The 46,368-nt window shown below is 70.3% G+C and carries 44 protein-coding genes (1 of these 44 only partly in view); 24 read left to right on the forward strand and 20 right to left on the reverse strand.

The annotated features are described in order from the left end of the window. The 3 genes in view from ACTWQO_RS30650 to ACTWQO_RS30660 are tightly spaced (at most 33 nt apart) and all read right to left on the reverse strand, a layout consistent with a single transcriptional unit that may run on beyond the window. Positions 1–331, reverse strand: the 5' portion of a protein-coding gene (locus tag ACTWQO_RS30650; protein ID WP_443240615.1) for a VOC family protein. The gene continues 128 nt to the left of window position 1, outside the view; 331 of the gene's 459 nt are visible here — the first part of the coding sequence; its start codon is at positions 329–331; its stop codon lies beyond the left edge, outside the window. Positions 332–364: 33 nt separating this feature from the next. Next, positions 365–2,122, reverse strand: a complete 1,758-nt coding sequence (polX, locus tag ACTWQO_RS30655) for a DNA polymerase/3'-5' exonuclease PolX (RefSeq protein ID WP_443240616.1) — start codon at positions 2,120–2,122, stop codon at positions 365–367. 28 nt (positions 2,123–2,150) lie between these two features. Then, positions 2,151–2,951, reverse strand: coding sequence for a VOC family protein (locus tag ACTWQO_RS30660; RefSeq protein ID WP_443240657.1), 801 nt, complete (start codon positions 2,949–2,951; stop codon positions 2,151–2,153). 347 nt (positions 2,952–3,298) lie between these two features. Here ACTWQO_RS30660 and ACTWQO_RS30665 point away from each other — a divergent pair, with 347 nt between their 5' ends. After that, entirely contained in the window at positions 3,299–3,613 is a 315-nt protein-coding gene (locus tag ACTWQO_RS30665) for a DUF5133 domain-containing protein (protein ID WP_443240617.1), read from the forward strand. A gap of 57 nt (positions 3,614–3,670) precedes the next feature. On the opposite strand, the gene ACTWQO_RS30670 is transcribed toward ACTWQO_RS30665, so the two are convergent. Continuing rightward, the gene (locus ACTWQO_RS30670) at positions 3,671–4,855 is read right to left on the reverse strand and encodes an acyl-CoA dehydrogenase family protein (RefSeq protein ID WP_443240618.1); all 1,185 of its coding nucleotides are present in this window, start codon (positions 4,853–4,855) and stop codon (positions 3,671–3,673) included. 110 nt (positions 4,856–4,965) lie between these two features. Here ACTWQO_RS30670 and ACTWQO_RS30675 point away from each other — a divergent pair, with 110 nt between their 5' ends. Beyond that, positions 4,966–5,925 (forward strand): D-2-hydroxyacid dehydrogenase family protein, encoded by a 960-nt coding sequence (locus ACTWQO_RS30675; protein ID WP_443240619.1) that lies wholly within the window; start codon positions 4,966–4,968, stop codon positions 5,923–5,925. A 27-nt stretch (positions 5,926–5,952) separates the two neighbouring features. On the opposite strand, the gene ACTWQO_RS30680 is transcribed toward ACTWQO_RS30675, so the two are convergent. From ACTWQO_RS30680 to ACTWQO_RS30690, 3 genes are read right to left on the reverse strand one after another with little or no spacing between them, the layout of a single operon-like run. Then, entirely contained in the window at positions 5,953–6,549 is a 597-nt protein-coding gene (locus ACTWQO_RS30680; RefSeq protein WP_443240620.1) for a DUF2087 domain-containing protein, read from the reverse strand. Between the two features lie 45 nt (positions 6,550–6,594). Next, positions 6,595–7,455, reverse strand: coding sequence for a tyrosinase family protein (locus tag ACTWQO_RS30685; protein ID WP_443240621.1), 861 nt, complete (start codon positions 7,453–7,455; stop codon positions 6,595–6,597). Next, on the reverse strand, positions 7,439–7,810 hold the full coding sequence (locus tag ACTWQO_RS30690; RefSeq protein WP_443240622.1) for a tyrosinase family oxidase copper chaperone: 372 nt from the start codon (positions 7,808–7,810) through the stop codon (positions 7,439–7,441). Before ACTWQO_RS30690 ends, ACTWQO_RS30685 begins: the two co-directional genes overlap by 17 nt. Positions 7,811–8,098: 288 nt before the next feature. Between ACTWQO_RS30690 and ACTWQO_RS30695 the strand changes: the two genes are divergently transcribed. The 4 genes from ACTWQO_RS30695 to ACTWQO_RS30710 all read left to right on the forward strand — a co-directional run bounded on the left by ACTWQO_RS30695 (position 8,099) and on the right by ACTWQO_RS30710 (position 9,995). Beyond that, positions 8,099–8,485 carry a hypothetical protein gene (locus tag ACTWQO_RS30695; RefSeq protein ID WP_443240623.1) on the forward strand — a complete coding sequence of 129 codons (387 nt, stop codon included), beginning with the start codon at positions 8,099–8,101 and terminating at the stop codon, positions 8,483–8,485. Positions 8,486–8,903: 418 nt separating this feature from the next. After that, positions 8,904–9,230: a hypothetical protein gene (locus tag ACTWQO_RS30700; RefSeq protein WP_443240624.1), complete on the forward strand. Its 327-nt coding sequence runs from the start codon at positions 8,904–8,906 to the stop codon at positions 9,228–9,230. Positions 9,231–9,298: 68 nt separating this feature from the next. Further along, positions 9,299–9,616, forward strand: a complete 318-nt coding sequence (locus tag ACTWQO_RS30705) for a hypothetical protein (RefSeq protein WP_443240625.1) — start codon at positions 9,299–9,301, stop codon at positions 9,614–9,616. A 58-nt stretch (positions 9,617–9,674) separates the two neighbouring features. After that, positions 9,675–9,995, forward strand: a complete 321-nt coding sequence (locus tag ACTWQO_RS30710) for a hypothetical protein (RefSeq protein WP_443240626.1) — start codon at positions 9,675–9,677, stop codon at positions 9,993–9,995. A 329-nt stretch (positions 9,996–10,324) separates the two neighbouring features. Here ACTWQO_RS30710 and ACTWQO_RS30715 read toward each other — a convergent pair whose 3' ends face one another. Next, entirely contained in the window at positions 10,325–10,657 is a 333-nt protein-coding gene (locus tag ACTWQO_RS30715; RefSeq protein WP_362938006.1) for a hypothetical protein, read from the reverse strand. Positions 10,658–10,882: 225 nt separating this feature from the next. Between ACTWQO_RS30715 and ACTWQO_RS30720 the strand changes: the two genes are divergently transcribed. From ACTWQO_RS30720 to ACTWQO_RS30775, 12 genes are all read left to right on the forward strand, one after another. Continuing rightward, on the forward strand, positions 10,883–12,067 hold the full coding sequence (locus tag ACTWQO_RS30720; protein WP_443240627.1) for a glycosyltransferase: 1,185 nt from the start codon (positions 10,883–10,885) through the stop codon (positions 12,065–12,067). A gap of 140 nt (positions 12,068–12,207) precedes the next feature. Beyond that, positions 12,208–13,218, forward strand: a complete 1,011-nt coding sequence (locus ACTWQO_RS30725) for a glycoside hydrolase family 16 protein (RefSeq protein WP_443240628.1) — start codon at positions 12,208–12,210, stop codon at positions 13,216–13,218. A 112-nt stretch (positions 13,219–13,330) separates the two neighbouring features. Next, the gene (locus ACTWQO_RS30730; protein ID WP_443240629.1) at positions 13,331–14,686 is read left to right on the forward strand and encodes an O-antigen ligase family protein; all 1,356 of its coding nucleotides are present in this window, start codon (positions 13,331–13,333) and stop codon (positions 14,684–14,686) included. Next, on the forward strand, positions 14,683–16,374 hold the full coding sequence (murJ, locus tag ACTWQO_RS30735) for a murein biosynthesis integral membrane protein MurJ (protein ID WP_443240630.1): 1,692 nt from the start codon (positions 14,683–14,685) through the stop codon (positions 16,372–16,374). The genes ACTWQO_RS30730 and murJ overlap by 4 nt, the downstream gene beginning before the upstream one ends. Further along, the gene (locus tag ACTWQO_RS30740) at positions 16,364–17,146 is read left to right on the forward strand and encodes a polysaccharide deacetylase family protein (protein ID WP_443240631.1); all 783 of its coding nucleotides are present in this window, start codon (positions 16,364–16,366) and stop codon (positions 17,144–17,146) included. The genes murJ and ACTWQO_RS30740 overlap by 11 nt, the downstream gene beginning before the upstream one ends. Then, on the forward strand, positions 17,143–18,291 hold the full coding sequence (locus tag ACTWQO_RS30745; RefSeq protein ID WP_443240632.1) for a glycosyltransferase: 1,149 nt from the start codon (positions 17,143–17,145) through the stop codon (positions 18,289–18,291). Before ACTWQO_RS30740 ends, ACTWQO_RS30745 begins: the two co-directional genes overlap by 4 nt. Next, entirely contained in the window at positions 18,288–18,962 is a 675-nt protein-coding gene (locus ACTWQO_RS30750; protein ID WP_443240633.1) for a lipopolysaccharide biosynthesis protein, read from the forward strand. The genes ACTWQO_RS30745 and ACTWQO_RS30750 overlap by 4 nt, the downstream gene beginning before the upstream one ends. After that, entirely contained in the window at positions 18,959–20,101 is a 1,143-nt protein-coding gene (locus ACTWQO_RS30755) for a GNAT family N-acetyltransferase (protein ID WP_443240634.1), read from the forward strand. Before ACTWQO_RS30750 ends, ACTWQO_RS30755 begins: the two co-directional genes overlap by 4 nt. 236 nt (positions 20,102–20,337) lie before the next feature. Then, positions 20,338–21,801 (forward strand): UDP-glucose dehydrogenase family protein, encoded by a 1,464-nt coding sequence (locus ACTWQO_RS30760; protein ID WP_443240635.1) that lies wholly within the window; start codon positions 20,338–20,340, stop codon positions 21,799–21,801. Further along, complete coding sequence (locus tag ACTWQO_RS30765; protein ID WP_443240636.1) at positions 21,794–22,729, forward strand: NAD-dependent epimerase/dehydratase family protein; 936 nt, start codon at positions 21,794–21,796, stop codon at positions 22,727–22,729. Before ACTWQO_RS30760 ends, ACTWQO_RS30765 begins: the two co-directional genes overlap by 8 nt. A gap of 70 nt (positions 22,730–22,799) precedes the next feature. Further along, positions 22,800–23,492 (forward strand): sugar transferase, encoded by a 693-nt coding sequence (locus ACTWQO_RS30770; RefSeq protein ID WP_443240637.1) that lies wholly within the window; start codon positions 22,800–22,802, stop codon positions 23,490–23,492. After that, positions 23,482–24,546 carry a glycosyltransferase gene (locus ACTWQO_RS30775; protein ID WP_443240638.1) on the forward strand — a complete coding sequence of 355 codons (1,065 nt, stop codon included), beginning with the start codon at positions 23,482–23,484 and terminating at the stop codon, positions 24,544–24,546. The genes ACTWQO_RS30770 and ACTWQO_RS30775 overlap by 11 nt, the downstream gene beginning before the upstream one ends. 26 nt (positions 24,547–24,572) lie before the next feature. Here the strand turns inward: ACTWQO_RS30775 and ACTWQO_RS30780 are convergent, their stop codons facing one another. Next, positions 24,573–25,640, reverse strand: coding sequence for a glycoside hydrolase family 26 protein (locus ACTWQO_RS30780; RefSeq protein ID WP_443240639.1), 1,068 nt, complete (start codon positions 25,638–25,640; stop codon positions 24,573–24,575). A 202-nt stretch (positions 25,641–25,842) separates the two neighbouring features. Here ACTWQO_RS30780 and galE point away from each other — a divergent pair, with 202 nt between their 5' ends. Beyond that, complete coding sequence (gene galE / locus ACTWQO_RS30785) at positions 25,843–26,805, forward strand: UDP-glucose 4-epimerase GalE (protein WP_443240640.1); 963 nt, start codon at positions 25,843–25,845, stop codon at positions 26,803–26,805. Positions 26,806–26,894: 89 nt separating this feature from the next. Here the strand turns inward: galE and ACTWQO_RS30790 are convergent, their stop codons facing one another. Next, entirely contained in the window at positions 26,895–27,596 is a 702-nt protein-coding gene (locus ACTWQO_RS30790; protein WP_443240641.1) for an LPXTG cell wall anchor domain-containing protein, read from the reverse strand. A gap of 171 nt (positions 27,597–27,767) precedes the next feature. After that, a complete protein-coding gene (locus ACTWQO_RS30795; protein ID WP_443240642.1) occupies positions 27,768–29,687 on the reverse strand; it encodes an AMP-dependent synthetase/ligase in 1,920 nt (639 codons plus the stop codon). A 137-nt stretch (positions 29,688–29,824) separates the two neighbouring features. Between ACTWQO_RS30795 and ACTWQO_RS30800 the strand changes: the two genes are divergently transcribed. Beyond that, positions 29,825–30,442: a chorismate mutase gene (locus ACTWQO_RS30800; protein ID WP_443240643.1), complete on the forward strand. Its 618-nt coding sequence runs from the start codon at positions 29,825–29,827 to the stop codon at positions 30,440–30,442. On the opposite strand, the gene ACTWQO_RS30805 is transcribed toward ACTWQO_RS30800, so the two are convergent. From ACTWQO_RS30805 to ACTWQO_RS30815, 3 genes are all read right to left on the reverse strand, one after another. Further along, positions 30,433–31,950 carry a YfbK domain-containing protein gene (locus tag ACTWQO_RS30805; protein WP_443240644.1) on the reverse strand — a complete coding sequence of 506 codons (1,518 nt, stop codon included), beginning with the start codon at positions 31,948–31,950 and terminating at the stop codon, positions 30,433–30,435. The two genes, ACTWQO_RS30800 and ACTWQO_RS30805, sit on opposite strands and share 10 nt — an antisense overlap. A 137-nt stretch (positions 31,951–32,087) precedes the next feature. After that, positions 32,088–33,002 carry an ABC transporter permease gene (locus ACTWQO_RS30810; protein ID WP_443240645.1) on the reverse strand — a complete coding sequence of 305 codons (915 nt, stop codon included), beginning with the start codon at positions 33,000–33,002 and terminating at the stop codon, positions 32,088–32,090. Further along, positions 32,999–35,644, reverse strand: a complete 2,646-nt coding sequence (locus tag ACTWQO_RS30815; protein ID WP_443240646.1) for a CocE/NonD family hydrolase — start codon at positions 35,642–35,644, stop codon at positions 32,999–33,001. Before ACTWQO_RS30815 ends, ACTWQO_RS30810 begins: the two co-directional genes overlap by 4 nt. Positions 35,645–35,882: 238 nt before the next feature. Here ACTWQO_RS30815 and ACTWQO_RS30820 point away from each other — a divergent pair, with 238 nt between their 5' ends. Beyond that, on the forward strand, positions 35,883–37,265 hold the full coding sequence (locus ACTWQO_RS30820; RefSeq protein ID WP_443240647.1) for a condensation domain-containing protein: 1,383 nt from the start codon (positions 35,883–35,885) through the stop codon (positions 37,263–37,265). 84 nt (positions 37,266–37,349) lie between these two features. Continuing rightward, positions 37,350–38,195, forward strand: coding sequence for a hypothetical protein (locus tag ACTWQO_RS30825; protein WP_443240648.1), 846 nt, complete (start codon positions 37,350–37,352; stop codon positions 38,193–38,195). 47 nt (positions 38,196–38,242) lie between these two features. Here ACTWQO_RS30825 and mmsA read toward each other — a convergent pair whose 3' ends face one another. From mmsA to iolC, 5 genes are read right to left on the reverse strand one after another with little or no spacing between them, the layout of a single operon-like run. Further along, complete coding sequence (gene mmsA, locus ACTWQO_RS30830; protein WP_443240649.1) at positions 38,243–39,745, reverse strand: CoA-acylating methylmalonate-semialdehyde dehydrogenase; 1,503 nt, start codon at positions 39,743–39,745, stop codon at positions 38,243–38,245. Between the two features lie 21 nt (positions 39,746–39,766). Next, a complete protein-coding gene (gene iolD / locus ACTWQO_RS30835) occupies positions 39,767–41,650 on the reverse strand; it encodes a 3D-(3,5/4)-trihydroxycyclohexane-1,2-dione acylhydrolase (decyclizing) (protein ID WP_443240650.1) in 1,884 nt (627 codons plus the stop codon). Next, the gene (gene iolB, locus ACTWQO_RS30840; RefSeq protein ID WP_443240651.1) at positions 41,647–42,459 is read right to left on the reverse strand and encodes a 5-deoxy-glucuronate isomerase; all 813 of its coding nucleotides are present in this window, start codon (positions 42,457–42,459) and stop codon (positions 41,647–41,649) included. The genes iolD and iolB overlap by 4 nt, the downstream gene beginning before the upstream one ends. 7 nt (positions 42,460–42,466) lie before the next feature. Then, positions 42,467–43,348: a Cgl0159 family (beta/alpha)8-fold protein gene (locus ACTWQO_RS30845; RefSeq protein ID WP_443240652.1), complete on the reverse strand. Its 882-nt coding sequence runs from the start codon at positions 43,346–43,348 to the stop codon at positions 42,467–42,469. Further along, complete coding sequence (gene iolC / locus ACTWQO_RS30850) at positions 43,345–44,295, reverse strand: 5-dehydro-2-deoxygluconokinase (RefSeq protein ID WP_443240653.1); 951 nt, start codon at positions 44,293–44,295, stop codon at positions 43,345–43,347. The genes ACTWQO_RS30845 and iolC overlap by 4 nt, the downstream gene beginning before the upstream one ends. 125 nt (positions 44,296–44,420) lie before the next feature. On the opposite strand from iolC, the gene ACTWQO_RS30855 reads away from it, so the two are divergent. Beyond that, a complete protein-coding gene (locus ACTWQO_RS30855) occupies positions 44,421–45,338 on the forward strand; it encodes a sugar phosphate isomerase/epimerase family protein (RefSeq protein ID WP_443240654.1) in 918 nt (305 codons plus the stop codon). A 301-nt stretch (positions 45,339–45,639) separates the two neighbouring features. Continuing rightward, a complete protein-coding gene (locus tag ACTWQO_RS30860; protein ID WP_443240655.1) occupies positions 45,640–45,840 on the forward strand; it encodes a helix-turn-helix transcriptional regulator in 201 nt (66 codons plus the stop codon). A 68-nt stretch (positions 45,841–45,908) separates the two neighbouring features. Here ACTWQO_RS30860 and ACTWQO_RS30865 read toward each other — a convergent pair. Then, a partial coding sequence (locus ACTWQO_RS30865) for a zinc-binding dehydrogenase (RefSeq protein ID WP_443240656.1) occupies positions 45,909–46,368 on the reverse strand: 460 nt, incomplete at its 5' end.

Genomic DNA, 46,368 nt, shown 5'->3' on the forward strand with positions numbered 1-46,368 from the left:
CGACCCGGTCGCCGAAGAAGAGGTGTGTCACTTCGGTCACCGACGTACCGCCGACCGCGACGGCCCTGCGGTGCGCCGCATCGGCGTCCTCGACGTAGAGGCGCAGGAAGGCGGGGGTCGGCGGCCAGTGTGGCGGCGCGTCGAACGGCATGACGATCGAGTCGCCGATCCGTACCTCCGCGTGCCCGATCCGGCCGTCGTCCCCGACGACCCGGGCAATCTCCTCCGCGTCGAACGCCTCCTTCAGGTAGTCGATGAGCCCAGCCGTGTCGCGCGAGATGATCCACGGCGTGACGGTGTGGTAGCCGTCCGGGATCGGTTTTACGGTCATCCGCTGCCTCCTGAGCTCCGGGACTCGGTACGGTCAGCCGCGGGATCCGGGACCGGTCCTTCCCTTGCGCAGGAAGCGCCGCAGGCGGGTCTCCGGCCAGGTGTTGATCACGTCGTCCTTGGTGAGCCAGCCGCGCTGTGCCGTGCCCACGCCGTAGCGCATGTTGGCCAGGTGGAGGGTGGCGTGGGCGTCGCTGTCGACGGCGAACTTCACGCCGTGCCGCCTGGCTCGCAGGATGTCCTCGTCGCGCAGATCCAACCGGTCGGGGTGCGCGTTGATCTCCAGGGCCGTGCCGGTGCGCGCGCACGCGGCGAAGATCGCGTCGAGGTCGGCGTCGATGCCGGGCCGCTTGCCGATGATCCGGGTGGTGGGATGGCCGATGACGTTGACGTACGGGTTCTCGCAGGCCCGGACCATCCGCCGGGTCAGCGCCTCAGGTGACTGGTTGAAGTGCGAGTGCACGGACGCCACGCACAGGTCGAAGCCGGCCAGGAATTCCTCCGGCCAGTCCACGCCGCCGTCCGGATCGATGTTCAACTCCACGCCGTGCAGCAGCCGCATGCCCTTGCCGCCCTTGCTGCCATGGGCACCGTCGAGCCCTCGTACGCGCTCGCGCTGGGCCAGGATCCGCTCGTCGGTCATGCGCTGCATATACAGGTTCGGGCCGTGGTCGGTGACCGCGTAGTAGGCGTAGCCGCGCTCGGCAGCCGCGGTGACCATCTCCTCCAGCGGGGCGAGACCGTCGGTGAGGTCGGTGTGCGTGTGCAGGTCGCCCCGGATGTCCTTCTCCTGGATCAGGTCGGGCAGTTCGTCGTGCAGCCCGGCCTCGATCTCGCCGCGGTCCTCGCGCAGGGTGGGCGGGATCCAGGGCAGGCCGAGGCGGGCGTACACGTCTTCCTCGGTCTCGGAGACGATCTTCTTGCCGCTCTCGGCATCGAACAGCCCGTACTCGGAGAGCTTGAGCTTCTGGTGGACGGCGATCTCCCGGGTGCGGATGTTGTGCGCCTTGCTCCCCGTGAAGTACTGGAGTGCCGCTCCCCAGGAGTCCGGCGGGACGACACGCAGGTCGACGGAGAGGCCCTTGGTGGTGCGGATGGACGTCTTCTTCTCGCCGTGCGCGATGACCTCCGAGACGTACGGCAGCTCGGTGAACGCCCGCATGAGCGGCTCCGCCTTCTTCGCCGCGACGAGGATGTCGATGTCGCCGATGGTCTCGCGGACGCGGCGCAGTGATCCGGCGTAGGTGCACCGCTTGCAGCCGGTCACCTGCGACAGCTCGGTGACGATGTCGTCGGCGAGGTCCATGGCGACGTCGAGCAGGACCCGCTCTCCGGAGGACTGCAGGAGTTCGATGCCGTGGAGGATGTTCTCCTCCGTCTTCGGCCCGAAGCCCTTCAGGTCGCGCAGCCGTTCCTCGTGGATGGCGTCGGCCAGTTCCTCGACGGAGGCGATGCCCAGCTCCTCGTACAGGACACAGGCCTTCTTCGGGCCGAGCGTGGGAATGGCGGTCAGCCGCCGGACCCCGGCGGGGATTTTCGCCCGCAGCTCTTCGACGGCGGACACGCTGCCGTTGCGGAAGTACTCGAGGATCTTCTCGGCGATGGACTTGCCGACGTTGGGGATCTCCTGGAGGCCCTTGATGCCGAGGGTGGAGACGTCGGCGTGGTAGCCGCCGATCGAGCGCGCGGCCTTCTCGTAGGTGCGCGTCCTGTACGCGTCTCCTCCGGTGATCGAGATCAGGTCCGCGTATTCGTAGAACAGCGCGGCCACCTCGTCGTTGGACCGAGCCATGACTCCCGAGTAGACAGACAACGCCCGTTCATGCGTGCCGGCCATGGCGTTCCCGGCGTGAGGTGACCGTGAACCGGGCGCCGTCGGGGTCACGCAGCACGGCCTCCTGCTCGCCCTCCTCCAGGACGCTGCCACCATGCTTCTCCGCGGCCCGGGCACACGGACCCGCATCGTCCACGGCGAAGTGCACCTGCCAGTGCGACCGGACGGAAGGGTCAGGTGGCGTCTCCACCGAGCCCGACTCGATGCGGGCGACGATCTCGCCCCGGCTGCGCAGCAGTACGCCGCCGTGCGCGTACTCGACCTCGCAGCAACCGGGCAGGCCCGAGGCCCAGTCGAGGATCTCGCCGTAGAAGATGGCCGCGTCGAAGGCGTCCCGGGTGTGCAGGACGATGAACGTGGATGCCGCCTGCCGCCACGCCTCCCACTCGGTGACGAGTTTCCCCTGCCATATCCCGAAGCCGGCCCCGTCACGGTCGGCGACCAGCGCCGCTCGTCCGGGAGGGAAGGAGAGCGGCCCCACGGCCACGGTCCCGCCGCGCTCCCGTACGCGGGCCGTGGTCTCGTTCGCGTCCGCCACGGCGAAGTACGGCGTCCAGGCCGTGGCCATCTGCCACACGCCGGCCACCCCGGCGATCCCCGCGACGGGCACCCCGTCCGCCAGCGCGGTCCGGAAACGGTCGCCCAGCCTCGCGCGGCGCCACTGCCAGCCCAGTACGGCCCCGTAGAAGTCCTGCGTGGCCTTGAGGTCACGGCTGGTCAGGCTCACCCAGCACGGCGCGCCGAACACGGAACGGGTGAGGACGACGTCCGCCGCGTCGTGATTCATGGCCATCGCGCCCTGGTCTCGTATGCCGGCAATCACTGCTCCCAACCTCAGTGTGCGACCATCCCGGCCCAGTCGCCCGGCGCGGCGGGAGCGCGCACCATGGAAGGTGGCTCCTTGGACCCACTCTCGCGGAGGTGAACCGCGATGACGCTGCCTGTACGACACCGGCCCATCGAGATGGGCGAGCGCGAGCTGAACATCACCGGGGAGCCGCGGCACATCGAGATCACCGAGTCCTGACCCCGACCCGGTGCGTGCCGCGACGTCGTCGCACGGCAGGCCCGTTCTGGGCGCGGCTTCGCCGTGCGACGAGCCGTCGGCCGGCACAGGGAGGTGTGGAGACGAAGATGCTGATGCCCCACGTCAGGACCGTCGCCGCGGCACTGCACGCCTACCGGTCCGCATGGACCGGTCTGCTGCGCGATCCGGCGAGTCCACACAGCTACCGCCGGCTCGACGACGCCGCCTACACACTCTGCGTCCTCATGGGACAACGCAACGCAGCCGACGCCGCGGCAAAGGCCGAGCGCTTCCTCGCCCGAGCCGAGCCCGCGGCCGACGGCTCGGTCCGCGAGAAGACAGGCGTCCGACAGGCCGTACACCGAGTGCTGCCTTCCGCGGTGTCAGGGACGCGCAAAGGCCGCGACGCCGTCGCAGACTGAGGTCTTCGCGTACCGCGGTGGCTCTACGGTGGTCATGACTCGGTCAGCCGGCGATGCTCACCCGTCGATCCCGTCGATCCCGTCGAGCCCGCCCCGCTTGACCAGCTGGCTCGCGATGACATTGCGCTGGATCTCGTTCGTGCCCTCGCCGACGATCATCAGTGGGGCGTCGCGGAAGTAGCGCTCCACGTCGAACTCGGTCGAGTAGCCGTAACCGCCGTGGATACGGACGGCGTTGAGGGCGATCTGCATGGCGGTCTCGGAGGCGAACAGCTTCGCCATGCCCGCTTCCATGTCCACCCGGCGCCCGGCCTCCGCCTCCCGGGCCGCATACAGGGTCAGTTGCCGCGCGGCCGTCAGCGAAGTCGCCATGTCCGCCAGATAGTTGCCGATCGACTGGTGCCGCCAGATCGGCTTGCCGAACGACTCCCGCTGCTGTGCGTAGGCGAGCGCGTCCTCGAATGCCGCCCGGCCGACGCCGAGGGCGCGGGCGGCGACCTGCAGCCGCCCGGTCTCCAGGCCCTTCATCATCTGCGCGAAACCCCGGCCCGCCACGCCGCCCAGCACGGCGTCGGCCGGAGCCCGGTAGTCCTCGAAGGACAGCTCGCAGCTCTCCACACCCTTGTAGCCGAGCTTGGGCAGGTCGCGGGAGACGGTCAGACCAGGGCCGTGCTCGACGAGCAGGATCGAGATGCCCTGGTGCGCGGGGCTCGCCTCCGGGTCGGTCTTGCACAGCAGGGCGATCAGCTGCGAGCGGCGGGAGTTGGTGATCCAGGTCTTGGCCCCGTTGATCACATAGCCGCCGGCGGCCTCGCGGGCGACCGTCCGCATCGCCTGCAGATCCGAGCCGCCGCCCGGCTCGGTCAGCGCCATGGTCGCGCGGATCTCGCCGCCGGCCATCCCCGGCAGGTACCGCCGCTTCTGCTCGTCGGTCCCGAAGCGCAGCAGCAGCTTCGCGACCACGGTGTGCCCGCCCATCGCTCCGGCCAGGCTCATCCAGCCGCGGGCCAGCTCCTCGGTGATCAGCACATAGCAAGGGATGGAGACCGGTGTGCCGCCGTACTCCTCCGGAACGGCCAGGCCGAAGATGCCGAGCCGCTTCATCTGCTCGATGAGAGCTTCGGGGTAGGTGTTGGCGTGCTCCAGCTCCCGGACGACCGGCCTGACCTCCTTGTCGACGAAGTCGCGCACGGTGCGGACGATGAACTGCTCGTCCTCGGACAGGATGTCGAGAGTGCTCATGCTGCGTTGCTCCCAGAAGTGAGACCGGCGTCAGAGGACCCGGTCAGCTCGTAGGCCAGGTCACGTAGGGTGCATCAGACGCTGGGCCCCGGCCACGGAAGGGAGCCGCCGTGCGGCTGCGCTGTGCTGTACTCGACGACTTTCAGCGGGTGGCGACGGAGGTCGCCGACTGGTCGCCGCTGGCGGACGATGTAGAGGTCGTCCCCTTCTCCACCCACTTCCCCGACGAGGACGCCCTCGCCGAGGCTCTCGCCGGGTTCGACATCGTGGTCACCCTCCGGGAACGCGTCCCCTTCCCCGCCTCGCTGTTCGCCCGGCTCCCCCGGCTGAGGCTGCTGATCGCCTCCGGCATGCGCAACACGGTCATCGACTACGCCGCCGCCGAGGCGCACGGCGTCACCGTGTGCGGCACCGGCAGCTCCTCCACCCCGCCCGTCGAACTGACCTGGGCGCTGCTGCTGGGCCTCGCCCGCGGCATCGTGGAGGAGGCCAACTCCCTGCGCTCGGGCGGCCCGTGGCAGTCCACCGTCGGTGCCGATCTGCACGGCCGCCGCCTCGGGCTGCTCGGCCTCGGGAAGATCGGCAGCCGCGTGGCGCAGGTCGCTCTCGCCTTCGGCATGCAGGTCGGTGCCTGGAGCCAGAACCTCACCAAGGAACGCGCGGACGAGTGCGGCGTACAACTGGCCGCCTCCAAGGAGGAGTTGCTCGCCGAGAGCGACTTCGTCTCGATCCACCTCGCCCTGAGCGACCGCACCCGCGGCCTCCTCGGCCCCACCGAACTCGCCCTGCTCAAGCCGACGGCGTACCTGATCAACACCTCACGCGCGGCGATCGTCGACCAGGACGCCCTGCTCACCGCCCTGCACGAAGGACGGATCGCCGGCGCCGGCATCGACGTCTTCGACATCGAGCCCCTCCCCGCCGACCACCCGATGCGCACCGCCCCGCGCCTCCTCGCCACACCGCACCTGGGCTATGTCTCGCAGGCGAACTACGCGACGTACTACGGCCATGCGGTGGAGGACATCCAGGCCTTCCTGGCGGGTTCTCCGGTACGACAACTGCCCTGAAGTCGGCAGTCGAGCGATGCCGGCGTGTCAGGCGATGTCGGCGGCCTCGTCCTGCGCGGTGTCGACCGGCCGCCGGTAGATGCCCTCGCTCCGGTGCAGATGGTGCAGGTCCACCAGATGGCGCCGGAGCGTCACATGGTCGATGTCGTCGCTGTCCTGGCACCAGGCGCGCAGCTTGTCGTTGACGGCCCGCTCCGGGTACTCGACGCCCGGCTCGAAGGTCTGCTCGGCGATGTGCCGCAGCACCAGCTTCTTACGGGTCCACTGCGCGGGAAGCCGGACCAGCCGCCCGTCCCGGACGAAGGTCCGCAGGACGATGTCGGCCCGATCGCTGCCGGAGGCGGGGCGCTCAGCGGCCCCGGAGTCGTTCACCCGCTGCGCCGCCGCTCGCGCGTACCCCTTGAACAGGTCGTAGGCAACGCCCAGTTCACCGTCGTCCCCCGCCGTCACGACGCCCTGCTCCCGCAGCCGCCGCAGCGCCACGGCCGTCTCCTTCGGGGACAGACCCGCCGCCCGGGCGACCTGCTCGGCGCTCCCGGCGCCCAGCGCCACGGCGGCGAAGGCGCGCACCCGGCTCTCCTCGGCGAACAGTCGGACCAGTTGCTCCGTCGCATCGGTTGCCATGCCCGGAGGCTAGTGGACGTCGGCTGCGGGGCCGAGCGATTTTCCTCATGCGTACCGGTAGATGTGGGACAGATCCTCAAGCTCATCCGGAGTGACATCCCACGGCGGCAGCCGCTGGTGCCGGGCGACGATACGGCCGTACTGGGAACTGCCCGGACCGGGCGGCCGGTCCGGCAGATAGCGGTGGTTGCGGTGGCGTTGCTGCCAGCGCTGCCACTGCAGGTCCACGAAGGCATGGACCAGCCAGAACACGGGGTCGTTGACGGACGCGCCGCCGAGCATGGCGCCCCCGACCCAGCGGTGCACCCGGTTGTGGTTGCGCCATGGGTTGCTGCCGCTCCCCCATCCCTCCAGCTGATTGCGGAAGCCCCTGGTCACCGTCGAGTCCCACGGGGAGACGTCGTAGACGGGGTCGTCCAGCGCCCGGTTCAGATCGTCCTTGGTGGGCAGGGTGATCGGCCTTCGGGGGCGGCCCAGGTCCCGGGTGAGGAACTCGTCGTCGGTGATACCCACCCGGATGGTCCAGTGGCCCGCCGCATAGGCGAACGGCCCGGTCATCACCTGCCGGTCGAAGCGCCGCCCGTTGCCGCCGAGCAGATCGTCCGTCCAAGGCACCGAGGCGGTCGTACGGTCCCGGGTCCAGTCCCAGTACGGCACCGTCACCGAGGAGTCGACTCGGCGCAGGGCGCTCTCCAGGTCCAGCAGGAACCGGCGGTGCCAGGGCAGGAAGGAGGGCGTCATATGGGCGGCGCGCAGACCGCGGTGGCCGTCCCCGACGAAGTGCGCGACATGGAGCCGTACGAACTCGTCGTACTCGCCACTCCGTTTGAGCTCCAGCAACGCCTCGACGAACCGCCGCCGCTCGGTCCGCGTCAACTGGCTGACGTTCTTACGCACGTACGTCATGCCCTGCCCCCCGCAGCCGCCGTAGGGGCCCGAGTTCGTCGACGGCCGCGCGGGTCGCCTCCAGCGGGGTCCGGAACCAGCTGTAGTGGTCGAGCATGCTCAGCCAGCTGCCGTCGGCCCGCCGCATGAGGTGCAGCGGATGGCCGTCCACGGTGACGTGCCATGCGACATCGAGAGCGCCGAGGGTCACCGGGACACCCTGGATACGGCGGCCCTGGTAGACCTCGTCGAAGGCGGTACCGGCCCCCTCCGGCCCGTCCGCGGACCGCGGGCGCCGGGAGGCGGTGACGAACGGGGCGACGGCGGAGACGAGCAGCCCCCGCGCCACCTCCCGCCGCGGCGTGCCCATCGTCATCGCTCACTCCCCATACGGTTCGGCAGTCCGTACGAACAACCGCCCAGCCCTCCCCACGGTCACCGAATTCCTCATTCCTTTCAGTAATTCAGCCGGACCGCACCGGACGAACCATACGATCAATTGATTCGCCGATCACATTCCAATCCCTCTGCGGCGCCTTGCGCATTGCATTCTTCACTCCCTCGACTTTCATACGTATGGAGCAACGTCTCGCTTTTACAGAGCCCATGGACTGCTATGTTCTCCAACCGTCGGATCAGAGGTAACTTTCAAGCGAGGTGAATCATGAAGAAGGCAGTTTTCACCACTGCGGCGTTGGCCATCGGTGCGGGTCTTGTGGGCGGCTCCGCCGCCGCGGCATCGGCCGCCGGAGGTTCGGGTACCGCCCCGGCTCCGCTCGGTCTCATGTCCCCGACCAAGGTGTCTCCGGCTGTCGTGCCGGCGGCCGACACCGTGACGCAGTTGGTCCGTGAAGGCGGGATCGGAAAGGGCAGCGCGTTCGACAAGAACAACTCGGGCGGAATGTCCGGCATTTATCTGGACGGAATGGACCCGGACGCCGCCAAGAAGCCCACGATTCCGGTGAAGAACCCGGCCGGAAAGGGTTCCGTGCAGGTCCACCCGCTGCAGGCGCCGACCGCCGCGGGGCTCGGCACCATGCTGAGCAAGTGAAAGCGTGCGAGTCGGCCGCACCCGCGAAATCCCGCAGGCTGGGCCTGGAATTCTGAGACTCTGATCCGGTTCTCGGCAGCCGGAGACCGACAGCAGGCCCAGACACTGGATCCGGACCCGCAGCTCCACCTCCGCATACGGCGGGCCCAAAGCCCACTGGCACCCGCGAACCAACTGTCCGGCCCACCGGCCCTCACCCTGCCGGTGGGCCGGACGCACGTCGGCATCCATACCGGTCGGCCCATACGGCCGACGAGCGCCGCATTTCCTGGAACACCGCGCGGATTCCACGCTGCCCGCGTTGCGCCATCCGATGGAATCTGCCCGCGTTTGAATGTTCCCACCGTGACTTATGCACAGTTATATGGGTTTCCTGGTACGTAAGCGTGCGCAACCGTGAATTCAGGAAGGAATCGAGTTGTCCAAGAAGTTCGCGGTCATCACGGCCCTCGCCCTCAGCACCGTTGTCGGCAGCGCCGGCATTGCCGCCGCTGACGGTGGCGGCAATAACACCACCGTCAAGGGCGGTGGCGGCTTTTCGACGTCCCCGGTCGTCGTGAACGCGCCTCAGCAAGGCGTTCTCGTCGTCAACGGCACGGTCGTCGACGGTCGCTGCATTGCCCCGTGGTCGAACGGAGCCGTCCTCGGCGGCGTCGTCCCACCGAACTCGCACTACGCCGCCTGCAACACGGCCCCGGTCGACCAGTCGCAGAACGCCCCCTACGCGGGCGGCCTGCTGTTCTGACCCCTGCTCCCCCCTGCTCCGAGCAATTCAGAGCAGGTAAACCCACGCAGCCCGGAAAGGCGCAACTCATGCGTAACAAGGTTACGGCCATTTCCGCCCTCGCGGCAGGCATCGTCCTCGCGGCCGGCGGCACCGCCGCGGCCTGCAACTGCACGGAGGTCAAAGGTGGTGACGGCTTCTCGACGTCCCCGGTCGTCGTGAACGCCCCTCAGCAAGGCATCGCCGTCGTCAACGGCACCGCCGTCGACCTCCGCTGCGTCGCCCCCTGGTCCAACGGAGCCGTCCTCGGCGGCGTTGTCGCACCGAACTCGCACTACGCCGCCTGCAACACGGCCCCGATCGACCAGTCGCAGAACGCCCCGCACAAGGGCGGCCTGCTGTTCTGACCCCTGCTCCGAGCCATTCGGAGCAGGTAAACCCACGCAGCCCGGAAAGGCGCAACTCATGCGTAAGAAGGTTACGGCCATTTCGGCCCTCGCGGCAGGCATCGTCCTCGCGGCCGGCGGCACCGCCGCGGCCGACGGCGACACCACCACGGTCACCGGCGGCAACGGCTTCTCATCGGCCCCGGTCGTCGTGAACGAGCCTCAGCAGGGTCTTGCCGTCGTCAACGGCGCCCTCATCGACGGTCGATGCATCGCCCCGTGGTCCAACGGAGCCGTCCTCGGCGGCGTCGCGGCGCCGAACTCGCACTACGCCGCCTGCAACACGGCCCCGATCAACCAGTCGCAGATGGCCCCCTACTTCGGCGGCCTGCTGTTCTGAGCAGTACTTCACACCCGAGTGCGGTCCTCCGGAAACCCGGTGGACCGCACTCGGCTTTTACGACGAAGGGTGAGTTACGGCGAAGGATGAGTGCCGCATCAAGCCCGTGGGCCCTGTCTGCGTCAGTAAACAGACAGGGCCCACGGTCACGAGAGAACGCCAACAAGGAGGAAAGGGCGCCCATTCACCAGGTGCAACGGAGTTGTGCCGCCCGCGGTCACCCTGAATCGTCCGTTTGGCCCAACGGGCAAGGGCCCATTGCAGCCCGCATACATGCCGAAGGGCCGACTCCGAGAAGTGCGGAGTCGGCCCGGCGCGGGATGAATCGGTTACTTGGTCGCCGGCTTGGCCGCCGTCTTGCCGACCGGAAGGCCGTTGAGCAGCTTGCCGTCGAGCGGGTTGGGCAGGGCGCCGCCGAAGACGGGGGTCTTCACCATGCCCGACTCCTGCACGCCCTGCTTCACACCCTCTGCCGTGCGCTTCACCTTGCCGCCCACCATGCCCGTCGGCGCCTTGGCGGCCGCGGGGAGATTGCGGGCGACCGTCTTCCCGTTGTCGACCAGGCCGTTGCCCGGCTTGTCCGCCGCGACGGCGGGCGCAGTGACGCCGGCGAGGGCGAGGGAGCCGACCACGACGGCAACAGCCTTCAGGTTCTTCATCATGCGCCTTTCTTGGCAAATCTTGACTCGGTCTCGGTTCTCCTGGGCTAACGAGAGCGGACCTTCCTGGAAACTCCGCCGCCGACAAGTCCCGGGAACTCATACGAGAACACCCGCCGCCGATCGGGTGGTCTGCGCGAGGAAACGCAGGATAAGCGGCTCATGCCGCTCATCCCATGATCAAAATAAGCCGATTGAAACTCTTTCTTCGGAAGGGCAGCCTCGGTCATGCGTATTTCCCCGGGTCCCGTCCCGTGCCGTGCGACGCCGTCCGTGGTATATGCGCCGCACATTCTGCATGTGACTCAGCCCGTCGAGGGCGAAATCGCCCGGGCCGTCACGGACCTGGTGGCGGCGCAGCTCGCCGCGGGGCTGCGGGTGACCGTGGCGTGCCCGGGGGGCGGGACGCTGACGGAGGGGCTGCGTGCGCTGGACTGCACGGTGCTGCGCTGGGACGCGACCCGCTCGCCGGGACACCGACTCCCGGACGAGGTACGGCGGTTGACGCGGCTGTTGCGCGAGGTGCGGCCGGACCTGGTGCACGCGCACAGTGCGAAGGCGGGGGTCGCGGCCCGGCTCGCGGTGCACGGCCGTATGCCGACCGTCTTTCAGCCGCACGCCTGGTCGTTCGCGGGGGCGGACGGAGTCGTCGCTCAACTGGCGCTGGGCTGGGAGCGGTTCGGGGCGCGGTGGGCGACGCGTGTGCTGTGTGTCAGCGAGGCGGAGCGGCGGGCCGGGGAGCGGTACGGCATCACCGCGCGGTGGCGGGTGATCCCCAACGGTGTCGACACCGACCGGTTCCGGCCGGAGGGAGAGCGGGCGCGGTCCGGGGCCGGTCCAGTCGTCGTGTGCGTGGGGCGGCTGTGCCGGCAGAGGGGGCAGGACGTGCTTCTGCAGGCCTGGCCCGAGGTGGTGCGGCGGGTGCCCGGCGCACGGCTGGTGCTGGTCGGCGACGGTCCGGACGCGGGGCGGCTGCGTGCCGGTGCGCCCGCGTCGGTGGAGTTCGCCGACGCGACCGCCGACACCGCCGCCTGGTACCGGGCCGCCGACGTCGTGGTCCTGCCGTCGCGCTGGGAAGGCACGGGGCTCGCCCCGCTGGAGGCCATGGCGTGCGCCCGGCCGGTCGTCGTCACGAACGTGGACGGAGCGCGCGAGAGCCTTCCGCCCGGCCATCTGCCGTCCTGCCTGGTGCCGCCGGAGGACCCCGGCGCGCTGGCCCGGGCCGTGACGGCGCTGCTGCGGGACGAGCCGCTGCGCACCGCGCTGGGCGCACAGGCCCGCGCGCATGTGCTCGTGTCCCACGACCTGCGGCACGCCACGGATGCGGTGATCGACGTGTACCGCGAGTTGCTCGGCATGGTCACCACGTCGTGCGTCGTCCCCAGTCAGAGCAGGGAGTCCATCACTTCCTGACGGCGCGGCCGTCACCTATGAAGGAGCTCCGGCCTATGAAGAGGGCGAGCCGTGTCGCGGCGCTGACGATGGCCGGAATGGTGTCCTTGGCGTGTCACGTCAATGCGACGGCGCCACTCGGGAGGAGCGTTCCCGGAGGCGTGAGCGTCGTCCAGGACGGTCTCACTCCGTCAGGTGCCCAGCCCGGTAAGGCAGTCGCCGCTACGGTGAAGCTGCGCGCGCCCGAATGCGTCACTGTCCGGAGAGTGGGCGTGGCCGTGCGGGACGGGCTGGAGAAGCCGCTTGACTATCCCGGTGCGGCCATGAACGCGCGGATCTGCCCCGGCGGTTTCACCTTCACCACCAAGCCCCGTACCTTCCGCGCGGGCACATACACCCAGTACGCCTATTACGACGACGAGACCGGTCACCATCCGCTCGGGAAGACCAAGCTCCGGGTCGTCTCAAAGGGGCGGAGCGTGGATCCGTCCGCGGGGAAAAGGCTTGTCTGGGCGGAGGACTTCAACTCGCCTTTCGTGTGGGGTCGCCGCTGGACCCGCGACGCCAGTTCGGCCTATGAGTACGGGACCCACAATCCGAGGTACTTCAAGCTCGACTGGCTGAATCCCCACAACGTGCGTATCGCCGACGGAAAGGCGGTTTTCACCGCTCGGCCCGGTCGGCAGACCCTGGAGAACGGGCTGCGGGCCTGGGAGACGGGGCTGATCACGACGGAACGTTCCCGAGAGGGGTTCCGGCTGCGGCCCGGCCACTACATCGAGGTCCGGGTGAAGCTGCCCACCGCGGTCGGAGCGTGGCCGTCGGTGTGGACCTGGATCGGTGACGGCCACGAAATCGACGTACTCGAATACCATCCCGATGCCCCGGATCTGCTGGAAATGGTGAACCATGTCCGGGAAGCAGCCAATTACCACGTCATCAGGCCCCCGGCCAAAGGGAATTGGGTGCGGGTCGGCGTGCTGCTGGGCACCCGTTCCGCCGATTGGTACGTCGACGGCGCTCTGGTCTACCAGGACGGACGCGGAGTGGACCCGAAGTGGTCCGCCTATCTGAACGTCAATCTCTCGATTTCCTCGGGCATCCACCACCCCGTCCCGCAGACGAAGGGCCCCATCACCTTCAGCGCCGACTATGTGCGCGTATTCCGATGAGGCCGATGCTCCATTCGAGGTGTCGGGTGCGCCCGTTCCGACACAGTTGACGAGTTCTCAGATAAATACAGGTGCTGGTTCAAAATCCCACATGCAGGGAGACCGACCCCACATGACTACAGTGCCGGTGAGCACCACGCTCGCAGCCGCGTCACCGTGGGCGCTGCCCCTGCCGGCGCTGCGCCGGGCCGCTCCCGTCCTGCCCGTCGTGGCACTGATCGCGCTGATCGGACTGCCGCCCCTTGCGGACGGCGTCACCCCTGCCGACGCCGCCTCCGGGCTGGTGGTGCTCTGGGCCGTCGTACGCACCGCGCGCCAGGCCCGGCGTCCGCTGACGCGTACGGCCGCCGTGGTCCTCGGGCTCCCCGTGATCGGGTTCGCGGTCGCTGCGACGGTCACGCCCAGTGCGGGTGAGGGACTCATGGGGCTGGCTCGCAGCGTCCAGGTCTTCGTGCTCGTCCCGGTCGCCGTGCTGCTGTTGTTGCGCGACCGCCGTGATGTGCGGCTGGTGGCCTGGGCGGTGATCGGTCTCGCGGTGTGGCAGGGCTCGGTCGGGGTGCACCAGTATCTGACCGGTACGGGTGCCTCGTACGACGGGGAATTCGTGCGGGCGGTGGGCACGTTCGGGCCGACCGAAGTGATGGGGATGGCGACGGTCGTCGCGTCCGGGATCGTGGCCGCCACGGGGCTCGCGCTCGAGAACCCGGCGCGGCGACAGCGGGTTGTAGCCACGGTGTGCGCGCTGGTGCTGCTCGTTCCCCTCGTCCTGTCCTTCAGCCGGGGGGCCTGGATCGCCACGGCCGTGGCGTGCGGGGCACAGCTGCTGCTGGCCGGGGTGCGGCGGGCGATGCAGGTGTTCGCGGCGGCGGTCGCGGCCGGGGTGGTGCTGGTCGGCGGGTTCGGCGTGGGTACGTCGATGCTGCAGGAGCGGCTGGACAGCATCACGCAGGTCGCCGCCGCTCCGGATCAGTCGGTCCTCGACCGGTACGCACTGTGGTCGGCCGCGCTGGGCATGTGGAGCGACCGGCCGGTGACCGGTGTGGGGTTGAAGGCCTTCCCCGAGTACCGGGACGGCCACGCGCCGCTCGCGCTGGAGTCGGCGGCCGACACGGACGGCGCCGGCCACGACTTCTACCGCCAGCCCTTCTTCTCCCCGCACAACATGTACCTGACGGTCCTGAGCGAGCAGGGCCTGGTGGGTGTGGTGACGGTGGCGGGCAGCTGGCTGGCCCTGCTGGTGTGCGGGCTGCGCCGACTGCTCCGTACCCGCACGGCACGGCACGACCGGGACTGCGCGCTCATCTGCTGCGGCCTGCTCCTGTGGCAGCTCGTGGACTTCACGTACGCCGACACCGGCGGAGGCTCCGCCACCCTGGTGGCCCTGGACTTCGGACTCGCGGCCTGGTGGGCGCTGGGCGGCGGCGCGGCGCCGGCCACGACCACGGCGTCGGAATCGGGCCCGCGATGAGGCCCACGCCGGCCGGTTCCGTCCCGGCCGGCCTTCCCGACGCCGAGCAGGACCACGCCCCGGGGCGAAGCCGGGCCACCGCCCGTGCCACGGACACGGCGCCCGCGTCGGCCCCCTCGGGCCGTTTCCTCGCGAAGGCGACCCTGCTCACAACCGTGCTGTCCATGTTCGGGTCGCTGCTCGGGCTCGCCAGGGACCAGTCGCTGGCCCACTTCTTCGGGGCGAGCGGGGAGACCGACGCGCTGCTGGTGGCCTGGACCCTGCCCGAGCTGGCCGGGTCGTTGCTGATCGAGGACGGGATGGTGATCGTGCTGGTCCCGGCGTTCAGCGTGGCGCTGGCCCAGCGGGCGCGCGGCGTGACCTCGCCCGACCCGGTGCGGGCGCTGATCGCCGCGTCGTTGCCACGGCTGGGCCTCGCCTTCGCCGGTATGGCGGCGGTGTTCATCGTCGCGGCGCCGCTGCTGGTCTCCGTCCTCGCGCCGGGCCTGCCCGATCCGTCTCTCGCCGTGGACTGCACCCGTCTGACGGCGACGTGCGTGCTGACCTTCGGACTGGCCGGGTACTGCAGCGCGGCGCTGCGGGCGCACCGCTCGTACCTCGCACCGGCGACGATCTCTCTCGCGTCCAACTCCGCGATCATCGTCACGATGTTCGCCCTCGGTGGGCGCTGGGGCGTACGGTCCGCCGCGTTCGGCGTCGCGCTCGGTGGGTGCCTCATGGTCACCGTCCAGGGGATCGCCCTGTGGCGCAGGATCTCCGGCGGGCCCCGGCAGCCCTCGTCCGCGGAGGCCGAGGAGGACGGCCGGCCGGTCACGCTCGCCCTGGTCGGCGCGGTTCTCGTCTTCGCGCTGTGCCGCCACTCGCAGGTCCTCGTCGAGCGCTACTTCGGGTCCGAGCTGCCCAGTGGTGCCATCTCCCACCTCAACTACGCCCAGAAGGTCGGCCAGTACCCGATGCTGCTGGCGCTGACGCTGGCCATCGTGACGTATCCCGTGGTGGCACAGGCCATCGCCCAGGGGGATCTGCGGCGGGCCCGGGAGCGTATCGAGCAGGACCTGGTCCTGGTGGCCTCCATCGCCTTGATGGGCGCCGCCGCGATCGTGGCCTGTGCGCCGCAGATCGTCCAGGTCCTCTTCGAGCGTGGCGCTTTCACCGCCGAGGACACCGCGGCGACCGCCGGCATCCTGCGGGTGTACACGCTCGGGCTGCTCGGCCAGGCGCTGGTGGGGACGCTTCTGCGGTCGTACTTCTCGGCGGGGCGCGCCACTTGGTACCCGGCGGGGGCGATGGCCGTGGGCCTGGTCGCCACCGCCGGTATCGACGCCTGGAGCGCGAGCCACTGGGACGCGCGTGGCATCGCCCTCGGCAATGCGGCCGGTATCACCCTCACCGGGCTGATCCTGTTGCACGGGCTGGGTTCGCACAGCGTGCCCGTGCGTGTTCGCGGCCTCGTCGTCGAACTGGCCAAGGCAGTTGTCGCTGCCGCGTGCGCAGCCGGAGCGGGGTTCTTCTGCGCAGGGGCGTTCAGCTCGCCGCCGGCCGCGGTCGCCGCGGGGGGCGTGAGTGTGACCGTCGTCTTCCTGCTGCTGGCGTGGGTCCTCGACGCGGCCGATGCCCGGCACCTGATGCGTGTCGCCGCACTCGCCGTCCGACGCTTCCTCACCCGAAAGGCACGCCATGGTCGTTGACGGCTCCGCATCCCGCGACGCGATCGCGCCGCCGGCCCGAGGACGTGCCCGGCGCGGTCCCAGCGCCTGGGTGGCCATGTACCACTCCGTCTCCGACTGCCCGGAGGACCCGCACCACATCACCGTCTCCCCCGACCGCCTCGACCGCCAGCTCGCCTGGCTGTGCGGGCGCGGCCTGCGCGGGGTGAGCATGCGCGAGCTGCTCGCGGCGCGTGCCCGGGGGGAGGAACGCGGCCTGGTCGGGCTCACCTTCGACGACGGGTACGCCGACTTCCTCACCACCGCGCTGCCGGTGCTGCGCCGCCGGCGGTGCAGTGCCACCGTGTTCCTGGTCGCCGGGCGGCTCGGCGGCGGGAACGACTGGGAGTCGTACGGCCCGCGCAAGCCGCTGCTCGACGCGGACGGCGTCCGCCGGATCGCGGCGGCCGGCATGGAGATCGCCTCGCACGGCCTCACCCACACCGACCTCATCGCCCTCCCGGACGACCTGCTGCACGCCGAGCTCCACGACAGCCGCGCCCTCCTCGCCGGGATCACCGGCGGTGACGTCGAGGGCTTCTGCTACCCGTACGGCACGATCGACGCGCGCGTCCGAGCCGCCGTGCGCGGCGCGGGCTACCGGTATGCCTGTGCCATCGCCCCCGGCCGGGAAGCCGCCGGCGATCTCGCGCTGCCCCGCATCAACATCAGGCAGGCCGACACGGCGGTGCACCTGGAACTGAAACGACGGCTGGCCCGTGTCTGGGGCCGCGCATTGGAGACGAGCGCATGAGAGTTCTGCACATCATCACCGCCCTCAGAGCCGGCGGCGCCGAGCAGCAGTTGCGTCAGCTCCTGCGCCATCTGCCGCCGGAGGTGGAGTGCGACGTGGCCACGCTGACCCGGCCCGGCCTGGTGGCCGACGGACTGCGGGCCGACGGGATCCCGGTCCTGCACCTCGGCATGGGCGGCAACCGCGATCTGCGCGCCCTGCCCCGTCTCGTCAGGCTGATCCGGACCGGCGGCTACGACATCGTCCACACCCATCTGTACCGGGCGTGCCTCTACGGGCGGATCGCCGCGCGCCTCGCGGGGGTGCGGGCGGTGGTGGCCAGTGAACACAGCCTGTCCGGCACGGAGTTGGAGGGCCGACGGCTGACCGCCGGGGTGCGCGCGCTGTATCTGCTCGGCGAGCGCCTCGGCCGCGTCACGATCGCCGTGTCGCCGACGGGGGCCGAGGACCTGCGGGCGTGGGGGGTGCCCGGGTCACGCATCCGTGTCATCCCGGTCGGCTTCGACCCGGCCCTGTTCCGGTTCGACGACGTGCGCCGCAAGAAGGCCCGCATCTTCTACGGGCTGCCGGAGGACGCGTATGTCGTCGGCGGCGTCGGCCGGCTGATTCCCGGCAAGCACTTCGAGGTGCTCGTGGGCGCGCTGCCGCAGCTGCCCGCCGACGTACGGCTGCTGCTGGTCGGTGACGGTCCCGAGAAGGCGGCGCTGTGGCGGACCGCCCGTGCACTGGGGGTCGCGGACCGGGTGGTGATGACGGGCGAGCGGCCGTACGTACCGGACGCCGGGGACGACGCGCCCGGTATGCCCGACCTGATGTCCGCGATGGACGTGCTGGCCGGCCCGTCGACCTCCGAGACCTACGGCATGGCCGTGGTGGAGGCCCTCGCGACCGGGCTCCCGGTGCTGTACACATCCGCCCCGGCCGTCTCGGACCTTCCCCCCGACTCTGTACCGACCGCCCGGCAGGTCCCGTGCGGTGCCGAGGAGTACGCGCGGGAGGTGCTGCGGCTGTACGCGGCGCATCCCGGCGAGCGAATCATCCCGGATGTCGTACAGCGCAACAGCATCCAGAACATCGCCCGGCAGACGGTGGATCTGTACTCGGCAGTCCTGTCCGACGCACCCCTGGAAGTGAGGCCCCGATGACGACCGACACCTCCCCTCAGCCCGCACGACGTGCCCTCCGGGCCCTCGCGCGCGCCACGCGGCTGCCGGCGCGATGGCTGCTGCCGGCCGGCGTACTGCTCGGCGCCGCGGCCGGCGGCCTGTACGGCACGGCGCAGACCCCGCAGTACACGGCCACCAGCTATGTCATGGCCGTACCGGTCAAGCAGAATTACGTCGACTCGCAGGCGACGCTGGGCTTCGCGCAGGCGTACGGCCGCGTCGCCACGCAGCTCGCGGTGCTCGGGTACGCGCAGATGTGGGCCGACGTTCCGGTCGGGACACTGCGCAGGAGCGTACGGGCCCAGACCTCGCCCGACGCGCCGATGGTCTCGATCTCGGCGACCTCCCCGCGCCCCACCCAGGCCGCCGACATGGCCAACGCCGTGACCCGCTCGCTGACCGAGCATGCCGGCCACGCCGCCGGCAACACCGGCATCAAGCTGGTGAGCTTCTCCCGCGCCTTGAAGCCCGCCCAGCCGTCGTCCGCGTCGCCCGCCCTGACCACGCTCGTGGGCGCCAGCGCGGGAGGTCTGCTGGGCGGCCTGGCGCTGCTGGTCCGGCCGCGGCAGAGCACGGAGCACGACGACTCGGCGCACGCGTCGGTGCCGGCCCCGGCCCACGCCGGTGATGCGCAGGAGCAGCTCGGATGACCGCGTCCGGCAGCCCGCTGTCGGTGGAGATCTGCACCGACGAGCGCGTGTTCGCCGGGCTGGCCGAGGAGTGGGCGCGCCTGCACAGGGCGTCTCCGGCGGCGACGCCGTTCCAGAGCTACGCCTGGGTGCACTCGTGGTGGCTGTCGTACGGCAGGCCGGGCCGGCTGCGGCTCGTGCTGGTGCGCAGGGGCGGCACGTTGGTGGCCGCCGCGCCACTCATGCGCGTGTACTACCCCCTGCCCGCGCTGGTGCCGATCGGCGGCGCCATCACCGACTTCTGCGATGTGCTCCTCGACGAGCGGGCGGTCGTACAGGGCACCCTGGCGCTGGCGGACGCCCTGCACGACGAGGCGCGTACCGCGCTGATCGACTTCCGCGAGGTGCGGCCGGGCGCCGCGATGGAGCGGATCTACCGCATCTGGGGCGGCCCGCGCCGTCGGCTGCGCGATTCCGAGTGCCTGGAACTGCCCGCCGCTCCCATGAACGATCTGCTCGGGCGGCTGCCGAAGACACGCTCCCAGCGGATCCGCAACAAGCTGAACAAGCTCACCAGGCTCGGCGTCGAGTCGCGTGTCGTGGGCCCCGAGGAGACGGCGGCGGCGTTGCGGCGCATGCTGGAGCTGCATCAACTGCAGTGGCAGGGCCGGGGCGTGACGCCGGAGCATCTGCGGCCGCGCTTTCTCGACCACCTCGTCCGGTCGACCGTGCCCATGGCCCGCTCCGGCGAGGCGCTGGTGCGGGAGTACCGGCTGGAGGACGAGGTCGTGGCCGTCGATCTGACGCTGCTGTCCCGCCAGTTGGCGGGCGTCTATCTGTACGGCGTCCATCCGACGCTTCGGGAGCGCAAGGCGGACGTGGCGACGATGGTGGTGCGCGCGTCGGCCGAGTACCTCGCGTCCCGCGAGCACCGGGTACTGAGCCTGCTGCGCGGCAACGAGCCGTACAAGTACCGCTGGCACCCCGAGTCCGTCGTCAACCAGCGTCTCCTGCTGGCCCGTCGCCGCACCGCACCGCTGCTGGCGGCCGCATCCGGCGAGGCCGCCGCGCGCGGCCGGGCCAAGGTGATCCTGCGCAGTCGGGCGTGGTCCCGGAGCGGCGCGGACAACGAGAACCACCGTGGCGCCGACGGAACATGACGGAGCATCGGATCTCTGACAACAGCTGAACATTTCATGGCAGGCCGTCCGGGCGTGGGCCGGGCGGCCTTTTGGATGACAATATGCGTCGGCGTCGCGTCAGGCCACCTGGACAGACTCCATTTCCGTGTATATATGAATTCGCCGCCCGCCCCGAAATTTCCTGACCAAGTTAGCGGCGGTCAGTTCAATGCCGGTCATCCCAGCAGAGATCAGGAAATGGAGCATCCCTCAAGATGTCCGCTGACACCCCACGCCCACGGCTCTCGTTCATCGGCACCGGATATCTCGGCGCGACCTACGCCGCCTGTTTCGCCGATCTCGGATACGACGTGATCGGCTACGACAACGACATCGCGAAGGCCGCGCGGCTCGCCTCCGGCGTCCTGCCGTTCCATGAACCGGGACTGGATACGCTGCTACGCCGCAATCTCGGGGCCGGCCGCCTCTCCTTCAGTTCCGACATCGACGAGACAGCCCGCTTCGCGGACATCCACTTCATCTGCGTCGGCACACCCCAAAGACCCGACGGCCTCGGAGCCGACCTCGGCCACGTCGAGACCGCGGTGACCGCACTCGCCCGCCATCTGCGCCGGGACGCGCTCATCGTCGGCAAATCGACGGTCCCCGTGGGTACGGCCGAGCACGTCGAGCGGCTGGCCCGGGAACACGCCCCCGAAGGCATCGCGGTCGACGTGTCCTGGAGCCCGGAGTTCCTTCAGGAGGGACGGGCCGTCGAGGACGTCCTGCGTCCCAGCCGGATCGTGTTCGGCGTACGCGACGAGAGCGCACTGGCGCGGCTGCACGCCGCCCATGACGGCCTCTACCGGCTCGCCGAGCACGAAGGGCGCGAACTGCCGCTGCTCATCACGGACTTCGCCACCGCCGAGCTGGTGAAGGTGGCGGCCAACTCCTTCCTCGCCACCAAGATTTCGTTCATCAACGCGATGGCCGAGGTGTGCGACACGGCAGGCGCCGACGTCACCGAACTCGCCGAGGCCCTGGGCCACGACCCGCGGATCGGCCCGGCCTTCCTGCGTGCGGGGGTCGGCTTCGGCGGCGGCTGTCTGGGCAAGGACATCCGGGCCTTCCAGCACCGGGCGGGCGAGCTCGGTGCCGTGAGCGCGCCGCGCCTGCTGCGCGAGGTCGACATGATCAACCAGCGCAGCCGGGCCAGGACCGTCGAGCTCGCCGCCACCATGCTCGGCGGCGCCCCCGCCGACCCGCACCCCGATCTGACCGGCCACACCGTCGCCGTACTCGGCGCCACCTTCAAACCGGACTCCGACGACGTCCGTGACTCGCCCGCCCTCGCCGTCGCCTCGGCACTCCGCACGGCCGGGGCGCGGGTGCGTGTCTACGACCCCATGGGCACGGACAACGCCAGGCGCGCCGAGCCGCTGCTCGACTACGCGGACGACCTCGAATCCGCCGGGGCCGGCGCCGACCTGGTCTGTGTCCTCACCGAGTGGGCCGAGTTCCGGGACGCGGACCCCGCCGTCCTGGGCAAGGTCGTCTCCGTCCCCCGGGTGCTCGACGGGCGGAACTGCCTCGACCCCGCCGCCTGGCGGCAGGCCGGCTGGACCTACCGGGCCATCGGCCGCGGCATCGGACAGCGCCGCCGCACCGGCACCGTGCACGCGCCCGCCGGCGAGCCCCGTCTGGAGTCCGCCCACTACGAGGAGATGGCTCATGTCTGACGACCGCGACGGCCTCACCCTCGTCACCGGAGGCGCCGGCTTCATCGGCAGCCATCTGATCCGCAAGCTCCTGACCAAGGCGCCCGGCACCCGCATCGTCTCCGTCGACAACTACTTCACCGGCAGCCGCGACAACCACGTCCAGGACGACCGCGTCCGGTACCTGGAAGGCTGCACCACCGACATCGCCAAGATCTGGGCCGCACACGGCCTCGGCCGCATCGGCACGGTCCACCACCTCGGCGAGTACTCCCGCATCCCCCAGTCCTTCGACGAGCCCGACCGGGTCTGGGAGTTCAACCTGCTGGGCACCAAGGAAGTGGTGTCGCTGTGCCAGGAGCACGAGGCCCGCCTGGTCTACGCGGGCTCCAGCTCCAAGTTCGGCAACGGCGGACGCGACGAGCACCTCAACCCGTACGCCTGGACCAAGGCGAAGAACGTCGAGTACCTGCGCAACTACGGCGACTGGTTCGGGCTCGACTACGTCATCACGTACTTCTACAACGTCTACGGCCCGGGCCAGATCTCGACCGGCACCTACGCCACGGTCATCGGGATCTTCGAGGAGCAGTACCGCCTCGGACGCCCCCTCACCGTGGTCGAACCCGGCACGCAGAGCAGGGACTTCACGCACGTCGACGACATCGTCGAGGGCATTCTCATCTGCGCGGCCAAGGGGTCCGGCGACGGATACCTGCTGGGCCGGGGCGAGGAGCACCGGGTGATCGACGTGGCCCGGATGTTCGGCGCGCCGATCGAGTTCGTACCCGCCCGCCGTGGCGAACGGACCCGGGGCCGGGCCGACAACTCCAGGGCTCGGGCGCTGGGTTGGGAGCCCAGGATCGCCCTGAGCGACTACGTCGCGGAGTTCCGCGCGGGCACGAGCGCGAGCGCGCACGCGAGCGTGGACCAACTCGCTCCCGTGTGACGCGGGTCCACTTCGAATCTCACCCTTTTCCTGTCTCGGGAGGAGTAGTGCCTTGGAAGGAGTAGCCCCCGTGCTGAACGAGGTGGAGAACTCGGCGGCGACGCCGCGGCCACCACTCATCGGCACACCCCGTCCGCGCTGCGCCGGCTCCCGCGCCAAGCGCGTGCTCGACATCGTGCTCGCCGCGGTTCTGCTGATCGTCTTTCTGCCCCTCATGGTGGTCATCGGTCTCGCTGTGGCCATGAGCAGTTCCGGACCCGTCGTGTTCAGGCAGACTCGGGTCGGTCTCGGTGAACGGCCGTTCACGATGCTGAAGTTCCGGACCATGCACCGCCACGCGTCCGAGCGTCCGGTGGACCTGGCGCAGGCCGACAACCACGCCGGGATCACGGGGGTCGACCCCTTCCTGGCCAAGCCACGACACGACCCCCGCATCACGGCGGTCGGCCGTCTCCTGCGCAAAGCCTCGCTGGACGAACTCCCCCAGTTGGTCAACGTATTGCGCGGCGACATGTCGCTGGTGGGACCGCGCCCCTGCCCAGGCGGTGAGCACATGAGACTGAGTCCGGAGGACCGGGCCAAGCGGGTGTCCGTCAAACCGGGGCTGACGGGACTGTGGCAAGTATCGGGCCGCTCGACCATCACGGCCGAGAAGGCGATCCAGCTCGACCTGCAGTACATCGAGGACTGGCGCCTGCCGCTGGACCTGCTGATCCTTCTGCGCACGCTGCCCGCCGTCCTCAGGACGCGCCATGCGTGGTGACCCGGGTGCGACGCCGCAGAGGGATGGGCGGCCGACGGTCCTGCACGTCGCTGAGGCATGGCAGGGCGGTGTGCAGGCGATCGTCTACGACTATGTACGGGCCATTCCGGAGGCGCGGCACCTGCTGCTGAAGGGTGATCGGGAGGGCTACCAGGTCGCCGACGAGGAGACGGCCTTCGACGGGGTCTGGCGAATGCCGCCCGGCCACCTGGCACGGGTCCGCGAGGTGGGGCGGCTGTTCCGGGAGCAGCGGCCGGACGTGGTCCACGCCCACTCCTCGATGGCCGGAGGGTATGTGCGCCTCGCCGCCTCCGTGCCGACGCGGCGCATCGTCTACACCCCGCACGGCTTCGCGATGGAGCGCAGCGACCTCTCCTGGTACGCATCGGCGGCGGTGTGGGCGGTCGAGTGCGTGTTGTCGCGGCGTACGGGCATCGCGGCGGGCTCCAGCCCTCGGGAGACCGAACTCGCCCGGCTGCTCCGAAAGCGGCAGCGAACCGTCTACGTGCCCAATGTGGTGCGCCCCCGGTCGGGCCCGGGCACGAGCGACGCCGGCCTGCCATCGCCGACCGTCGCCGCGGTCGGAAGACTGTGCACGCAGAAGGACCCCGCGTTCTTCGCCGACGCGGCGGCCCGGGGGAAGCAGCTGATGCCGTCGAGCAACTGGCTCTGGCTCGGCGACGGGGAACCCGACCACCGGGAACGGCTGGAGCGGGCCGGTGTCACGGTCACCGGCTGGCTGGACCACCATGACCTGCAACGACTGCTCGCCCAGGCCGACGTGTACGCGCACACCGCGTTGTGGGAGGGAGCACCGATGACGCTCCTGGAAGCGGTGGGACTGGGGCGTCCTGTCGTGGCCCGGCGTATCCCGGCACTCGAGTCCCTGAGCCTGCCCGGCCTGGTCGACACACCGGCACAACTGGCCGCTGCGGCCGTCGCCCTGCTGAAGGACGGCCCCAGCAAGGGTGCCGAGGAGAGAATGGCCGAGCTGCTCGTCGAGCACAGTCCGGAGCGGCAGCGCACGATGTTGCGGTCCGTGTACGGCCATTGACGCATTCCCCCGGCCCGACGCCCCCGTCACTCATCCGGCGGGGGCGTCGGCCATGTGACGATGGGCGAGCCCTGCCTCGGATCGGCTTGAGCGGCCAGCCACACCCGGACCAAGGCGGCCGAATAGGGGTGCTTGGAGCACTGCCACAGACCGTACGGGCAGTAGTCCGAGAACGTGGCGTACAGCGGTTTGTGCTGGTCCATCCACGCAAGCATCCGTAGCACGTAGGTCGCGTTGTCGCCGTTGCGGGACAGACCCCACTCGGGATACGAAATCTCCTTGCCGTGGGCCTTCGCGAAATCCACTTGGTGCTGTAGGCCGTAAGGCTCTGAGATCTCCTCGTCGAACGACATCCCCTCCGGATGGTCGTAGGAATCCATGCCGATGATGTCCACGAAATTGTCCCCGGGATAGCACGCGGTCCATGGAATATCGTCCATTCCCCGGTTCGGAGTGAAGTCGAATCTGAACTTCTGCCCCGGCACGGAACGCATCACGTTCACGATCCGCCTCCAGTACAGCTTCCAGCTCACCGGATCAGGACCGCAGCGATGGGTGTAGGTGATGCCGTTCATCTCCCAGCCCGGTACCAGAATCGTGTCCGGCACCCCCAGTTCGACCAGCCGGGTCGCCAGAACCTTGAAGTGCTTGTCGAACTCGCCGGCCGCGCCGCGCCGCAGAAGCTGTCTGACCTCCGCGTCCGAGAGCCCCTCCTCGTTGCGCTCCTGCATCGGCACATTGAGCACGAAGAGCCGGTCGCCCTTGGCTTTGCGCCACTCGGCCCACTCGTCCAGGAATCCATGGGCCCCCTCGATATTGCTCCACAAGTCCCCTGGCAGATATGTGCGCCCGACACGCAGCTCGTAACCGTTCAGCCACTTGCTGAGCTCCTTCATCCGCTCCGCCGCGGTGGCGCCGTCGTAGTGGACGTATGCGCCGTACACGGGAGCGCGATAGACCTTCCCTGTCGGCGAGTGCTGTGCCGCCACAGGCGGTTCCGAGGTCGACAAGGCAACCGATGCGATCGATGCGGCCGTTCCTGCCGCGATGAACATCAGCCACCAGCCGACGGCCCGGGGGCGCTTAAGGGCCATTCTCACTCCTCATGCTCCGCCCCCCTATCTCCTGACATTCAGTCACATATAGCCAAGACCTTACGGATTCATGAGAAGTGCGCCCCCTCACTAGCCCGCGAGAGTGAGGAATGCCCAGGAATTCGCGGCACGCGTGCACGGGACGCCCTGGCTGGATGCACTGTTCGACGACAAGTCGTTGGCGACGAAAGGGAGCGAGTCCATGAGCGGGAAGTGTCTGGTCACCGGTGGAGCGGGCTATGTCGGTGGTGTCGTCGCGCAGCATCTGCTGGAGGCCGGTCACGAGGTCACCGTCCTGGACAATCTCTCGACCGGCTTCCGCGAAGGCATCCCGAGTGGCGTGACCTTCATCGAGGGCGACATCAAGGACGCCGCCAAGTGGCTCGACGCGTCGTACGACGCGGTGTTGCACTTCGCCGCGTGCGCGCTGGTCGGCGAGTCGGTCGTGCTGCCCGAGAAGTACTGGGACAACAACGTCGCCGGCAGCATGGCGCTGTTGGAGGCGATGCGCTCGGCGGGCGTGCGCAAGCTTGTCTTCTCCTCCACCGCGGCCACCTACGGCGAGCCCGAGCAGGTCCCGATCGTGGAGACCGCGCCGACCCGGCCGACCAACCCCTACGGCGCCTCGAAGCTCGCCGTCGACCACATGATCACCGGTGAGGCTGCCGCGCACGGCCTGGCCGCCGTCTCCCTGCGCTACTTCAACGTCGCCGGTGCCTATGGCGCGTACGGCGAGCGGCACGACCCCGAGTCGCACGTCATCCCGCTGGCGCTCCAGGTCGCCCAAGGCAAGCGGGACGCCATCTCCATCCACGGCGACGACTACCCGACGCCGGACGGCACCTGCGTCCGCGACTACATCCACGTCGCCGACCTGGCCGAGGCCCATCTGCTGGCCGTCGAGGCCGCGCGGCCCGGCGAGCACCTGATCTGCAACCTCGGCAACGGCAACGGCTTCTCCGTCCGCGAGGTCATCGAGACCGTCCGCCAGGTCACCGGCCACCCGATCCCCGAGGTCGTCACGGGCCGGCGCGGCGGCGACCCGGCGGTGCTGGTGGCATCCGCCGGGGCCGCCCGGGACAGGCTCGGGTGGAACCCGTCGCGGGCGGACCTCGCGGAGATCGTCGCGGATGCGTGGAAGTTCGCGCAGAACACGACGCGCTGAGCGTGGTTGCGTAGTTCGCTTGCTGCGGGCCGGTGGGGGCTGGTCGCGCAGTTCCCCGCGCCCCTTCGGGGCGCTGGACAACCGGTGTACTAGCGGTGGGCGCCGGACCGGCCTCGCCGGTACAGGACCGTTCCGGCGGCCAGGAGTGCTCCGCCTGCGGCCGTGGCCGCGATGATGCCCTCAGCGCCGGTCTCGGGCATCTGCGGATGGTGCGGCTTCACCGGCGGTGTTTTCGACGGGGCGGGGGTCGGCTTGTGGGAGGGCGGCGGCGTGACCGTCTTGGTCGGGGTGGGGGTAGGCGTGGGTGTGGGGGTCGGCTCGGGGTGGTGGGTGTGGCACTCGCAGGTCGGTTTCTCGCTCGGCTCCTCGCGGCCGTAGCCGGGCGGCTCTTCAGGACCGTAACCGGACGGGACCTCACTGCCGTATCCGGACGGCGCTTCGTTGCCGTATCCGGACGGGACCTCGCTGCCAGGGGCGGACGGCTGCTCGGCGTGGTGTCCGGACGTGTCCTCGGTGTCGTATCCGAAGGTGCCGCCTGCGAACCACGGCTGCGGGACCTGCAGCTGGTCCAGCCGCTCGTCCAGGTTGTTCAGCTTGTCGTCCAGGCCGTTCAGGCCGTCCAGCCCGTCCTCGGTGTCCCACCGGGCCGCGTTGCCGGACAGTACGGCCGGGGACTGGGCCGCGGTCCCGCGCATGACGGGTGTCGCGAAGGCCCATGTGCCGTACAGGGACAGGGCGCTTGTCGTGGCGGCGACGGCCACGATCAATCCCTTGCTGAGGGTCTGTCGCACTCTCGTTGTCTTCCTCTCAGGGGCGAAAGCCGGTCGTCGCGGGGACCGCGCTGCCGCGCGCTCGTATGCGCCACGACCTGCAGACTGTGAACGAGATGTGGAGGACCGAAGAAACCGATATGTGCAAATTGCCGGGTAATTCACCCGGTTGCCCGTCCGTGCCCGGTGGGCTCACCCGCCGTACAGCGCCTCGATCTCGGCCGCGTACGCCGCCGTCACCGCATGCCGCTTGACCTTCAGGGACGGGGTGAGCATGCCGTTGTCCTCGGTGAACTCGCCCTCGACCAGGGCGAAGGCGCGGATCGACTCGGCGCGGGAGACGGCCTCGTTGGCGTAGTCCACGGCCTTCTCGACCTGCGCACGCATCCGCGGGTCCCGTACGACCTCGGACAGCGGGGTGTCGGCGGGCAGCTTGCGGACCGACAGCCAGTGGGCGACCGCGTCGGGGTCGAGGGTGATCAGGGCGGCGACGAAGGGGCGGTTGTCGCCGACGACTAGGCACTGGCCGACGGGCGGGCGGCTGCGCAGCCGGTCCTCCAGGACGGCCGGGGAGACGTTCTTGCCGCCGGAGGTGACGATGATGTCCTTCTTGCGGCCGGTGATGGTGAGATAGCCGTCCTCGTCGAGGGCGCCCAGGTCGCCGGTGGCGAACCACTCGTCGGTGAGTACGGCGTCGGTGGCGGCCGGGTTGTTCCAGTACGACCCGAAGACGATCCCGCCCTTGATGAGCACCTCGCCGTCGTCGGCGATACGGATGGCCGTGCCGGGGACCGGGAGGCCGACCGTGCCGGGGCGGGGTTTCAGGGGCGGGACGATGGTGGCGGCGGCGGTGGTCTCCGTCAGGCCGTAGCCCTCGTAGACGATGATTCCGGCGGCGTAGAAGAACAGGTTGAGGTTGCGGTCGAGCGGGGAGCCGCCGCTGATGGCGTACCGCATCCGGCCGCCGAGTTCCTTGCGGACCCGGCGGTAGACCAGCAGGTCGTACAGGGCCCAGGCGGCGTAGAGGGCGGGGCCCGGGCCCTTGCCGGTGCCCAGGAACTTGTTCAGGTACGCCTCGCCGAAGCGGACGGCGATGCGGTCGGCGCGGTCGAAGGAGGCGCCGCGGCCGATCTTCTCGGCGGTGGCGCGGCCGGTGTCGTGGATCTTCTCGAAGAGATACGGGACGCCGACGAGGAAGGTGGGGCGGAACTGCTTGAGGGCCGGGCGGAGTTCGTCGGGCTTGATGCTCGGGCAGTGGCCGATCTCGATACGGCCCATCAGACAGGCGATCTGGAGCGTGCGGCCGAGGATGTGGGCGAGGGGGAGGAAGAGGAGCGTGGACGCGGTCTGGCGGGTGACCTCCTTGAACAGGGGGTGCAGCAGCTCGACCGTGTTGGCGGCCTCCGCGTGCAGATTGGCGTGGGTGAGGACGCAGCCTTTCGGCTTTCCGGTGGTGCCGGAGGTGTAGCAGACCGTGGCGACCGTGTCGGGGGTCAGGGCCGTACGGCGCTTGGTGACCTCCTCGTCGGGGATGTCCCGGCCGAGGGTGGTGAGTTGGGTGAGTGCGCCGGCGTCGAGCTGCCAGATGCGTGGGGGTTCGGGGTGGCGGGCCGTGCCGGTCGTCACCGTCTCGGCGTTCTCCGCCGTCTCCGTGACGACGAAACGGGTGCCCGAGTCGCGGACGATCCACTCGACCTGCTCGGCCGAGGAGGTGGCGTAGATCGGGACGGTCTGGCCGCCGGCCGCCCAGATCGCGAAGTCCAGGACCGTCCACTCGTAGCGGGTGCGGGACATCAGGGCGACCCGGCCGCCCGGTTCGAGGCCGACGGCGATCAACCCCTTGGCGACGGCGGTGACTTCGGCGGCGAAGGCGGCGGCCGTGACGGGCTGCCAGGTGCCGTGCCGCTCGCGGCGCAGGACCACGGCGTCGGGAGCCTCCGTGGCGTTGGTGAACGGCAGGTCGGCCGTGCTGCCGGTGGCGACGCGCGGCGCCAGCGGCGCGGTACGGGCCTCGCGCACCGCGCCCGACTCGTCCCTGATCAGCTCGACCTTGGTGCGCGCGGCCAGGTCGGTGCGCTGCTTCGCCCGCTTCAGGTCATTGCGTACGCCCATGTCGGCTCCCGGTGCCAGTCGGACTTACCGGGGAGTCAACTTACTCACGCGTAACGGAAGGTCAATGGGTCGGGGCGTAGTGATGGTGTGTGCGTCTGTACGTTGCTGTACGACCGCCCCCCACGGAAGGAACTCCCGTGCACTCCCGACGTCTCCGGTCCGCCCTGGTGGCCGTCTGCGCCGCCGCGGCCGTGTCCCTCTCCGGCGCCGCATCGGCCGCCGCACACACCTCGACTCCCCCGCAGGCAAACTCCGTCGCCCCCGCACTCACCCCGCTGACCGACCTGTTCGCCGAGCGGCTGCTGCTCGCCGACAAGGTGGCAGCCGCCAAGTACGGCACCGACAAGCCGATCGACGACCCGGTGCGCGAGCAGCAGATCCTGGACGACGTCGCCGCCCGGGCGACCGGGCTCGGGCTGGACCCGGCGGCCGTACAGGCCGTGTTCCGGGACCAGATCGAGGCGAACAAGCTGGTGCAGCGCGGGCTGTACATACGCTGGGACGCGCATCCCGAGGAGCGGCCCACCGAGCGCCCCGACCTGGTCACGGAGGTGCGCCCGCAACTCGACCGCATCACCACCGAGTTGCTGACCGCCTTGAAGGACACGCAGCGGCTGCGGACGTCGCCGTCGTGCGAGCCGCGGCTCTACCTCGCGGCCACCTGGTCGGCGTACCGCCATGAGCTGGACGTCCTGCATCTGAAGGGACTTCAGCGCGCCGTGCCCTCGGTGTGCGGGGGCGGGCCTCAGTCCTGACCGGTGAGGTCACTCGCCCGGTCGATGGTGTCGGCGAGGCGGCGGACCTCCTCGTCCTCGGTGCGGTCCGCCAACTCGGCGGAGTAGTCGGCCAGTCCGGCGAGGGTCGGCGCGCCCGGAAGGGAGTCGTCGCCGTCGAGGGCGTCGGCGAAATAAGCGGCCGCCGCGGTGACCTGGAGGCGCGGTGCGGCTTCGCTCAGGGAGTCCTGGAGGGAGCCGGTCTCCAGTTGGCCGGACTCCTCGTGCGGGGTGCGCGATTCGGGGTCGAGCCAGCGGACGCTCGCGGTGGCGAGGTGGCCGTCGGCGCCGGGCTTGACGCGGACGGCGTAGAGGGCGGTGACGGTGTGGCCGGGACCGACCTCGCCGCCGTCGACGCGGTCGTCCCGGAAGTCCTCGTCGGCGACCTCGCGGTTGTCGTAGCCGACCAGGCGGTACTCGGCGACCGTCTCGGGGTCGAAGGCGACCTGGGCCTTGGCGTCGCGGGCGGTGAGGTCGATGTTCTGCGGGAGCTGCCGCACGAAGACCTTGCGGGCTTCCTCGTCGTCCGAGACGTAGACTGTGTGGCCGTCGCCGTTGTCGGCGAGCTGTTCCATCAGGGCGTCGCCGTAGTCGCTGCCCACGCCGACGCCGAAGAGCGTGATGCCGTGCTCGCGGCGTTCGCTCGCGATGCGTTCGAGGATGGTCTCCGCGTCGGTGTCGCCGGTGTTGGCGAGGGCGTCGGAGATGAGGACGACGCGGTTGGTGGCACCCTCGCGCAGGCCTTCCTCCGCGGTCTCGTAGCCGGTCTCGACGCCCGCGCCGAGGTTGGTCGAGTCGGTGGGCTCCAGGCTGTCGATGGCGTCGTGGACCTCGCCGCGGTTGTCGTCGAGGCGGGTCATCGGCAGCACCTCCTCGGCCTCGTCGCTGAAGGTGACGATCGCGACCGAGTCGTCGTCGCGCAGTTGGTCCGTCATCACGCCGAGGGATTCCTTGGCGAGGTCGAGACGGCCGGGCTCGGCCATGGAACCGGAGATGTCGATGACGAAGGTGAGGGCGGCGGGCGGCCGTTCGCCCTCGTCCTCGGCGGACCGGGTGGCGAGGCCGACCCGGACCAGGGACCAGTCGTCCACGGCGGTGCGGGCGCCGTCGACGGTGACGGAGAAGCCGTCGCCGTCGGGGCGGTCGTAGTCCTGGCGGAAGCTGTTGACGAACTCCTCCGGGCGGACCGTCGACGGGGCGGGCAGGCGGCCCTCGGCGAGGGTGCGGCTGGCGTAGCCGTAGGAGGCGGTGTCGACGTCCAGGGCGAAGGTGGAGAGGTGGTCGGGGGCCGGGGCGAACTCCCGGGATTCGTCGGTTCCCTGGCTTCCTTCGGGCTGCGGCATCGCGGGCGCCGGGAAGCCGGTGTCCGGTGCCGAGTCCGAGGCCTTGCCGCTGTCCGTGTCCTCACCCCCGCCGCAGGCCGTGAGCAGCAGGCCGCTCGCCGCGGTGAGCGTGAGCAGCAGCCGTCGTATGCCGTACCGCTTCAACATCCGTGCCCCCTTCGTCGTCGACGTCTGTGACTGTGACGGCGAAGGGGGCCGGAACGTGCGCTACGGGGCGTTGCGGAAGCGTCTCGATGAGGGCACGGAGCAGGCCTGTCGATACCGGTGGGTGATCCTCCGTTGACCTACGACACCACGTCCTTGCGCGCGAAACCGCGGAAGGCCAGCGCGAACAGCACGAGCGCGTACGTTACGGAAATCGCGCTGCCCTGGATCATGCTGGACCACTCGGGGTTCGGCTGGACGGCGTCGGCCCAGGCGTAGTTCCAGTGCGCGGGCAGGAAGTGCCGCCAGTCGCCGAGGGCGGTCACCTGGTCGAGGACGTTGCCGACGATGGTCAGGCCGACCGCGCCGCCGACCGCTCCGAGCGGCGCGTCCGTCTTGGTGGACAGCCAGAACGCGAGCCCGGCGGTGACCAGTTGGGAGACGAAGATGAACGCCACGACCACCACGAGCTGCTGCGCCGCCGTGCCCGCGTCCACCGCGCCGCCGGTCGGGAGCTGCAGCGGGCCCCAGCCGTAGGCGGCGACGCCGACGGCCAGCGCGACCAGCGGCAGCACGATCATCGCGGCCAGGCTGAGGCCGAGGCCGACGACGAGCTTGGACCACAGCAGCCGGGCGCGTGGCACGGGCGCGGCGAGCAGATAGCGCAGGGAGGACCAGCCGGCCTCCGAGGCGACCGTGTCCCCGCAGAACAGGGCGACCGGGATCACCAGCAGGAAGCCCGCGGACACGAAGAGGTTCACCGCGGCGAAGTTGGCGGCGGACTGGGTGGCCGTGTCCAGCAGCGTGATCCGCTCGCCACCGCCGCTGTCCGGCTCGCCGCCGATCGCGAAGGCGACGACGAGCACGAACGGCAGGGCGGCGAGGATCGCGAACATGACCAGCGTGCGGCGCCGCTTGAGCTGGCGGAGCAGCTCGACACGGAGTGGCAGGGTGCGGCCCGCGCGGTAGCCGGACGCCGTTTCGGCGCGCTCGACGAGCGGCTCGGGACGGCCGGTCTCTTCGGAGCGGCCGGTTCCCTCGGTGAGCGTGCTCATGCGGAGCCTCCGATCAGGGTGAGGAAGGCGTCTTCGAGGCGGCGGTGCGGGCCGACCGACTGGACGGGGATGTCGAGGCGGACGAGTTCGGCGACCAGACGCTGTGGTGTGCCGTCACCGTCGAGCCTGATCAGCAGCCCGTCGTCGGTGGACACGGCCGAGGTGACGCCCGGCAGCGCCGCGACCTTCTCCACGACGGGCCCCTCCACGGGCGTACCGGTGCCGACGAGGAGGGTGTCGCCGGAGCCGATGATCCCCCCTACCTGGCCCGCCTGCACGAGCCTGCCCCGGTCCATCACCACGAGGTGGGTGCAGGACTGCTCGACCTCCGCCAGCAAGTGGCTGGAGACGATCACCGTGCGCCCGGCGGCGGCGTACCGGATCAGCACCTCGCGCATCTCGCGGATCTGGGGCGGGTCGAGGCCGTTGGTCGGTTCGTCGAGGATGAGCAGGTCCGGCAGGCCGAGCATCGCCTGGGCGATGGCGAGGCGCTGGCGCATGCCCTGCGAGTAGGTGCGCACCGCGCGGGCGAGGGCGTCGCCGAGGCCCGCGATCTCCAGGGCCTCCTCGATGTGCGCGTCCTCGGCGGGGCGGCCGGTCGCGGCCCAGTACAGCTCCAGGTTCTCCCGGCCGGACAGATGCGGCAGGAAGCCCGCGCCCTCGACGAAGGCGCCGACCCGGGACAGCACCGGGGAGCCCGGCCGGATGGCGTGGCCGAAGACGCGGATCTCACCGCCGTCCGGGGTGATCAGGCCCATCAGCATGCGCAGGGTCGTGGTCTTGCCCGCGCCGTTCGGACCGAGGAGACCCAGCACCTGGCCCTTCTCGACGCGGAAGGACAGGTCCTTGACCGCGTAACGGTCGGACGACTTCGAGTACCGCTTGCTCAAGTCCGTGATCTGCAGCGGCACTTCGGCGAGTGCGGGGTCCGGCGGCACGGACGCGGTGCGGCGGCGGGCGGTCAGCAGCAGGGCCAGCGCGATGCCGGCGCCCGCGAGCGGCAGCCACCACACCCAGGACGGCAGCGGGGCCGCCGCCGTGCTCACACCGGAGGCCGTGGGCACCGACAGGTCGCCCTTCAGGGAGACGGTGTACGTCGCCGGAGCCGCCGGCGAGGCGTAGCCGAGGTCCGTGGAGGCCAGGACCAGCCGCAGACGGTGGCCCTTGTCGACGTTGTGGTCGATGGCGGGCAGCGTGACCGTGACGTCCTTGCCGGCCTTCGCGTCCGCCACCCTCAGGGGCGTCACCAGCTGGGACGGCAGCACCTGCTGGGCGCCGTCGGGGCCGACGTCGTACACCTTGCCGAAGAGGACGGCGTCGTCGCTGGTGGACTTGACGTGGACGGTGGCCGTCGGCGATCCGGTGATGCGCAGGTCGTCGCCGACGGGGGCCGACTCGAAGGCGGCGTACTGGCCGGGGAAGTCCAGCGAGATGCCGACGCCGAGCGAGGAGAGCTGGGAGAGACCGCTGCCGCCGAGTCCGGGCAGGGCGGAGATGGCGGGCGGGTTGGCGCCGGCCGGGTTGTCGAAGGTCTGCTCGCGGCCGGTGAGGGCGAGGGACTTCTGGCCGCCCTCCAGGCCCGGGTAGGTGTCGGAGCCGGCTCCGCGCAGCGTGGCCTCGCCGTCGGTGGAGTCGACCCCTCCGGTGCGGGTGATGCGGAAGGCGGGGCCGGTGTCGGCGCTCTTGTCGTCCTTGAGGTAGCGGTCGAACCAGGAGTCCACGCGGGCGTTGAGCCGGCTCTCCTCCAGGTCGCCGCCGTCATGGCCGCCCGAGATCCAGTCGACGTCGACGGGGGCGCCGTTGGCGCGGATCGCCTTCGCCGCCGCGTCGGCCTGGCCGAGCGGGAAGAGGGAGTCCATCTGGCCCTGCATCAGCAGTGTGGGCACCTTGATGCGGTCGCCGACGGCCGACGGTGAGCGCTCCTCAAGGAGCTGTCGTGCCTCGGCGTCCGGGGTGCCGGACTCGGCGACCCGATCGTACATCTCGCAGAGCTGGGCCTCGAACTTGTCGCAGCCGCCCGCCGTGTTGAAGAAGACGCCCGCCCACAGCTTCTTGAAGACGCCGTTCGGGAACAGGGCGTCCGCGAGGTTCCAGTAGGTGATCGCCGGGGCGATGGCGTCCACCCGGTCGTCGTACCCGGCGCCGAGGAGGGAAATCGCGCCGCCGTACGAGGCTCCGGCCATGCCCACGCGCGGGTCGCCGGTCCTGTCGAGCTGGACCTGGGGCTGCTTCGCCAGCCAGTCGATCAGCTGGGAGACGTCGGCGACCTCGGCCTTCGGGTCGTTCAGGCCGACCTTGCCGGTCGACTTGCCGAAGCCGCGGGCCGACCAGGTCAGCACCGCGTAGCCGTCGGCGGCGAGGTCCTCGGCCTGCTCGCGCACGTCGTCCTTGCTGCCGCCGAAGCCGTGCGCCAGCAGGACGGCGGGGCGGCGGCCGTCCGCGCCGGAGGTGAAGTACGAGGTGTCGATGCGCACCCCGTCACCCACCGCCATGACCCGGTCGGCGCGGTGCACCGCGGGCGCGTCGTCGGAGGCGACGGCCGTCCACGTACCGGCACCGGCGAGGACGACAACGGCGGCCGCGGCGGCAAGAAGCCGCCGCGGCCGCCCTGGCCCACGCAGTCCGGGCAGTCGAAGATCCATGCGTCAACGGTACGCGGCCAACCTGTCGGCCCCCGACAGCTTCTGGGCGGAACCCCCTGACCTCCCAGGGGCGTAGACGCACCGTCCCGCATACCGCGACCGTGGTACGCGCGCCGTGGTACAAGAACCGCTGTTCGAGGCGCCACTCGATCCATTGAAAGATCACGACACGGCGGGTTTCCGGGGTCGCCCCGGCAGATCCTTGAAGGTCTGCCCCCTTCGCGAACGGAGACGCCCTGTGCGCATCACTGACATCCAGCGCTGCGAGGTCCGGCCCGGACGGCTCGTCGAGTGGACGCTCAGTCCGGCGACCGTGGAGACGGCGGCGGGCCTGCCGGATGACGCCCGGCCACCGGCGTACATCCAGGAGTCGCACATCAAAACGGCGCGAAGTGTGCGGGAGGACGGCCTGTTCGTGCCGACCTGGCTCGGTACGGCCTTCGACATCCCGGGCCGGGTCGACCTGGACGCGCTGCAGGACGCGCTGCGGGGCTGGACCCTCCGGCACGAGACACTGCGCAGCGGCTTCCGGCCGGACGGCGACGAGCTACGGCGCTTCACCCTCGCCCCGGGGGCGGTGTCCCTGCACCGCGAGGACGTCGGCGACTTCCCCGACGCGGACGCACTGGTCCAGCATCTCCAGGACCGCTTCGACGCGACGGCGGACGCGTTGCGCTGGCCGAACCTCATGTACGCGGCGGTCGTCCGGTCCGACTCCACCAGCGTGTACATGGCCTTCGACCACAGCAACGTCGACTCCTACTCGATCCAGCGCATCCCCGCCGAGATCCACGAGCTGTACGCGACCGGCGTCGAGGGCGGTCCGGCTCCGCAGGACCCGGTCAGTAGCTATGTCGACTTCTGCGAGATCGAGCGGGCGGACGCCGACCGCATCGACGAGACCCACGAAATCGTCGCCCGCTGGCGGGAGTTCATCCGCCGCTGCGACGGCAGACTGCCGAACTTCCCCGTCGACCTCGGCCTGGACCCCGGCGCCGGGCTGCCCACGCAGAAGCTCATGCGGGAGACGCTCGTGGACGCGGAGGACGCCGCCGCGTTCGAGGCGTACTGCCGGCCCTACGGCGGCAGCCTCATCGGCGTCCTGGCCGCCACCGGCCTCATCGTCCGGGAGCTCGGCGGGCAGCCCGTCTACCGCACGGTCGTGCCCTTCCACACCCGGGTGAAGTCCCAGTGGTCGGACACCGTGGGCTGGTTCGTGGGCGGCGCGCCGATCGAGGTTCCCCTGGCGCCGGGCCTCGACTTCCCGGCCGCCCTGAAGGCCGTACGCGCCGAGATGCACGCCAACCGGTCCCTGGCCCGCATGCCCATCGCCCGCGTACTGCGGCTGCTCGGCTCCGACTTCCGTCCCACCTCGCCCGACCTGTACTCCATCGTCTCGTACGTCGACGGACGGGACCTGCCCCGCTCCGCCGACTGGTCCGAGCTGGCGGCGTACGGACTGGTGCGGGTGTCCTACGGCGACCAGGTGTGCGTGTGGATCAACCGGCTGCACGAGGGCCTGTGGTTCGCGAGCCGCTATCCGGACACCGATGTCGCGCACAAGAACATGCGGTTGTACGTCGAGCGGCTGCGGGATCTGATCAGGTCGGTGCCACGGTGACGATCACCCCGCTGTGGGCGCTGATGTCAGTGGGGCTCACGAGAGTCCCGTGCACAGTCGATTCACAGCTACGGGTGGGGACAGATGAAGCAGAAGTACACCGCTGCCTGGGTGGGGTTCACGGCGGCGGCGCTGCTGGCGACGGCCGGGTGCGGCGCGGAGGCCTCGAAGGAGACCGCGGAGCAGGCGGTCAAGGCGGTCGGCAACGCGGACAAGATCATGGCGGTACTGTCGCGGGCCGCGGACCGGACCGAGGAACTCGGGTCGGCCGAGGTGAAGATGACCACCTCGATCGACGGCGGCGCCCCGATCGCCATGGACGGCACGTACTCCTGGGGCGACGGGTACGCGTTCGACGTCGAGATGGACACCAAGGCCGTGCAGATGCAGGAACTGACGGACGCACCGAAGGTCCGCTGCCTGTTCGTGGACGGCGACTACTACTACGACGTCGACCCGCAGCCCTCCGGCCCCCTCGCGGGCAAGGAGTGGATGAAGATCGACGGTTCGGCCGTGTTCGGCGAGGACGCCGACCAGGCGCTCAGCGGAAGCTCCGGCGGCAGCCCGGCGGCATCCATGAAGAGCCTGAAGCACGCCGAGGACGTCGAGGACCTCGGCACGGAGACCGTGAACGGGCAGCGGACCACGCACTACCAAGCCGTCCTCGACAAGAGCAAGATGGGCCGGCTCAAGGAGCTCTACGGCGACGACGAATCCCTCTACAACTCGATGCTCGGCGCCGACGGCTCGCTGACCATGGACATCTGGGTCGGCGACAAGGACCTGCCGGTGCGGCTGACGCAGGAGACCGGCGCCATGAAGGTCACCATGGACTTCGAGAAGTTCGGCGCCACGGCCGACGTCGCGGCACCGCCCGCCGCGCAGACCGGTGACCTCACCGAGACGCTCAAGGCAGCACGCGGTCAGTGACACATCTGAGCCCGGGCACGTGCGGTGCCCGGGCTCAGCTGTGTCACTCAGTGGTTGCGCGGGAAGCCCAGGTCCACGCCCGCCGGAGCGTCGGCCGGGTCCGGCCAGCGAGTGGTGACGACCTTGCCGCGGGTGTAGAAGTGCGTGCCGTCGTTGCCGTAGATGTGGTGGTCGCCGAAGAGCGAGTCCTTCCAGCCCCCGAAGCTGTGATAGCCGACGGGGACCGGGATCGGGACGTTCACGCCGACCATGCCGGCCTCGATCTCCAGCTGGAAGCGGCGGGCGGCGCCGCCGTCCCGGGTGAAGATCGCGGTGCCGTTGCCGAAGGGGGAGTTGTTGATCAGCTCCACGCCCTGCTCGTAGGTGTCCACGCGCAGGACGCACAGCACCGGGCCGAAGATCTCGTCCCGGTACGCGTCCGAGCCCGGCGGCACCTTGTCGAGCAGCGAGATGCCGATCCAGTGACCGTCCTCATAGCCCTCGACCGTGAAGTCGGTGCCGTCGAGCACGACCTTCGCGTACTGCGCCGGGGCGCCCTTCACATACGACGCCACCTTGTCGCGGTGGGCCTTCGTGATCAGCGGTCCCATCTCGGACGTGGGGTCGTTGCCCGGGCCGATCTTGATCTTCTCGGCGCGCTCGCGGATCTTCTCGACCAGTTCGTCACCGATCGAACCGACCGCGACGACGGCCGAGATCGCCATGCAGCGCTCGCCCGCCGAGCCGTACGCCGCCGACACCGCCGCGTCCGCCGCCGCGTCCAGGTCGGCGTCCGGGAGGACCAGCATGTGGTTCTTCGCGCCGCCGAGCGCCTGGACGCGCTTGTGGTTGGCGGAGGCGGTGGTGTGGATGTACCGGGCGATCGGGGTCGAGCCGACGAAGGAGACGGCCTTGACGTCCGGGTGCTCCAGCAGGCGGTCGACGGCCACCTTGTCGCCGTGGACGACGTTGAAGACGCCGTCGGGCAGCCCGGCTTCCGCCAGCAGCTCGGCGAGCTTCATCGACGCCGACGGGTCCTTCTCGGACGGCTTCAGCACGAAGGTGTTGCCGCACGCGATGGCCATCGGGAACATCCACATCGGGACCATCGCCGGGAAGTTGAACGGCGTGATGCCCGCGACGACGCCCAGCGGCTGCCGGATCGAGGCGACGTCCACGCGGCTGGCGACCTGCGTGGACAGCTCGCCCTTCAGCTGCACGTTGATGCCGCACGCCAGGTCGACGATCTCCAGGCCGCGCGCGACCTCGCCGAGCGCGTCGGAGTGCACCTTGCCGTGCTCGGCGGTGATCAGCTCGGCGATGGCATCCCGGTTGGCGTCGAGCAGCGCCCGGAACTTGAACAGGATGTTGGTGCGCTGGGCCAGCGAGGACTGGCCCCAGGTGACGTAGGCCTCCTTGGCGGCCTGCACCGCCGCGTCCACCTCGTCGACCGAGGCGAACGCGACCTTCGTGGTGACCGCGCCGGTGGCGGGGTCGGTGACCGGCCCGTACGTACCCGACGCGCCGTCGACGGTCTTGCCGCCGATCCAGTGGTTGACGATCTTCGTCATGGCTGAGCTCCAGTCATTCCTTCACAGAGGGCGGCGTCGGGCAGTGACGTGCCGGTCGTACTCCTCGCGGGCCTTCACCGCCGACGAACGGGTCGCGGTCTCGGCCACAGGTACATCCCACCAGGCCTGCGCCGGAGGCGGGCCCGACACTGTGTATGCCGTTTCGGTCTCGACGTAGACACATGTGGGAGTGTCGGCGGCGCGCGCCTCGGCGAGCGCCTCCCGCAGGTCGGCCACGGTCTTCGCGCGCAGCACGCGCATGCCGAGGCTGGCGGCGTTGGCGGCGAGATCCACCGGCAGCGGGGCGCCGGTGAACGTCCCGTCGCCGGAGCGGAAGCGGTAGGCGGTGCCGAACCGCTCGGCGCCGGTCTCCTCCGAGAGGCCGCCGATGGACGCGTACCCGTGGTTCTGCACGAGCAGCATCTTGATCGCGACGCCCTCCTGCACGGCCGTGACGATCTCGGTCGGCATCATCAGGTAGGTGCCGTCGCCGACCAGCGCCCACACGGGCCGGTCGGGCGCCGCGAGCTTCACGCCGATCGCGGCCGGGATCTCGTAGCCCATGCAGGAGTAGCCGTACTCCAGGTGGTACTGGTCCGCCGACCGCGCCCGCCACAGCTTGTGCAGGTCGCCCGGGAGCGAGCCGGCCGCGTTGATGATGATGTCCGACTCGTCGACGATGGCGTCCAGCGCGCCGATGACCTGCGGCTGCGTCGGCCGTACATCGGGCTCCTCGGCCTCGAAGCAGGCGTCGACGCGCTGCTCCCAGCGCTCCTTGTCCTCGCTGTACTCGGTGACGTACGCGTCGGGGACCCGGTGGCCGTGCATGCCCAGCGACTGGGTGAGTTCCTGGAGGCCGCTGCGGGCGTCCGCGATCAGCGGCAGACCGGAGAGCTTGTGGCCGTCGTACGGGGCGATGTTGAGGTTGAGGAAGCGGACGTTCTCGCCGGTGAAGAGGGTGCCGGAGGCCGTGGTGAAGTCCGTGTAGCGGGTGCCGACGCCGATCACCAGGTCGGCGGTGCGGGCGAGTTCGTCGGCGGTGGCGGTGCCGGTGTGGCCGACGGCGCCGACGTCCTGCGGGTGGTCGAAGCGCAGGGAGCCCTTGCCCGCCTGGGTGGAGGCGACCGGGATGCCGGTGGTGCGGGCGAACTCCTCCAGCGCCTCCTCGGCACGGCTGTGGTGGACACCGCCGCCCGCGACGACGAGCGGGCGCCGGGCGGCGCGGATCGCGTTCACGGCCTCGGCGAGTTCGGTCGGATCGGCTCCTGGCCGTCGTACGACCCAGGTCCGCTTGGCGAAGAACTCGTCCGGCCAGTCGTAGGCCTCGGCCTGGACGTCCTGGGGCATCGCGAGCGTCACCGCGCCGGTCTCCACCGGGTCGGTGAGCACGCGCATCGCCTGCAGGGCCGCCGGGATCAGGGCCTCGGGGCGGTGGATCCGGTCGAAGTACCTCGACACCGGGCGCAGCGAGTCGTTGACGGAGATGTCGCCCGCGTACGGCACTTCGAGCTGCTGGAGGACCGGGTCGGCGGGGCGGGTGGCGAAGATGTCGCCGGGGAGGAGCAGCACCGGAAGGTGGTTGATGGTGGCGAGGGCGGCGCCCGTGACCAGGTTGGTCGCGCCCGGGCCGATGGAGGTCGTCACCGCGTGCGTGGACAGGCGGTTGGACTGGCGGGCGTAACCGATCGCCGCGTGCACCATGGACTGCTCGTTGCGGCCCTGGTGGTACGGCATGTCATCGGCGTACTCGAGCAGCGCCTGGCCGAGCCCGGCGACGTTGCCGTGGCCGAAGATGCCCCAGGTGGCGTCGATGAGCCGGTGCCGTATGCCGTCCCGCTCCGTGTACTGGACGGACAGGAAGCGCACCAGCGCCTGTGCGACCGTCAGCCTCGTCGTTGAGGTCATCGGTAACCCTCCGTGTGATCCGGGTGGAAGCAGATCCGCCACTCCCGAGTCTCGCCGGGCCCCGCCATGACGTTCAGGTAGTACATGTCGTGGCCGGGCTGGGCGATCGACGGGCCGTGCCATCCGTCGGGGACGAGGACGGCGTCTCCGGAGCGGACCTCCGCGAGGACGTCGGAACCGCCCTCACGGGAGGGGAATACGCGCTGATAGCCGAAGCCGTTCGGGCCGTCGATCTCGAAGTAGTAGATCTCCTCGAGCTCCGCTTCCTCGCCGGGCCGGTGCTCGTCGTGCTTGTGCGGCGGATACGAGGACCAGTTGCCGCCGGGTGTGATCACCTCGACCGCGATGAGCTTGTCGCACTCGAACGCGTCGGCGGAGGCGAAGTTGCGCACATGGCGTGTGCGGTTGCCGCTGCCACGCTGCTCGACGGGGACCTCCGGCGCGGGGCCGTAGCGGGCGGGGAGTCGTCGCTCGCACTTCGCTCCTGCCAGGGCGAAGCGGCCTCCCGCGCCGGAGGCGATCTGTACCCGGGCGTCACGGGGCGCGTACGCGAAGTCGGTGACCGACGCGAACACGCTCTCCCTGCCCAGGAGTTGGAATACCTCGTCCTCCACTTGCACCGTACAACCACCGCTCAGCGGCACCACGATCCACTCACTGTCACCAGTGGTGAAGGTGTGCGAACCACCCGCCTCCAGCTCGACGATCCGCAGACTGGAGTGGGTCCAGCCGGCCAGCTTGGGGTCGATGTCAAGCGCGTAGTGCGGGTCGGCGGTGGTGCCCTTCGGGACGTACAACTCGTTGCTCATGCGGCCCTCACAGCAGTCCTACGGCGGTGTCCACGGCGGCGGCCACATCGCCGTCCGCCGGGTACAGCAGCGAACGGCCGACCACCAGGCCCTGGACGGTGGGCAGTTGGAGGGCGCCGCGCCATTTCTCGTACGCGCCGTCCTGATCGTCCCCGACATCGCCGCCCAGCAGCACGGCGGGGAGGGTGGAGGTCTCCATGACCCGGGCCATGTCGTCCGGGTTGTCGGTGACGGGGACCTTCAGCCAGGTGTACGCCGAGGTGCCGCCCAGGCCGGAGGCGATGGCGATCGACTTGGTGACGGCGTCGGCGGAGAGATCGTTGCGGAGCTTTCCCTCGGGCGTACGACGGCTGATGAACGGCTCGACGAACACGGGGAGCCCGCGGGCGGCCATGTCGTCGATCGCGCGGGCCGTGGACTCCAGGGTGGTGAGGGAGCCCGGGTCGTCGAAGTCGATCCGCAGCAGCAGCTTGCCCGCGTCGAAGCCGAGGCGCTCGATGTCCTGGGGGCGGTGGCCGGTGAAGCGGTCGTCGAGTTCGAAGGAGGCTCCCTGGAGGCCGCCGCGGTTCATCGAGCCCATGACGACCTTGCCGTCCAGGGCGCCGAGCAGCAGCAGGTCGTCCAGGATGTCGGCGGTGGCGAGGACGCCGTCGACGCCGGGTCTGGCGAGGGCCAGGCAGAGGCGTTCCAGCAGGTCGGCGCGGTTGGCCATGGCGAACTTGCGGTCGCCGACGCTGAGCGCGCCGCGGGCGGGGTGGTCGGCGGCCACGATCATCAGCCGGCCCGAGTCGCCCAGCAGCGGCCGGCGGACGCGGCGGGCGGCCGCTTCGGCGATCGCCTCGGGGTGGCGGCTGCGGGTGCGGACCAGCGCCTCGATGTCGACGGTCACAGCACGGCTCCCGCGGTGAGGGCGGCTTCCACTTCGGCGGGGGTCGGCATGGCGGACGAGCACTCCAGTCGGGAGGCGACGATGGCACCGGCGGCGTTGGCGTGCCGCATGATCTTCTCCAGGTCCCAGCCTTCGAGGAGGCCGTGGCAGAGGGACCCGCCGAAGGCGTCACCGGCGCCGAGGCCGTTGAGGACGGTCACGGGAAGGGGCGGGACTTCGGCGCTTTCGCCCTTGCTGTTGACGGCGAGGACGCCCTTGGGGCCCTGCTTGACGACGGCCAGCTCGACTCCGGCGTCGAGGAGGGCGCGGGCGGCGGCGTGCGGTTCGCGGACACCGGTGGCGACCTCCACCTCGTCGAGGTTGCCGACCGCGACGGTGGTGTGGCGCAGGGCCTCGGTGTAGAAGGGGCGGGCCGCGTCCGGATCGGCCCAGAACATGGGGCGCCAGTCGAGGTCGAAGACCGTCGTACCGGCCTTGGCGCGGTGGGCGAGGGCCGCGAGGGTCGCCGTACGGCTCGGCTCCTCGCTCAGGCCCGTGCCGGTCACCCAGAAGACGCTCGCGTCGCGGATCGCGTCGAGGTCGAGCTCATGGGCGTCGATCTCCAGGTCCGGGGCCTTGGGGCGGCGGTAGAAGTACAGCGGGAAGTCGTCCGGCGGGAAGACCTCGCAGAAGGTGACGGGGGTGGGCAGTCCGGCGACCGGGGTGACCCAGCGGTCGTCGACGCCGAAGTCCCGCAGCGCCTCGTGGAGGTAGGTGCCGAACGGGTCGTCGCCGGTACGTGTGATCACGGCGGTACGGCGGCCGAGGCGGGCCGCGGCGACCGCGACGTTGGTCGCCGAGCCGCCGAGGAACTTGCCGAAGGACGTCACCTGAGGCAGCGGGACACCCGTCTGCAGCGGGTAGAGGTCCACGCCGATCCGCCCCATGGTGATCAGGTCGTACGCCATCGCGTTCCCTTCGTATCGGCTCTCTCCGGCTTTCTAGACCCCGATGGCGCGCCCTGTCAATGTTTTGTCCAGACATTCGGACCAGACCTTGACAGGCCTGCCGTGGCGGCCGGAAGCTGGCCGCCATGACTTCGTTGTCACCACAGTCCTCACTGTCCCGCATCCGGGTCGGGTCGGCGCCCGACTCCTGGGGTGTGTGGTTCCCCGACGACCCGCAGCAGGTTCCCTGGCAGCGCTTCCTCGACGAGGTCGCGCAGTCCGGCTACGAGTGGATCGAGCTCGGCCCGTACGGCTATCTGCCGACCGACCCCGCCGTGCTCACCGAGGAGACCGCGCGGCGTGGCCTCAAGGTGTCGGCCGGGACGGTCTTCACGGGGCTGCATCACGGTGAGGCCGTGTGGGAGAAGACGTGGGCGCATGTCGCGGACAACGCGGTGCTCGCGCAGGCGATGGGGGCGAAGCACCTGGTCGTCATCCCGTCCTTCTGGCGGGACGACAAGACCGGTGAGGTGCTGGAGCCGAGTTCCCTGACGGCCGAGCAGTGGCGGAACCTCGCCTCGCTGACCGAGCGGCTGGGGAGTCGAGTGCGGGAGGAGTACGGCCTGCAGATCGTCGTCCATCCGCACGCCGACACGCACATCGACAGCGAGGAGAACGTCGTCCGGTTCCTCGACGCGACCGACTCCGGTCTGGTGTCGCTGTGCCTGGACACCGGGCACTACGCGTACTGCGGTGGGGACAGCGTGAAGCTGATCGAGACGTACGGTTCGCGGATCGGGTATCTGCATCTCAAGCAGGTGGATCCGGAGATCCTGGCGGAGGTGCGGGCGGAGGGGACGCCGTTCGGGCCCGCGGTGGCGCGGGGTGTGATGTGTGAACCGCCGTCCGGGGTGCCGGCGTTGGGGCCTGTGCTGGAGGCTGCGCAGCGGCTGGATGTGGATCTGTTCGCGATTGTGGAGCAGGACATGTATCCGTGTGCGGCGGATGTGCCGTTGCCTATTGCGCGGCGGACGCGGGCGTTTTTGAGGTCGTGCGGGGCGTAGGGGCGCCTACTGGTCTGCCGGGTTGCGGGAGTGGGGCGGCTGCGGGTTGTGGGGGTTGTTCGCGCAGTTCCCCGCGCCCCTTACGGGGCGCTGCAAGCAACCCGCGTGTCACAAATGACCCCCTCGTGTCACACATGTCGCATGTTCGCGAGTCATCCGTCACACCCGGTGCACAGGCCCTGACCCGCGCTCACTCTGTGTCGTTCACCGGACACAGGCTTTGTGATCGCCAGCGCAGCGCCCGGTACCCCCGACGGCCGTTCCCGGCTGCCACCGCGGTGCGCGCAGGGAGGTGCACCTCATGACCGACCGAAGGCTCTGGTCCTACAAGGAGATCGCGGCGCACATCCGGGTGCAGCCGGACACCGTGCGGTCCTACCGCAAGCACGGGCTGCTGCCGCCACCCGACCATGTGGAGGGCGGCAAACCGTACTGGTACGCGGACACCGTCCGGGAATGGGTCGCTTCCCGCCCGGGCAACCGGGCCCGTAGAGAGGAGTGAACAGCGCCCCGTCCAGGGGGCTGACCGCGCCGCGCCTGCCCGGAGGCTGCCGGGCAGGCGCGGCGCGTTCAGCTCCACGGCTCGATGACCGTCACGCCCGCTCCCGGTGCCGTGCCCATCGCGGCGAGGGCCGCGGGTGTCGCGTCCAGCGTGATGGTGGAGGTGACCAGGAGGTCGGGGCGCAGGGCGCCGGTCCGGACCAGCTCCAGCATGGGCGGGTAGGTGTGGGCCGCCATGCCGTGGCTGCCGAGGAGTTCCAGTTCCAGGGCGATCGCGCGGGCCATCGGGACGGGGGTGGTGCCCGTGGACGACGGCAGCAGACCGACCTGGACGTGCCGGCCGCGGCGGCGCAGGCCGTTCACGGAAGCGGCGCAGGTCGCGGGCGCGCCGAGGGCGTCCAGGGAGAGGTGGGCGCCGCCGCCCGTGAGGTCGCGGATCGCCGCCGCCGTGTCCGGCGTCCTCGTCCCGTCCACGCACTCCGCCGCCCCGAACTTCCTTGCCAGATCCAGGGCTTGGGCGGATACGTCG

It is taken from the genome of Streptomyces sp. 4N124 (genome assembly GCF_052245395.1).
Lineage (GTDB): Bacteria > Actinomycetota > Actinomycetes > Streptomycetales > Streptomycetaceae > Streptomyces.

Bases quoted from the DNA above. Each gene is read 5' to 3' on its own strand.
- polX (WP_443240616.1), bottom strand. From the start codon at position 2,122: ATGGCTCGGTCCAACGACGAGGTGGCCGCGCTGTTCTACGAATACGCG.
- ACTWQO_RS30660 (WP_443240657.1), bottom strand. From the start codon at position 2,951: ATGAATCACGACGCGGCGGACGTCGTCCTCACCCGTTCCGTGTTCGGC.
- ACTWQO_RS30665 (WP_443240617.1), top strand. From the start codon at position 3,299: ATGCTGATGCCCCACGTCAGGACCGTCGCCGCGGCACTGCACGCCTAC.
- ACTWQO_RS30670 (WP_443240618.1), bottom strand. From the start codon at position 4,855: ATGAGCACTCTCGACATCCTGTCCGAGGACGAGCAGTTCATCGTCCGC.
- ACTWQO_RS30680 (WP_443240620.1), bottom strand. From the start codon at position 6,549: ATGGCAACCGATGCGACGGAGCAACTGGTCCGACTGTTCGCCGAGGAG.
- ACTWQO_RS30685 (WP_443240621.1), bottom strand. From the start codon at position 7,455: ATGACGTACGTGCGTAAGAACGTCAGCCAGTTGACGCGGACCGAGCGG.
- ACTWQO_RS30690 (WP_443240622.1), bottom strand. From the start codon at position 7,810: ATGACGATGGGCACGCCGCGGCGGGAGGTGGCGCGGGGGCTGCTCGTC.
- ACTWQO_RS30695 (WP_443240623.1), top strand. From the start codon at position 8,099: ATGAAGAAGGCAGTTTTCACCACTGCGGCGTTGGCCATCGGTGCGGGT.
- ACTWQO_RS30705 (WP_443240625.1), top strand. From the start codon at position 9,299: ATGCGTAACAAGGTTACGGCCATTTCCGCCCTCGCGGCAGGCATCGTC.
- ACTWQO_RS30710 (WP_443240626.1), top strand. From the start codon at position 9,675: ATGCGTAAGAAGGTTACGGCCATTTCGGCCCTCGCGGCAGGCATCGTC.
- ACTWQO_RS30715 (WP_362938006.1), bottom strand. From the start codon at position 10,657: ATGATGAAGAACCTGAAGGCTGTTGCCGTCGTGGTCGGCTCCCTCGCC.
- ACTWQO_RS30720 (WP_443240627.1), top strand. From the start codon at position 10,883: ATGCGTATTTCCCCGGGTCCCGTCCCGTGCCGTGCGACGCCGTCCGTG.
- ACTWQO_RS30730 (WP_443240629.1), top strand. From the start codon at position 13,331: ATGACTACAGTGCCGGTGAGCACCACGCTCGCAGCCGCGTCACCGTGG.
- murJ (WP_443240630.1), top strand. From the start codon at position 14,683: ATGAGGCCCACGCCGGCCGGTTCCGTCCCGGCCGGCCTTCCCGACGCC.
- ACTWQO_RS30740 (WP_443240631.1), top strand. From the start codon at position 16,364: ATGGTCGTTGACGGCTCCGCATCCCGCGACGCGATCGCGCCGCCGGCC.
- ACTWQO_RS30745 (WP_443240632.1), top strand. From the start codon at position 17,143: ATGAGAGTTCTGCACATCATCACCGCCCTCAGAGCCGGCGGCGCCGAG.
- ACTWQO_RS30750 (WP_443240633.1), top strand. From the start codon at position 18,288: ATGACGACCGACACCTCCCCTCAGCCCGCACGACGTGCCCTCCGGGCC.
- ACTWQO_RS30755 (WP_443240634.1), top strand. From the start codon at position 18,959: ATGACCGCGTCCGGCAGCCCGCTGTCGGTGGAGATCTGCACCGACGAG.
- ACTWQO_RS30760 (WP_443240635.1), top strand. From the start codon at position 20,338: ATGTCCGCTGACACCCCACGCCCACGGCTCTCGTTCATCGGCACCGGA.
- ACTWQO_RS30765 (WP_443240636.1), top strand. From the start codon at position 21,794: ATGTCTGACGACCGCGACGGCCTCACCCTCGTCACCGGAGGCGCCGGC.
- ACTWQO_RS30775 (WP_443240638.1), top strand. From the start codon at position 23,482: ATGCGTGGTGACCCGGGTGCGACGCCGCAGAGGGATGGGCGGCCGACG.
- ACTWQO_RS30780 (WP_443240639.1), bottom strand. From the start codon at position 25,640: ATGGCCCTTAAGCGCCCCCGGGCCGTCGGCTGGTGGCTGATGTTCATC.
- galE (WP_443240640.1), top strand. From the start codon at position 25,843: ATGAGCGGGAAGTGTCTGGTCACCGGTGGAGCGGGCTATGTCGGTGGT.
- ACTWQO_RS30795 (WP_443240642.1), bottom strand. From the start codon at position 29,687: ATGGGCGTACGCAATGACCTGAAGCGGGCGAAGCAGCGCACCGACCTG.
- ACTWQO_RS30805 (WP_443240644.1), bottom strand. From the start codon at position 31,950: ATGTTGAAGCGGTACGGCATACGACGGCTGCTGCTCACGCTCACCGCG.
- ACTWQO_RS30810 (WP_443240645.1), bottom strand. From the start codon at position 33,002: ATGAGCACGCTCACCGAGGGAACCGGCCGCTCCGAAGAGACCGGCCGT.
- ACTWQO_RS30815 (WP_443240646.1), bottom strand. From the start codon at position 35,644: ATGGATCTTCGACTGCCCGGACTGCGTGGGCCAGGGCGGCCGCGGCGG.
- ACTWQO_RS30825 (WP_443240648.1), top strand. From the start codon at position 37,350: ATGAAGCAGAAGTACACCGCTGCCTGGGTGGGGTTCACGGCGGCGGCG.
- mmsA (WP_443240649.1), bottom strand. From the start codon at position 39,745: ATGACGAAGATCGTCAACCACTGGATCGGCGGCAAGACCGTCGACGGC.
- iolD (WP_443240650.1), bottom strand. From the start codon at position 41,650: ATGACCTCAACGACGAGGCTGACGGTCGCACAGGCGCTGGTGCGCTTC.
- iolB (WP_443240651.1), bottom strand. From the start codon at position 42,459: ATGAGCAACGAGTTGTACGTCCCGAAGGGCACCACCGCCGACCCGCAC.
- iolC (WP_443240653.1), bottom strand. From the start codon at position 44,295: ATGGCGTACGACCTGATCACCATGGGGCGGATCGGCGTGGACCTCTAC.
- ACTWQO_RS30855 (WP_443240654.1), top strand. From the start codon at position 44,421: ATGACTTCGTTGTCACCACAGTCCTCACTGTCCCGCATCCGGGTCGGG.
- ACTWQO_RS30860 (WP_443240655.1), top strand. From the start codon at position 45,640: ATGACCGACCGAAGGCTCTGGTCCTACAAGGAGATCGCGGCGCACATC.